56 protein-coding genes and 6 pseudogenes (1 of these 62 running past the window's edge) are annotated in these 56,273 nt (G+C 55.5%); 24 read left to right on the forward strand and 38 right to left on the reverse strand.

The annotated features are described in order from the left end of the window. Positions 1–233, forward strand: a pseudogene (locus tag HAPAU_RS21915) (hypothetical protein); the annotation flags it as partial. A gap of 282 nt (positions 234–515) precedes the next feature. On the opposite strand, the gene HAPAU_RS17535 reads toward HAPAU_RS21915, so the two are convergent. The 3 genes from HAPAU_RS17535 to HAPAU_RS23330 all read right to left on the reverse strand — a co-directional run bounded on the left by HAPAU_RS17535 (position 516) and on the right by HAPAU_RS23330 (position 3,044). Then, entirely contained in the window at positions 516–1,490 is a 975-nt protein-coding gene (locus HAPAU_RS17535) for an alpha/beta hydrolase (protein WP_245634224.1), read from the reverse strand. A gap of 484 nt (positions 1,491–1,974) precedes the next feature. Then, positions 1,975–2,394: a DUF7475 family protein gene (locus tag HAPAU_RS17540; protein ID WP_066385326.1), complete on the reverse strand. Its 420-nt coding sequence runs from the start codon at positions 2,392–2,394 to the stop codon at positions 1,975–1,977. Between the two features lie 281 nt (positions 2,395–2,675). After that, entirely contained in the window at positions 2,676–3,044 is a 369-nt protein-coding gene (locus tag HAPAU_RS23330; RefSeq protein WP_066385328.1) for a DUF7344 domain-containing protein, read from the reverse strand. Positions 3,045–3,332: 288 nt separating this feature from the next. On the opposite strand from HAPAU_RS23330, the gene HAPAU_RS17550 reads away from it, so the two are divergent. The 3 genes from HAPAU_RS17550 to HAPAU_RS17560 all read left to right on the forward strand — a co-directional run bounded on the left by HAPAU_RS17550 (position 3,333) and on the right by HAPAU_RS17560 (position 4,673). Further along, positions 3,333–3,614 carry a hypothetical protein gene (locus tag HAPAU_RS17550; RefSeq protein WP_066385329.1) on the forward strand — a complete coding sequence of 94 codons (282 nt, stop codon included), beginning with the start codon at positions 3,333–3,335 and terminating at the stop codon, positions 3,612–3,614. Between the two features lie 349 nt (positions 3,615–3,963). Then, positions 3,964–4,167 (forward strand): helix-turn-helix domain-containing protein, encoded by a 204-nt coding sequence (locus tag HAPAU_RS17555; RefSeq protein WP_211263632.1) that lies wholly within the window; start codon positions 3,964–3,966, stop codon positions 4,165–4,167. Next, complete coding sequence (locus HAPAU_RS17560; protein WP_066385331.1) at positions 4,164–4,673, forward strand: HTH domain-containing protein; 510 nt, start codon at positions 4,164–4,166, stop codon at positions 4,671–4,673. The genes HAPAU_RS17555 and HAPAU_RS17560 overlap by 4 nt, the downstream gene beginning before the upstream one ends. Positions 4,674–5,590: 917 nt before the next feature. Here the strand turns inward: HAPAU_RS17560 and HAPAU_RS17565 are convergent. Next, entirely contained in the window at positions 5,591–6,115 is a 525-nt protein-coding gene (locus tag HAPAU_RS17565; protein WP_066385332.1) for a hypothetical protein, read from the reverse strand. Positions 6,116–6,519: 404 nt separating this feature from the next. Between HAPAU_RS17565 and HAPAU_RS17570 the strand changes: the two genes are divergently transcribed. Further along, positions 6,520–7,740 (forward strand): carboxylate--amine ligase, encoded by a 1,221-nt coding sequence (locus tag HAPAU_RS17570; RefSeq protein ID WP_066385335.1) that lies wholly within the window; start codon positions 6,520–6,522, stop codon positions 7,738–7,740. Positions 7,741–7,988: 248 nt separating this feature from the next. Next, entirely contained in the window at positions 7,989–8,630 is a 642-nt protein-coding gene (locus tag HAPAU_RS17575; protein ID WP_066385336.1) for an acyltransferase, read from the forward strand. Between the two features lie 514 nt (positions 8,631–9,144). On the opposite strand, the gene HAPAU_RS17580 is transcribed toward HAPAU_RS17575, so the two are convergent. Continuing rightward, positions 9,145–11,397 carry an NADP-dependent malic enzyme gene (locus HAPAU_RS17580; protein ID WP_066385337.1) on the reverse strand — a complete coding sequence of 751 codons (2,253 nt, stop codon included), beginning with the start codon at positions 11,395–11,397 and terminating at the stop codon, positions 9,145–9,147. A 246-nt stretch (positions 11,398–11,643) separates the two neighbouring features. On the opposite strand from HAPAU_RS17580, the pseudogene HAPAU_RS17585 reads away from it, so the two are divergent. Then, positions 11,644–11,916 (forward strand): annotated as a pseudogene (locus HAPAU_RS17585) (archaea-specific SMC-related protein); the annotation flags it as partial. Positions 11,917–11,961: 45 nt separating this feature from the next. Here HAPAU_RS17585 and HAPAU_RS17590 read toward each other — a convergent pair. The 5 genes and pseudogenes from HAPAU_RS17590 to pabB form a co-directional block, all read right to left on the reverse strand. Further along, the gene (locus HAPAU_RS17590; RefSeq protein WP_066385422.1) at positions 11,962–12,267 is read right to left on the reverse strand and encodes a hypothetical protein; all 306 of its coding nucleotides are present in this window, start codon (positions 12,265–12,267) and stop codon (positions 11,962–11,964) included. 654 nt (positions 12,268–12,921) lie between these two features. After that, positions 12,922–13,644 (reverse strand): annotated as a pseudogene (locus tag HAPAU_RS17595) (cell division control protein Cdc6); the annotation flags it as partial. A 295-nt stretch (positions 13,645–13,939) separates the two neighbouring features. After that, complete coding sequence (locus HAPAU_RS17600; protein WP_066385338.1) at positions 13,940–14,809, reverse strand: aminotransferase class IV; 870 nt, start codon at positions 14,807–14,809, stop codon at positions 13,940–13,942. Next, the gene (locus HAPAU_RS17605) at positions 14,794–15,375 is read right to left on the reverse strand and encodes an anthranilate synthase component II (protein WP_066385339.1); all 582 of its coding nucleotides are present in this window, start codon (positions 15,373–15,375) and stop codon (positions 14,794–14,796) included. The genes HAPAU_RS17600 and HAPAU_RS17605 overlap by 16 nt, the downstream gene beginning before the upstream one ends. Next, positions 15,372–16,832, reverse strand: coding sequence for an aminodeoxychorismate synthase, component I (gene pabB / locus HAPAU_RS17610; protein ID WP_066385341.1), 1,461 nt, complete (start codon positions 16,830–16,832; stop codon positions 15,372–15,374). Before pabB ends, HAPAU_RS17605 begins: the two co-directional genes overlap by 4 nt. Before the next feature lie 809 nt (positions 16,833–17,641). Between pabB and HAPAU_RS17615 the strand changes: the two genes are divergently transcribed. Continuing rightward, positions 17,642–18,400: a TrkA C-terminal domain-containing protein gene (locus HAPAU_RS17615; RefSeq protein ID WP_066385342.1), complete on the forward strand. Its 759-nt coding sequence runs from the start codon at positions 17,642–17,644 to the stop codon at positions 18,398–18,400. 144 nt (positions 18,401–18,544) lie between these two features. Here HAPAU_RS17615 and HAPAU_RS17620 read toward each other — a convergent pair whose 3' ends face one another. Beyond that, positions 18,545–19,354 (reverse strand): phosphate signaling complex PhoU family protein, encoded by an 810-nt coding sequence (locus tag HAPAU_RS17620; RefSeq protein ID WP_066385343.1) that lies wholly within the window; start codon positions 19,352–19,354, stop codon positions 18,545–18,547. 403 nt (positions 19,355–19,757) lie between these two features. After that, on the reverse strand, positions 19,758–20,042 hold the full coding sequence (locus HAPAU_RS22570; RefSeq protein ID WP_066385344.1) for a PhzF family phenazine biosynthesis protein: 285 nt from the start codon (positions 20,040–20,042) through the stop codon (positions 19,758–19,760). Positions 20,043–20,264: 222 nt separating this feature from the next. Here HAPAU_RS22570 and HAPAU_RS17630 point away from each other — a divergent pair, with 222 nt between their 5' ends. Then, positions 20,265–21,302, forward strand: a complete 1,038-nt coding sequence (locus tag HAPAU_RS17630; protein WP_066385345.1) for a hypothetical protein — start codon at positions 20,265–20,267, stop codon at positions 21,300–21,302. Here the strand turns inward: HAPAU_RS17630 and HAPAU_RS20495 are convergent. Continuing rightward, positions 21,247–21,879 (reverse strand): hypothetical protein, encoded by a 633-nt coding sequence (locus HAPAU_RS20495; RefSeq protein ID WP_245634226.1) that lies wholly within the window; start codon positions 21,877–21,879, stop codon positions 21,247–21,249. The two genes, HAPAU_RS17630 and HAPAU_RS20495, sit on opposite strands and share 56 nt — an antisense overlap. 308 nt (positions 21,880–22,187) lie before the next feature. Here HAPAU_RS20495 and HAPAU_RS17640 point away from each other — a divergent pair, with 308 nt between their 5' ends. Then, positions 22,188–22,991, forward strand: a complete 804-nt coding sequence (locus HAPAU_RS17640; RefSeq protein ID WP_066385351.1) for an alpha/beta fold hydrolase — start codon at positions 22,188–22,190, stop codon at positions 22,989–22,991. A gap of 28 nt (positions 22,992–23,019) precedes the next feature. Here the strand turns inward: HAPAU_RS17640 and HAPAU_RS21270 are convergent, their stop codons facing one another. The 4 genes from HAPAU_RS21270 to HAPAU_RS17655 all read right to left on the reverse strand — a co-directional run bounded on the left by HAPAU_RS21270 (position 23,020) and on the right by HAPAU_RS17655 (position 26,221). Continuing rightward, positions 23,020–23,166, reverse strand: a complete 147-nt coding sequence (locus HAPAU_RS21270; RefSeq protein ID WP_157078547.1) for a hypothetical protein — start codon at positions 23,164–23,166, stop codon at positions 23,020–23,022. 180 nt (positions 23,167–23,346) lie between these two features. Beyond that, positions 23,347–24,426 carry a pyridoxal-phosphate dependent enzyme gene (locus HAPAU_RS17645; RefSeq protein WP_066385352.1) on the reverse strand — a complete coding sequence of 360 codons (1,080 nt, stop codon included), beginning with the start codon at positions 24,424–24,426 and terminating at the stop codon, positions 23,347–23,349. 94 nt (positions 24,427–24,520) lie between these two features. Then, on the reverse strand, positions 24,521–25,342 hold the full coding sequence (locus HAPAU_RS17650) for an IS5 family transposase (protein WP_066385353.1): 822 nt from the start codon (positions 25,340–25,342) through the stop codon (positions 24,521–24,523). Positions 25,343–25,405: 63 nt separating this feature from the next. After that, on the reverse strand, positions 25,406–26,221 hold the full coding sequence (locus HAPAU_RS17655) for an SDR family NAD(P)-dependent oxidoreductase (protein WP_066385355.1): 816 nt from the start codon (positions 26,219–26,221) through the stop codon (positions 25,406–25,408). 460 nt (positions 26,222–26,681) lie between these two features. On the opposite strand from HAPAU_RS17655, the gene HAPAU_RS21275 reads away from it, so the two are divergent. Next, entirely contained in the window at positions 26,682–26,939 is a 258-nt protein-coding gene (locus HAPAU_RS21275; RefSeq protein WP_157078548.1) for a hypothetical protein, read from the forward strand. 186 nt (positions 26,940–27,125) lie between these two features. After that, positions 27,126–27,479, forward strand: coding sequence for a PadR family transcriptional regulator (locus tag HAPAU_RS17665; RefSeq protein ID WP_066385424.1), 354 nt, complete (start codon positions 27,126–27,128; stop codon positions 27,477–27,479). 60 nt (positions 27,480–27,539) lie between these two features. Here HAPAU_RS17665 and HAPAU_RS17670 read toward each other — a convergent pair whose 3' ends face one another. From HAPAU_RS17670 to HAPAU_RS20505, 11 genes are all read right to left on the reverse strand, one after another. After that, positions 27,540–27,908 carry an SHOCT domain-containing protein gene (locus tag HAPAU_RS17670; RefSeq protein WP_066385357.1) on the reverse strand — a complete coding sequence of 123 codons (369 nt, stop codon included), beginning with the start codon at positions 27,906–27,908 and terminating at the stop codon, positions 27,540–27,542. 129 nt (positions 27,909–28,037) lie between these two features. Beyond that, on the reverse strand, positions 28,038–28,259 hold the full coding sequence (locus tag HAPAU_RS17675; protein ID WP_066385358.1) for a hypothetical protein: 222 nt from the start codon (positions 28,257–28,259) through the stop codon (positions 28,038–28,040). A 99-nt stretch (positions 28,260–28,358) separates the two neighbouring features. Next, positions 28,359–28,523, reverse strand: coding sequence for a hypothetical protein (locus tag HAPAU_RS21280; protein WP_157078549.1), 165 nt, complete (start codon positions 28,521–28,523; stop codon positions 28,359–28,361). 160 nt (positions 28,524–28,683) lie between these two features. Then, a complete protein-coding gene (locus HAPAU_RS22575) occupies positions 28,684–28,917 on the reverse strand; it encodes an SHOCT domain-containing protein (RefSeq protein ID WP_245634227.1) in 234 nt (77 codons plus the stop codon). Then, complete coding sequence (locus HAPAU_RS22580; RefSeq protein WP_245634228.1) at positions 28,917–29,333, reverse strand: plastocyanin/azurin family copper-binding protein; 417 nt, start codon at positions 29,331–29,333, stop codon at positions 28,917–28,919. Before HAPAU_RS22580 ends, HAPAU_RS22575 begins: the two co-directional genes overlap by 1 nt. Before the next feature lie 556 nt (positions 29,334–29,889). After that, on the reverse strand, positions 29,890–30,243 hold the full coding sequence (locus tag HAPAU_RS17685) for an SHOCT domain-containing protein (protein WP_066385359.1): 354 nt from the start codon (positions 30,241–30,243) through the stop codon (positions 29,890–29,892). Between the two features lie 6 nt (positions 30,244–30,249). After that, positions 30,250–30,666, reverse strand: coding sequence for a DUF302 domain-containing protein (locus tag HAPAU_RS17690; protein ID WP_066385361.1), 417 nt, complete (start codon positions 30,664–30,666; stop codon positions 30,250–30,252). Positions 30,667–30,759: 93 nt separating this feature from the next. Beyond that, positions 30,760–31,110, reverse strand: a complete 351-nt coding sequence (locus HAPAU_RS17695; RefSeq protein WP_066385363.1) for an SHOCT domain-containing protein — start codon at positions 31,108–31,110, stop codon at positions 30,760–30,762. 57 nt (positions 31,111–31,167) lie between these two features. Beyond that, positions 31,168–31,464, reverse strand: coding sequence for a hypothetical protein (locus HAPAU_RS17700; RefSeq protein ID WP_066385364.1), 297 nt, complete (start codon positions 31,462–31,464; stop codon positions 31,168–31,170). Between the two features lie 310 nt (positions 31,465–31,774). Continuing rightward, positions 31,775–32,113: a four-helix bundle copper-binding protein gene (locus HAPAU_RS17705; RefSeq protein WP_066385367.1), complete on the reverse strand. Its 339-nt coding sequence runs from the start codon at positions 32,111–32,113 to the stop codon at positions 31,775–31,777. Positions 32,114–32,364: 251 nt separating this feature from the next. After that, a complete protein-coding gene (locus tag HAPAU_RS20505) occupies positions 32,365–32,964 on the reverse strand; it encodes an Lrp/AsnC family transcriptional regulator (RefSeq protein WP_084383882.1) in 600 nt (199 codons plus the stop codon). A gap of 249 nt (positions 32,965–33,213) precedes the next feature. Here HAPAU_RS20505 and HAPAU_RS17715 point away from each other — a divergent pair, with 249 nt between their 5' ends. Then, positions 33,214–34,542: a permease gene (locus HAPAU_RS17715; protein WP_066385371.1), complete on the forward strand. Its 1,329-nt coding sequence runs from the start codon at positions 33,214–33,216 to the stop codon at positions 34,540–34,542. Between the two features lie 247 nt (positions 34,543–34,789). Here HAPAU_RS17715 and HAPAU_RS17720 read toward each other — a convergent pair whose 3' ends face one another. Further along, positions 34,790–35,383 carry a helix-turn-helix transcriptional regulator gene (locus HAPAU_RS17720; protein WP_066385372.1) on the reverse strand — a complete coding sequence of 198 codons (594 nt, stop codon included), beginning with the start codon at positions 35,381–35,383 and terminating at the stop codon, positions 34,790–34,792. Positions 35,384–35,515: 132 nt separating this feature from the next. Continuing rightward, positions 35,516–36,919, reverse strand: coding sequence for a permease (locus tag HAPAU_RS17725; RefSeq protein WP_066385375.1), 1,404 nt, complete (start codon positions 36,917–36,919; stop codon positions 35,516–35,518). Between the two features lie 320 nt (positions 36,920–37,239). Between HAPAU_RS17725 and HAPAU_RS22585 the strand changes: the two genes are divergently transcribed. The 3 genes from HAPAU_RS22585 to HAPAU_RS17740 are packed head-to-tail and all read left to right on the forward strand — an operon-like array spanning position 37,240 to position 39,019. Next, positions 37,240–37,539, forward strand: a complete 300-nt coding sequence (locus tag HAPAU_RS22585; protein ID WP_245634229.1) for a hypothetical protein — start codon at positions 37,240–37,242, stop codon at positions 37,537–37,539. 16 nt (positions 37,540–37,555) lie between these two features. Beyond that, positions 37,556–38,089 (forward strand): SRPBCC family protein, encoded by a 534-nt coding sequence (locus tag HAPAU_RS17735; protein WP_066385379.1) that lies wholly within the window; start codon positions 37,556–37,558, stop codon positions 38,087–38,089. Positions 38,090–38,113: 24 nt separating this feature from the next. Then, a complete protein-coding gene (locus tag HAPAU_RS17740; protein ID WP_066385381.1) occupies positions 38,114–39,019 on the forward strand; it encodes a universal stress protein in 906 nt (301 codons plus the stop codon). 12 nt (positions 39,020–39,031) lie between these two features. Here HAPAU_RS17740 and HAPAU_RS22095 read toward each other — a convergent pair whose 3' ends face one another. The 4 genes from HAPAU_RS22095 to HAPAU_RS17765 all read right to left on the reverse strand — a co-directional run bounded on the left by HAPAU_RS22095 (position 39,032) and on the right by HAPAU_RS17765 (position 43,272). Then, the gene (locus HAPAU_RS22095) at positions 39,032–39,721 is read right to left on the reverse strand and encodes a DUF63 family protein (protein WP_084383883.1); all 690 of its coding nucleotides are present in this window, start codon (positions 39,719–39,721) and stop codon (positions 39,032–39,034) included. Then, positions 39,718–39,945, reverse strand: coding sequence for a DUF7123 family protein (locus tag HAPAU_RS17755; protein ID WP_449267244.1), 228 nt, complete (start codon positions 39,943–39,945; stop codon positions 39,718–39,720). Before HAPAU_RS17755 ends, HAPAU_RS22095 begins: the two co-directional genes overlap by 4 nt. An 18-nt stretch (positions 39,946–39,963) precedes the next feature. After that, positions 39,964–42,567, reverse strand: coding sequence for a heavy metal translocating P-type ATPase (locus HAPAU_RS17760; protein ID WP_066385386.1), 2,604 nt, complete (start codon positions 42,565–42,567; stop codon positions 39,964–39,966). Positions 42,568–42,672: 105 nt separating this feature from the next. Next, complete coding sequence (locus HAPAU_RS17765; protein ID WP_066385388.1) at positions 42,673–43,272, reverse strand: AsnC family transcriptional regulator; 600 nt, start codon at positions 43,270–43,272, stop codon at positions 42,673–42,675. 131 nt (positions 43,273–43,403) lie between these two features. Between HAPAU_RS17765 and HAPAU_RS17770 the strand changes: the two genes are divergently transcribed. Both HAPAU_RS17770 and HAPAU_RS17775 read left to right on the forward strand, forming a co-directional pair. Further along, complete coding sequence (locus HAPAU_RS17770; protein ID WP_066385389.1) at positions 43,404–43,601, forward strand: heavy-metal-associated domain-containing protein; 198 nt, start codon at positions 43,404–43,406, stop codon at positions 43,599–43,601. Positions 43,602–43,724: 123 nt separating this feature from the next. Beyond that, positions 43,725–45,402, forward strand: a pseudogene (locus HAPAU_RS17775) (heavy metal translocating P-type ATPase); the annotation flags it as partial. Here the strand turns inward: HAPAU_RS17775 and HAPAU_RS21285 are convergent. After that, the gene (locus tag HAPAU_RS21285; protein WP_157078550.1) at positions 45,336–45,851 is read right to left on the reverse strand and encodes a hypothetical protein; all 516 of its coding nucleotides are present in this window, start codon (positions 45,849–45,851) and stop codon (positions 45,336–45,338) included. The pseudogene HAPAU_RS17775 and the gene HAPAU_RS21285 overlap by 67 nt on opposite strands. A 391-nt stretch (positions 45,852–46,242) precedes the next feature. Between HAPAU_RS21285 and HAPAU_RS20510 the strand changes: the two genes are divergently transcribed. The 4 genes and pseudogenes from HAPAU_RS20510 (at position 46,243) to HAPAU_RS20520 (ending at position 51,374) form a co-directional block, all read left to right on the forward strand. Beyond that, entirely contained in the window at positions 46,243–46,881 is a 639-nt protein-coding gene (locus tag HAPAU_RS20510; protein WP_084383884.1) for a MaoC/PaaZ C-terminal domain-containing protein, read from the forward strand. A 26-nt stretch (positions 46,882–46,907) separates the two neighbouring features. Further along, positions 46,908–48,257 (forward strand): annotated as a pseudogene (phaC, locus tag HAPAU_RS17785) (class III poly(R)-hydroxyalkanoic acid synthase subunit PhaC). Between the two features lie 19 nt (positions 48,258–48,276). Further along, positions 48,277–49,539, forward strand: a pseudogene (locus HAPAU_RS17790) (archaea-specific SMC-related protein); the annotation flags it as partial. A 596-nt stretch (positions 49,540–50,135) separates the two neighbouring features. Continuing rightward, positions 50,136–51,374, forward strand: coding sequence for a Cdc6/Cdc18 family protein (locus HAPAU_RS20520; RefSeq protein ID WP_084383886.1), 1,239 nt, complete (start codon positions 50,136–50,138; stop codon positions 51,372–51,374). 131 nt (positions 51,375–51,505) lie between these two features. On the opposite strand, the gene HAPAU_RS21290 is transcribed toward HAPAU_RS20520, so the two are convergent. The 3 genes from HAPAU_RS21290 to HAPAU_RS17815 form a co-directional block, all read right to left on the reverse strand. Then, positions 51,506–51,775 (reverse strand): hypothetical protein, encoded by a 270-nt coding sequence (locus HAPAU_RS21290; RefSeq protein WP_066385399.1) that lies wholly within the window; start codon positions 51,773–51,775, stop codon positions 51,506–51,508. A gap of 71 nt (positions 51,776–51,846) precedes the next feature. After that, positions 51,847–52,416 carry a hypothetical protein gene (locus tag HAPAU_RS17810; protein ID WP_066385400.1) on the reverse strand — a complete coding sequence of 190 codons (570 nt, stop codon included), beginning with the start codon at positions 52,414–52,416 and terminating at the stop codon, positions 51,847–51,849. Beyond that, entirely contained in the window at positions 52,413–52,781 is a 369-nt protein-coding gene (locus HAPAU_RS17815; RefSeq protein WP_066385432.1) for a hypothetical protein, read from the reverse strand. Before HAPAU_RS17815 ends, HAPAU_RS17810 begins: the two co-directional genes overlap by 4 nt. Positions 52,782–52,990: 209 nt before the next feature. Here HAPAU_RS17815 and HAPAU_RS17820 point away from each other — a divergent pair, with 209 nt between their 5' ends. Further along, the gene (locus HAPAU_RS17820) at positions 52,991–54,184 is read left to right on the forward strand and encodes an orc1/cdc6 family replication initiation protein (RefSeq protein WP_066385434.1); all 1,194 of its coding nucleotides are present in this window, start codon (positions 52,991–52,993) and stop codon (positions 54,182–54,184) included. Between the two features lie 1,122 nt (positions 54,185–55,306). Continuing rightward, positions 55,307–56,273: the 5' portion of a ParA family protein gene (locus tag HAPAU_RS17825; protein WP_066385402.1), read on the forward strand. It continues 32 nt past the right edge of the window; the window shows 967 of its 999 coding nt (coding positions 1–967); its start codon is at positions 55,307–55,309; its stop codon lies beyond the right edge, outside the window.

Here is a 56,273-nt window from a genome sequence, read left to right on the forward strand (position 1 = left end):
ACCAAGCAATTCATGAGGCAGATGCCGAGGAGTTCTTCGAAGCAGTTGAGGAATTCAAATTCGCCCTTTATGATGAGTGCGACGTCCGTCGAGCCGCACTTTACTTGGACGTGGAGTGGCTGCGTGAGTGCCTGTTCGGCGACCTCACGACCGAGGAGTTCGTGAACCGAATTCTCATGATCCTTGGTGCTGTCGAAGACGACGCCGGACCAGAAGGTAATGATACTGACTAGGCAAAAGTAGGCCCGCTTTTCGGTCCGAGCAAGTAACGATCCCAAAAAACTCCGCTGGTATTTCCCGTAGACCGACCCCCATATAGCGTCGTAGACAACGCAGGGGTGGTAGCTATGCACAGTGTCGTTGTCGTCGCTGTACGGACAATGACTCCCACTAATCGAGCGCTTGGCATCGAATTCGGTGAGCTACGCGATGAGTTCGAACAACGGCCCTGTCCAATTACAAACGCTGACCTTTAGACTAACACGGCGAAGCAACATTCAGCGTGTCAAAAGTGTTCATTGTCCGTTATCGAGTAAATGCCGTTCGAGGAACTCGACCTCCTGCTCAGACACTTCATCAAACAACTCGCTGAACGCTCCGAAGTGATCAGTTTCGATGGTGATGTACCTTACATCCGAGAGGCGAGAAACTGTTGCATCGATGGCATTCTTCGGTGCAATCGTGTCGTCAGCCGCTTCAATGATTAGCGTCGGGCACTCAATCCTATGGACGCTCTTAATGGGCCGATACAGGCCGAACGTAACGAATGCACGCGCGGCACATCGATTCACTTCTTGGTTGTTCGCGTCTTCACCGGCGACGGATTCGTGGCCCTCCTTGGAACCCGGAGTGGCGAGCGCCGGAAGCTCGTCAGGGTAGTCTCCCCAGATTGGAATATAGTAGGGCTCTCGCCCGGTATACTTTCGACCGATATCTCGCAGTCCCGCCGCTGTCACTCGGAGGCCGTAGATTGGCCCCATTGCACGGATAAAGTGTATGAGGGTTCGTCGTCCATCGAGAATCGGCGTCCGCCCGACGTAGGCGTCAACGTCCTCGCGAGCAGCGGTGATGAATGCACCGCCACCTCCCAAAGAGAACCCATAGACGCCGAGTCGGTCCCCATCGATACCGTCGATGGTGCGCGCGTATTCAATGGCAGACTTCCAGTCGGTGATCTGTCCAAACGGGAGCGCGACGTTCCGGGGTTCGCCACCGCTCTCGCCGAGTGATCGGTAGTCGAACAACAGAACAGCCAGCCCGTGCTCAGCGAATCGCTCAGCAAACGCTGGAAGTCCCGCCTGACGCGGTAAACCAAATCCATTGGCCATCACCACTATCGGTGGATCGCGAGTATTCGTGGTCGCTAAATCATCGGGTCGATAGAGGGAGGCTGCACACCGCGTTCCCTCACTCATGAATTCCACATACTCAGGTTGGATTGTTTCTCTTTGCTCCATAGCGTTCTCTCGGTATAGGATGTCAAACAGCATAACAGATAGTATAATATTAAATTCGGGTATAATATGATACGTTCCAAATAGATGGACTACGCTTGGATCTGGTTGTTTCTGTTCACGTGTCCTTTGCCGGTCGAAAACTTATTACAGATACTACAGATCATGGCAGGGATGACACTGTGTTGGTAACCACATATTCGACGCGTTTGAATCTCCCTTACGAAATCGACCACGGGTATCAAGCCGTGTTAGATGATGTTTTGACCGATAATCAACCTGATCAAGATATTGGATTTCCTCACCATCTAACAAACCCTAAACGATATAGAAGGCAGCTGAGTGGTTATCATAGCCAATATAGACCACCCAGCCTTTGTAGACCGCTCCATCCGTCTCGACAGCCGTCTGATCATTCGGATCGACTGCCACCGACTCCTCACGAGCAATTTGAGTTAAATCCATTAATGGTGACTAAATTACTGTTGAAGAGATCAGCGATGATAGTACGCTTGATCCATCAAGAATCCCCATTTGCGTAAAGATACAGCACGGAGACAAGTAGTATGAGTTCTGCTACTTTCGCCCCAACAGCATTCCAGTTAAGGGAACCCATCATATAAAACGCCGAGAGGAAGCCCCCAAATCCGCCGTAAAAGAAGAACGCGAGAAATGTAACGAGGGCGTATCCGGCGGCAGCGAGGTAGAGTTCCCGCCGCCAGTATCGGCTGAAGTATAGGGCGACGCCGCCAAGGAAGCCGATTCCGTTCAATATGAAAAGGATCCCTAGTGTCTGACTGAATCCTATTACGCTCGGTCCGAGAATCAGGTGGATCACTCCAGTGATTACAGCTGCAATGACGGCAATGTATCCGACCGGATGGGAAGGGAGACTGAAAAGCGATTCCTGCTCTCTTGTGACAGCTGATCCGGCGACCATACCCAGATATACGTGTGACCTTGTCAAAAAAGAAGGGGAAAATCCTAAAAAATGAAACTAACGGGCAGATTTATGTGTTAATATTCTTCATGCAATGAATATGATCTGATGCTGTGAATCGATTTGTTGCACAACGATTCTACTGCAACGGAAATCCCGACTCGCAGCTGCACGGAATAGGTAATCTGTCTCAATAGATCCGCGGACAATTCAGCGTCATACCGATCAGAGAATTCATGACGACACTGTACGCGGTCTCGAAAACGGATAGTGGACTCGAGCTACGAGAATTCGTCCTGCTGTACACGGAGTGTCCATTTGCGAAGACATGAGTCCTCAAACGAACGTATGAGATCATGCCGAGGGTCATACTCGATGACACCAACGTCGTCGAGCACTGGGAGATGCCACTGGTAGAGATCCGCGGCAACATCCTGATACCGCTCGCGAGTGAGCGCCTGATCCGTGAGTGCTGCTTCAAGCGTCGCGACATCCTCAATTAGTGGCTCGAATTCGACGGTCGGATCGTCGGCATCGAGGAGTGAGTAGAGCGTAAATCGCCTCCGTTGGTTAGCTAAAAGTTCTAAGACGGTATCCAGTGACAGCGACGAGAGGACCGCAGAGTTCTGTGGTGGGAGCGACGATGTCATGTACCGTTAGCGAGTCTACTATAACTGGAAGGTATAACGCTGTTGTTTCGATTCCCTAAACTGGACATCAATGCCAACGGCGAAAAGCAGAGGCGATCTCGGAGGTGCTTCCCCTCCTCATATAGAACGTCGCTGTCGATGGTACACAAATTGCGGTCCACCATACTTCTGCTTGTAATTGAGTACCTGACTACGTACACGATTAAAGGGGAAATATTAATTATATCGCCGTCCCTTATCTGCAGTAACTGACTAGAAGCGAACTACACCGGCTCTAAGTAGATCAGTATGCAAAAGCCGACAACCGATGAAGAACTTCAGGCTGCGCTGACAGACGATCGCTATCGGATCCTCGAAGTCCTTGCTGAACACGACGAACTGCGCTCAAGTGAAATCCGAGACCATGCCGAGATCCCAGACGGAAGTAAGCACTATCAACTCTCGATTCTTGACTCGTGGGATTTCATCACGCCTGTCGGAACCCAGTACGTTGGCGAACATGAGACCGGGATTCCAGCGACACTCTACACGCTGACTGATGAAGGGCACGCAGTTGTTGAAGAGTACTGAGCGTATAGACGCCGACAAGGCAAACCGACACCTGTGAGGAACTGACCACGAGAATTTGCTGGGTTGAGTGGCTCAGAATCGTCGTTATAACCACCGTACTGAAAAAGGACACTACAGTGTCTTCCAAACGCTATTGCTTTCTCCGGAGCGTAGCTGACTGCTCTTTTCCCGTAATGTTAGATATTATAAGATTCTAAGTGATCATCGCTCAAGAGTATAGTCGAGACGGGGGTAGTACCCAATCCCGTCGAACCAGCCCGTACAACGCCACCCAAATCCCAACGCCATGAATTCCCAACAACCCATTTCCAACCAGTCCGAAGCGACTGTCGAGCCAGTACCACCTAGTTTGGACTCAAGTACCTCAAAGCTCGTGTACGTGTACTTATCGAGCAGTGAGCCGGCAACGATCGACGAACTCCACGCAGCGCTCGATGTTGAGAAGCTGACGCTGTACCCAGTCCTGAACACCCTCATTGCCGCGGATCTCGTCACCCAATCCGAGGGGAGATACAGCTGTCAGAACCACTCGATGATCGAGATGACATCATGACCGCTACTGTGCCTCGTGCCGTCTTACGGCTGCGAACACTCGTCCCCAGAGGAATCAGTTCAATCCAATCCGACGTTATCGACCAGCTTCAAGAGTTCAAGACGGAAGGAATAATCGCTGGCCTTGATATCGACACGTGGGGATCGTCAATGGGAATGTCCATTTCGAACGATCGCGATTCCACCGGCACACGAAAACTACTCTCCGAGTTCGAACAATGGGAAGAAGCCCATAATTGTACCCTTAGTCCCGCTTTTGGGCGCTCCGACACCAACTCGAGTGATGATGGCAACACCGAGGATGGCACCTACACTATATTGCCGCTGCTCTGTCTAGCGGTCTATAACGATACGACAATCCAGGCGGTCTATCCGCATAGGACTAACGAAGAAGTTCGGACGATCTACGATGGAATTGCCGCACTTGAAGCAAGAAAATCAACTAAGGAGCAGATAGAAATCACATCAAGTGAGAAGCCAACGGCAATGGGCACATACTCGCATTGATAGCTGTAGCTAATGACGGACCTTCCTCTTCGGTTTCCATCCCAGGTTTTTAATCGATCTACGTGATAGTATTGTTGAGTAGTGCATTTCCTCGACTAATCTTCGGTGACGTGAAGATACCCTACTAGGATGATCGCGCTCAGCAATCGCGAGATTAGTCGCAGCAGTATAGGGAGTATCCCGGCGGAGAAACTTCGACCAGCGCCAGCACAACGGGTCAAACATCCACTCTTCGTGATACAGCATTTCGTAATCGACGGCGACAAGTCGACCATCGAGAACCATCCCTTCCACATCCATTTTGTCTGTAGATAACGGTCGCCAGCCCCTCTCGCGAAGCCGACGACCTATGTAGCGATCCGCGTGAGATGAATTTCGAACCTCAAGGAGATCATCCGGTAATGCGCCGAGACCATCGCAATGTTCCATGAGAAGCCATCCCTGCGACCGGTCGGCATCGACAATCGGGCACAAGAGGTCGTCGTCGCCGCGTCGGACCGCGTCGTTCCATACTCCTAGCTCGGATCCAAGGAAACACGAGGAGACATCAGAGCGATCCCAGTGGTGTGTCATTTCAGTGGGACCGTCGCTGGCACACTCGGAACAGACCTTGAGTACATACGTCTCTTTATATCCAGGCTCAACATGCCGCCGGTCTTCATGGATGGATGGAAGCGTATAGACATGGCCTTTCAAAAGTCGTGTCGCGCCAAGTTCAGATCGTAACGCTTCTCGCCGGCTTTCATACCCCCACGGTTCATACTCAGTAACCTTTCGTAAGCGGACCCGTCCTTCAGCCGTCAGCGGCGTATCGTGATCCATTCGCCCAGGATTACGCTGCCGCTTCTCTAAGCTAGTTCTTCGTAGGGTCCTTGGACAGTCGGAAATTCGATATCTCCTTGCCAAAGAACTGGCTCTCACTGGAGAACACGCCACCTTGGATCCGTGTCAGGGTGTTTATAGCAAATACCGGGCTCATGCGCTGCACCTTGATCAACGAGATATGCTGGCGATTTATCGAGCCCATCCGAATACAGGGCACCAACACCACCCTCTGGAGACAGATCCTCGTCAGCGGTATACTGCTCCATGAATCGCCACATGAGCCGCAAGGTCGTTTCCGAAGAGGCATACTCGCGTTTCGGCACTTGACCATATTGTGCTCCCTTCTTTCGATCGTCACTCGTGAAAATGTCGAACTTGAACTTGTCTTTAACGCGAGCATCATACAGCCGACCGAATTGTGCATTACCAGTCGCTAAGGCGAAGATATCGGGAGTGTAGATAGTTCCATCAACAGTGTACTCCTCCTGGCCACGTTCAAATCGACGCCAGTAACGAACGGTCTGGAGTGCGCCGTCGTAGATAGCGGTTCCATCGTTGCCGATTTTCACTTCGTAGGCGACAGCCCGCTGATCAAGAATACGACTGTTACTGTCCATATCTCTACCGAAGGTCTACATATCGCAAGACGAAAGCGCGTTACAACGAGAACCAATGATTGAGCATGATTTTGACGACCCAGACTGGGGCGGTATAGCCTGGTCTGACTGGATCTCACTCAACACGATACGGATCCCCTGCGGAGGTCGTCTACCGTCGGACGAACGGTACACGAGCGAACGCCCGTCGAACACGGAATCATCAAGAGTATGTGCTCCCTAAACCGATCATAGGTCCCCTTACCGGGACCCTCTCACGGCTTCGGAACTAAGCTCGCAGTTACAATGTAGCGCCTCGTCGTAACGACGCTCGCCATTCGACGCGACGCACGAGCAGTGTGGCATAGCGAGTGGTCATAGATGACCAGCGAACGCCGCGGGCGGTCCTACAGGAGACACTAACAATGCCCACCGTTCTCGTACTCGACAGTCAGGGATATGCAGCCCTCAGTATTGTTCGGTCGCTCGGTCGACACGGCGTCCGCGTCACCGCAGGGGCGGACAGCGCGTTCGCCCTCGGCCCACAATCGAAATACGCCACGGATAGCTACATCTATCCAGATCCCGAGATCGATTGCTACGACTTCCTCGATCACTTGACGGAGCACCTGAACGGCAATGATTATTTCGCCGTCATTCCGGCCACTGACAAGACGACGGCGCTCCTCTCGCAACACAAGGCCGATCTCGAACGAACCGGAACGATCGTCGCCACCGAGGACTGGGAGACGTTTTCGCTGGCGTACGACAAGACAAACACGTTCGATGTCGCCGAAGGACTCGACATCCCGACGCCCACGACGATCGCTCCGGAGTCGCCGACCGATCTCGATTCGATCCGGAACGACCTCCCGTATCCCGTTGTAGTGAAATCACGGAGCAAGAGCATCTGGACGGACGAGGGGACCCACGAGTTGAGCCGCGTGGACGACTCCCATTACGCCTCGTCGCCAACCGAACTCGATGCGGTCTACCGCACGATCTACGAGTCGAGCCCCACGTTCGAGACGCACCCACCGCTGATTCAGGAGTACATCCCGGGCGAGACGCAGACGACGGTAGCTCTGGCGGATCAGGGCGATATACTCGTACACTTCCAGGAACGGCGGTTGCGCACCGATCCGCCGAGCGGCGGGAACTCGACGCTCCTCGAGGGGGTTCGCAACCGTCGTATGCTTGAGTACGCCAAGACGCTGATCGGGGTCCTCGAGTGGACCGGGCCGGCGCAAGTCGAGTTCATGAAGACCCCCGACGGCGAGTTCCATCTGATCGAGATGAACGGCCGATACTGGGGCTCACTCCCGCTCGCGATCAACAGCGGCGTCGACTTCCCGTGGCACCACTACCAGCTTCTCAGGGGCGAACGGCCGAAACCGCCGGCGTCGTACCAGACGAACGTCGTCCAGCGCCGTCTGTTGTACGGCGATCTCAACTGGCTGTATTACTACCTCGCAAAGGGAGATCTCAGCGCTATCGCGCCGTTCGTACGATCGTTCGTCGGCCCGAAGCACACCTTCGTCTCGACCGACGATCCCCGACCGACGGTTGTCGCACTCGCCGAGGGGGCCGTACTCGGGACAAAGCAGTCCGCGAGGGCGGTCCGAACGCGACTCCACGAACGGTGACAGGATGTTTTGAGGACGACGTAGTCGCCGCGAATTGAGGCGTTCTGACAGCTTTTGTACACTCTTTCAATCCGCGCAACCACCTCCAGTAGCCTTCGTGGTCGGCATTTAAGTAGAAACCGTGTAGCCGTTTTCACTGGCAAAGCGGCCTTTCGGTATTGTCCAGCTACGTGGCAATGGTTCGCAGGTGATCGGTTGTGGCGCTGAAAACACGGCTTAACAATCGGACGGTCGGTCGTTCTTCCGATATGCTTCGTGAGATCGAACGAGCGGTGGTCGAAAATCCCGTGACGAACGCGATCCTGTTCAACGAGTTGACCGGGTCCATCGGTCAGTACTTCGAGGCGGCCCGCTATCGCCGAGAATACGCTCGGTACAGACGGAAGTACGACGTCGATCCGACGTTCCGGTTCAACGGCCCTGGGATCCTATTGTACGGCGACGGGGACATCAAACTGGGGGCAGACTCGTATATCGGCCGCTACTCGCGGATTCAGGCCGAGTCCGGACGAACGGTCCGGATCGGCAGGAACACGGCCGTGAGCCACTTCGTGTTCTGCTATACGCGAAACCGGATCGCCGATCAGGATATGAGCGTTGCGCCGAACACCAACGACGACCTCGCGGTCAACGAGGGTGATACCACGGTAGGGGACGACTGTTGGATTGGGGCGTTCACGTTCTTGACTGAGGGCGTTTCGGTCGGGGAAAACACCGTCATTGGGGCGAATGCGGTCGTCACCAACGACCTCCCTCCACACGCCATCGCCGCTGGCGTCCCGGCGCGCGTACGCCGGTTCAAGTCCTATCTCTCGGACGAGGAGACGGGAACGCTCGCGACCGAGTACGCGGACGCGCTTTCGGACGACCTCGCTGGCGAGTACCGATGAGGCTGAGCTGTCAGCCCGTGTCGAACGTCCCTTGAAGTGCCTCGTCCGCCGCTCCCGCCTCATCTCGCAGGGCCGTCAACGAGGACCGATAGCTTCGGAAGAGGTGGAGAGGGATCGTTCGTGGGATCGTATACACGATCGACGAAAACGTCCGAAGCTGTCGGCGCTGGTCGATGGTGCAGAACCGAACGACATCCGTTCAGGTTTGTCGATGTGCGGACGCACGACCGCGTACACTCCCGATTGCCCTATATCTGGGCATGAGTCAGGGAGTATAAAAAGGGGAGACTGCGCCTGTAGCCGTGTGCATTCACCCTACTGGCGCCATGGAGATGCCTTTGACATCACTCCAGTCGTAAGTACCTCTAAAGGCATCAAGAGTCCGATGAGGGCTATTTTACGTGAAATAGGCGCAAAGCCTCGCCCTTCAGGGCGGGGATACGCGCCGTAATTCTCGTAAAGGTGTCCACCCATCCACGACATCGGATGAGATAGCGGTCACGTCGCTCGCTGCCTACTCTTGCTGAGCATCGACGACAGCAACTGCCGCGAGGTTGACGATGTCCTTGACCTCGTCGCCGCGCTGGAGGACGTGCACCGGTTCGTCCATCCCGGCCAGCATTGGACCGATCGCTTCAGCCCCACCGAGCCGCTGGAGAAGCTTATAGCCGATGTTGCCGGCCTCGAGGTTCGGGAAGACGAGTACATTCGCCGGTTTCTCAAGCTCCGAGAAGGCGTACGTCTCCGTTAGTATCTCCTCGACAACGGCAGTATCGGCCTGCATCTCTCCGTCTACCGGGAAGTCCACATCGGGATCCCGACGAAGGGTGCGGGCGGCCGCCCGTGGTTTACGGGTGCCCTCGTTGTCGACCGATCCGAAGTCCGAGTACGACAATAGGGCGACCCGTGGCTCAACGTCGAATTGACGGGCGACCTCGGCAGCACGGCGGGCGGCTTCCGCCAGCGCCTGATGGTCGGGATCCCGATTAACGGTGGCGTCCGCACAAAAGACGACGCGATCGTCGAACGCCAGCATGTACACCCCAGCGACGTACTCGACGTCCGGGGCGGTGCCGATGACCTGTAGCGGCGGACGCGCCCCTGTCGGGTAGTGGCGAGTGAGGCCGGTCAGCATCGCGTCGGCGTCACCCATTTCGACCATCACACTGCCGAGGTAGTCGGAGTTCTGTTCGACGAGATCCTCGGCCTCGCTTCGGGTGATTCCCTTTCGCTTCCGGAGCTCGTAGAGCCGATCGGCATACGCACCCAGGTCCACCTCCGATGGATCGATTACGTTGGGTTCGAACTCAAGGCCGAACTCCTCGACGATAGCGGTGATCTCCTCGCGGTTCCCGATTAACAGCGGCTGGGCAATTCCCTCCTCGTGCATCTGGAAGGCTGCCCGAATGGTCTTCTCATCGTCCCCTTCGGCGAGCGCGACCTGTTTTGGGTTGCTCTTGGCCTTGTTGAGGACGATCCGCATCATCTCGCGGGATTTGCCCAACCGGGCCTCGAGGCGTTCGTGATAGGTGGCAAGACTGATCTCCGCTCTGGCGGCATCGCTGGAGACGGCGGCCTGGGCGACCGCGGATGATACCTCGAACAGTACGCGGGGATCGAGCGGCTTCGGAAGGATGTACTCGGGACCGAACTGTAGCACTTCGTCCGAGTACGCCTTTCGAACCGCGTCAGGAGCGTCCTGTTTGGCGAGGTCGGCGAGTGCCTCAGCACAGGTGACCTTCATCTCCTCGTTGATCTCCGTCGCCCGGACGTCAAGCGCTCCCCGAAAGATGAAGGGAAAACACAACACGTTGTTGACCTGGTTGGGATAGTCCGAGCGTCCCGTCGCCATGATCACCGTATCGTCTCGGGCCGCCTTCGCCTCCTCGTAGTCGATTTCGGGATCGGGATTCGCCATCGCGAAGATGATAGGGTCGGCGGCCATCGAGCGGACCATCTCCTGAGAGACGATCCCGCCGGCCGACAGGCCGACGAAAGCGTCGGCACCCACCATCGCGTCAGCGAGATCGCCACCCTCATTGCTTGCGAACGCCTCGACATATGGATGAGGATCATCGGCGGCCACCCGCTTCTCGGTGATGATCCCGTCGATGTCGGACATGGTGACGTTCTCGGGTTCGACGCCCAACGAAACGAAAAAGCGGGCGGTAGCCGTCGCAGCCGCTCCCGCTCCAGCGAAGGCGACTTCCAGTTCGGAGAGCTCCTTGCCAGCTATTTCGGCGGCATTGAGCAGCGCCGCGCCAGTGATGATGGCGGTGCCGTGCTGGTCGTCGTGGAAGACGGGGATCGACATCTCCTCGTGGAGCGTCTCCTCGATCTCGAAACACTCCGGCGCGCGGATGTCCTCTATGTTGATTCCGCCGAACGTCGGCTCCATCGCTGCGACCGCCGATGCGAACGCCCTGGGATCGTCGAGGTCGAGTTCGATATCAAAGACGTCGACGTCGGCGAAACGCTTGAACAGCACGCCCTTTCCCTCCATAACAGGTTTGGAAGCTTGTGGTCCGATATCGCCGAGGCCGAGCACTGCCGAGCCATTTGAGACGACACCTACCAGATTGCCCTTCGCGGTGTACTGGTAGGCGTCGTCGGGGTTCTCGGCGATCGCTCGGCAGGGACCGGCGACACCGGGCGAGTACGCGAGCGAGAGGTCGCGCTGGGTGTTGGTCGGCTTCGTGGTGGCGATTTCGATCTTTCCAGGCGGGTCGGACTCGTGGTACGTACGTGACTCCTCCTCGAATCCCATATCCGGATCGTCGGTACGCTAATTGAAAAGTTACTCGGCCTCACTCTTACATATAGAACAGTCCACACCAAATTAATGACTGTTCGTACACAAAATGGTCTCCGATGCTGAGAGTTACTGCTGCTGGGCGTCGACGATCGGGACTGTGGCCAGATTAACAATGTCCTTACCTCGTCGCCACGCTGGAAGACGTGCACCGGTTGTCGATCTCCACCAGCATCGGTCCGGCCGCGTCCATATCGCCAAGCCGGGACAACGTACGAGGATTCAGTCGCGCACCTCAGCGAGAGCGAACGGGAGGTCACCGGCTTAGTGCTGGCATTGGCGGGCTATCTCGTCCACGACGTACACGAGGAGATGCCGTTGATCCTGCTTGACTCGTTGGAAGCGATCGATTCCGAGCGTATTGCACAGTTGGTTGAGTATCTCGAGGAATATGCCTCCTATATTGTGGTGGCACTCCTCTCAGAGGATGCCGATGCACTCGATGATGAGTACCAGCGAATCACAGCGATCTAGCGACTGAATCTATTAGAGGTGAAGATAGGAATAGGGAACGGATCCTCATCGGCGTTCCCAGTCGACGCTTGCCGTGGTTGCAAGTTCCTCAATCAGGGTCTCGATAAGCAAGACTGAGTCGGTATCAGCATCGAGATCCGGCGAGAGATCGAACACCTCCACAGTAACCGTTCGAGCGTCTTCTAATCGGCTATCATCGACTTCAAAATCGAAGATCGTTCGACTGTAGATGACGATCGTCCGTTCTGCAGAAACCTCCAAATGTTCGATCCCCGCCCTATCGAATGCCGCGAGAACATCAACAGTCTCACTAAACTGATATTGGACTGCTGGCTGCTCTTTCTTATTCATTACATTCAGTAATACCACTCAGCACTATAGAGGGTTGCGACCACGAGACACGATCGATCTCGGCTGGGAGCCATGGCTGATCAGTGTTAATCAGCATTGGTATCAGTGTCCGTCTTGGTTGCTTTCTCCAGATAGTCCCGGTGGACGGTATCACCGTCGCGGTACTTATACGGGCCGTGTTTTGCACCGTCGCTCATACACGAACAACTCTCGTCACCGCAGGTTCGATATTCGAGATACACTGCGCTACTCGATTCGTTTTTAAGAATCTGACCATTCTCGGGTAATTCGTCTTCAGTGACTGGCTCTTTTCGACGGTGCTTACGGGCTTCAAGCAACTCGTCGATATACGCGCGCTTCTTGAAGTGTCTTGTCGTCTTGCTTGGGAAGTCCTTCGGCAAGGTAGTTCGGAAGAGACGAAGGTGCTGTCGGGGGCATTCTACCTTGTGCAACAAAGATTGCTATTCTATTAATACTGTTGTACAAGGTTAGCTAGAGAGGAATGAACGATCTAACGAGAGTCGCTGACGCTGAGGTCCTCAAGAGACACACCGTGGTTACAAGTGAAGCACACCACTCTTACAAGTGAAACAGAGAGGGTCGCACACACCACTGCTGCAAGTGAAGCTCACTTGTAAGGGTGGTGTGGTCCGTCTATGAAACGCCGTTGACCGACGCAATCTCTTGAATTACCTCAATCTCACCGTCCATTCGAAGAACATCGGACATTGCTTCGATTGCACTGGTGAACGGGACATCTAACTCATAGCTGTAGTAGTTACCGCGAGATCCACTACGATTCTCGTATGCCGATAGGATGCCAAGCATTCGGAGATCGGAGAGATGGTTGTGTACTGACCGTTGGGCGAGCGAATCGGTCCCAGAAGAGCTACAGAGAGTGAGATATTCCTCATAAATATCACGAGTGCGACACGGCGTTTCCCCCTTTGCAATCTTCGAAATCACTGCCAGTAATCCTAGTCGACCGTGTGTCGTTAGCTCCCGCATCCCCTCTTCAACACGCTCTTGCTCAAGTCGTGCTCGCGCTCCTTCGACGTGATCACGCTTAATAAGATCTGCATCACTGTTTTCGGCGATTTCTCCAGCAAGTCGAAGTAGGTCAAGCGCCTGTCGAGCACTGCCACTATCACGTGCAGCAAGGGCAGCGCAAAAATTTAGAACACCTTGCTCAAGTCCGTCTTCAGTAATTGCGACATCAGCCCGGGAATCAAGAATGTTTTCTAGTTCAGGTGCATCATATGGGGGGAAATGTAGCTCTCTCTCACAGAGTGTATCCTGGACACGAGGGTCCAGTTGATCACGGAACTTGAAATCATTGCTAATTCCGATAACACCGATTTTCGCTGTATCGAGAGATACGTACGATGTCGGCCGGTGGTGAGGAGCGTATCCGTTGACTAGGGTTAACAGAGGGGAGTCGCTCCGCAAAGAGAGTCTCCCTTGTGCAACATCTTGTATCCGAGAAGCGATTTGTTGCACAAGGCTGACTACGTCAAAAGATGATAGTCCGTGCGCACAGCCGCAGATGTTAATATAGTTATTCCTGTTGAATTATCAGAATTTGATAGGAATAGAATGCTGCATAGAGAGGGTGTATCCATCATCGAAATCGTCCGTTGAGTGAAAGTGACAGTACCAATACTGCCCGTCTCTAATAGAATTGCTCAATCCGCTGATTGAACAGCCTGATCAGCCGATCAGTCATCGCGCCAGTCTCGATTTCTATTCCGTCGAGTGTTGTTACCGGCCTGAGTTCCCATGTCGTATTCGTCAGGAACACTTCGTTGGCAGCGTGGATATCTTCGATTCGATAGTGGTCTGTCTCCACCGGAATATTCACTTTTTGAGCGAGACTGAGTACGACTGACCGGGTGATGCCCGGAAGAATCGAAGCGTCGAGGCTTGGTGTACACAGGGTACCGTCAGTGATGAAAAAGACATTGCTGGTCGTTCCTTCGGTGATGTAACCGTTGAGGTCACGGATGAGTGCCTCGTCGGCGATCGTGTCACCGCGCTGTGTTCGTCGAAGTTCCAATCGCGCGAGGATTCCGTTGAGGTAATTGTGGGTCTTGATATCTGCGGGAAGAGCTTCGTCGGGTATCCGGCGTGTCTTGACTGTCCGGAGCACTGCTGGCTCATCCCAAATAGACCTACCATCGAGTCCACCTCGGGGCAGGGACGCCACGATCACGACGATCGTAGGTTCGACCGTAGGATGCGGTGTGAGCTTCCCAGGTTGTTCGCCGCGGGTTACCGACACCCGAACGTACGCATCTTCAAGGTCATTCGCGGCCAACGTCTCTTCTACCCGGTTTGCGAGGTCCCCTGGAACTGCATCCGGCATAGCGAGAGTTTCGCATGTGCGTTTGAGGCGGGCCAGATGGGCCTCCCACTCAAAAATTGATCCGCCATACGCCCGGAGAGTTTCGAACGCTGCATCACCGTACATAAACCCACGGTCCCGCACGCTCACTGACGCATTCGAACTGTCGACGAGTTCACCGTTTACGTGGTAGTACATTGGTCGACGAAGTTTCGGACAAGATCGGTCCCGTGCTGAGTCAGGATACTTTCCGGGTGGAACTGGACACCTACGTGAGGTTTCTCGATGTGGCGGACACCCATCACTAATTCGGTCTCCTCGTTGGTATAGGCTGTTTCTTCGAGTTCTGCAGGCATTTCCTCGCAATCGATGGCGAGTGAGTGGTAGCGGCCAGCAGTGAATCCATTGGGGATCCCCGCGAATATCCCTACACCATCGTGATTGATCACCGATGGTTTCCCGTGAACTACGGCAGGTGCGTGATCAACTGCGAGGCCGTGTACTGCACAGAGCGCTTGGTGCCCCAGACAGACGCCGAGCGTCGGATACGCTAACTCCGCGAACACGGGCATAGACACGCCGGCCTCTTGGGGCGTTCCCGGACCTGGAGAGATAACGATACCATCTGGATCAAATTCTTGAATCTCTGAGAGTGTAACTGCATCGTTTCGTCGAACTACTACGTCCTTGGCGACGCTACCGACATACTGGACGAGATTGTATACGAATGAATCATAGTTATCTATGACTAGAATACTGGTCATTTCTGGGAACGCACCTCCATGTCGACATCATTGCTAATGGCTGTGTCAATAGCATTCACGAGCGCTCGCGCTTTCGCGAGAGTTTCGTCATACTCACGATCGGGAACCGAATCATGAACGATCCCACCACCGACGCGCAGGTGGTATTCATCTTCGTACCGGACGAGCGTCCGGATGATGATGTTTAGCGTTGCTCGACCATCGAAGCCAATCGCCGCCATACTCCCTGTGTACGGGCCACGTCGCCTCTGTTCGACCTCATCAATGATCTCCATGGTTCTGGGTTTCGGAGCCCCGGTGATCGTCCCGCCGGGAAACACGGCGGCGATGACGTCAGCTAGGGTGCAGTCGTCGCGGCGTGTCCCTGAGATGCGGGAAACGAGGTGCATCACTTCGGAATAGCGGTCAACACGCCGGTACTCGTCAACGGTCACAGAGCCGTACTTGCTGACTTTACCGAGGTCGTTACGCTTGAGGTCGACGAGCATCGCGTGCTCGGCACGCTCCTTTTCATCGGTTTGAAGGTCTGTCTCGAATCGATGGTCTTGCTTGGCAGTCGTACCACGTGGCCGCGTTCCGGCGATAGGTTCGGTCATCACCGTAGCCTCATCGCAGTCAAGCAGGAGTTCGGGACTTGCACTTACGAGATCGATCCCAGGGAATTCGATAAGACCCGAATATGGTGCCGGGTTGATTCGCCGAAGTGCGGCATACGCATCCACAGGATGAACGGCAGCAGGGGCTTCGAGCCGGTGAGAGATGTTCGCTTGGAAGCTATCACCATCGCGAATATATTGTTTGACTCGTCGAACGCGGTCGGCGTACGCCGCTCGCTCGCAGCTGCTCGTGAATTCGAGGTGATCGGTAGTCGCGGGTGCGGGCCCGACGGTCGGATCGCCGTCGGAAGCGGCACGGGCGAGCGAAACTGCTCGCTCCCGACCCCGGTCGTAGGCCTCATCGGGGTCATCGTGAATGCGGGGAGTAGCGATGATCTGGAGCGTTGTTTCACCATTGTGTGGTTCCTGCCACGCTGCGAGACACGAGTAGCGGCCGAGTTGGGCCCGTGGGAGGTTTCGGTCGTCGACGGTCGTCTCGGGGAGTGATTCGATGTCACGGGCGACATCGTATGAAAGCCAGCCGAAGAAACCACCGGGGTGGGGCACGTTACAGTCACCGCGGACGAGCATTTCGGAGGAGAGTAGATTCGTGATCGTTTCAAGGGTCCCGCTTTCACTAACTTCGTATAACTGATCCGGTGTCACGCCGAAATATCCCCACCCTGATCGTCCCCCGGAGGTCTCGATGTAGAACGATGGTGCGTCTTCTCGGGCGCGTCGATAGGCGTCAAAGGGGTCTGCTTGGAAAGTAACGACGACGGGGATCCGAGCCGTGGGCGGCGCTGTTTCTGCGACGGCCTGAAAGGTATCTCGGCTTGTTACCACCCTCGCGGATTTCATGTGAGTTAGTATGGTGGTTCCCTTCCAAGCTCTTGCGATTGTGCCATCAGAATAACTGGACGAGTGATAGAAACGAGCTCTGTATTCAGTACGACTTCTAAAACCGATCACCGCCTGAGAGTTTCCAACACGGCCAAACCATCGTATGACCCTAACCAAACCAACTCACTGAACGATAGAATAGCCAGCTCACGGAATATCATCCGTGGTCTCGGCTATCCGGGACGACTCGAGGTCCGTATACCAAAGCCCGTATGGAACACGCGTTGCCAGCAAAATTGGATCAGACGGCTTTATTGAACCTCTCTTACTGTCTGGCGATTGGCTGAGAATCTGATTTGGCATCGAATCCACGGAACCCGGTCGGAAGAGTGTCTCTGCTCAATGTCAACGCTGAGGGTTTCAACAGAGCCGTTCCACTCTATGCGGTAGTACTCTTAACAGTATTGCACCTCACGGTCAACGAGATCCTGGATGGCCGCAGATGGACGGCCGTGCTGGCCTATCCAGCGGTACTTGTGCCCGCTCATTGTGTATGCGCTCGCCCGTCGGACGTTCGTCTGAGGGTGCCAGGAATACTGTTAGCGGAGGATATTCGACGTAATAGTCGTCGAAGCGCGGTCCGAGTCCCACACCCGTGATTGCCTTGTGCAACACTCGCTGTTGTAAGCCGGTTACCGTTGCACAAGGCGCACTAGTAGTGTGAGTCACCAACCCCGAATCGGGTGACCGGTGGATCCAGCCTGTGTTTTCCTTGATGAGCACTCCCAGGGATCGGTATTTTACCACTTGTTGTGTAAGTTACCCACATGGTTGCAACAACACAGATCCTCTCCGTCTTTGTCATCTTCGCTCTCTCCTTGCTTATCGTTCGCATCGGCGCAGTAGCACTGCGAATGACCGGCCTCTCACCGGATGTCTCGACGTTTCAAGCTGCATCCGCATTTTCGGGTGCTGGATACACAACCGAAGAAGCAGAGTTTACTGTTGCTGAGCCAGGACGACGCACGATAGTCATCTGGCTCATCCGTCTCGGAAGCATTGGACTCGTGAGCGTGTTCGCGTCGCTCCTTCTCTCGTTTATCAATTCAGAGGGCAACGACCTGCTGACACTCGTCTACGTCCTCGGGGGTGTCCTACTGATTATTCTCATCGCCCGCAGCAAGCTACTCAACAATATCGTGACGCCACTTATCGAGCGCGGTCTAGACAGTACAACGGACCTCGCAATCAAAGATTACACCCACCTACTTGGCCTCGAACATGAGTACCGGGTCGCTGAGATCGACGTCGAGCAAGACGAGTGGCTCGCTACCAATACGGCTGATGAGATGAATCTCAATAGCGAAGGCGTGCTGCTTCTCGGCATTCAACGCGACAGCAACTATATCGGGGCTCCAGGAGGTGATACTGAGATCCAGCCCGAAGACACGGTTGTACTCTACGGAAAGGAAGATCGGTTGCAAGAATTGGCTGATCGTGACGAAGGCAACACTGACGCTCACGAAGATGCGGTTGCAGAACACGAGACTACACTCGAGGAACAATCTCGACTTATCGATCAGTAAGCTGCTCTATTGACTCATTATTCAGATCAATATCTAGTGGTAGTCACCGAGAGTTATACCAGAAGACAGGCCCACCCAGGGGCATGCCTGCTGGAACCCCCGACGAATGGCTGTTCGAAGACTGGCAACTGATCGTCCACGCACTCAACGACGTAACACACAAGGATGGCAGTGGTCGACGAGGAAGGCATCCATGGCATTCTCGACGACCTCGTGAGATTCGTTTTTAAGTGCTGCAAATGGCTCACGGATATTTTCGGGGAGTGTCTCGAGTTCGTCGCTGTGGCTCGCGATCTTGACGGTGTGATCTGCGATACGTTCGATCTGCCTCGCACAGGTTCGATAATCAAAATAGGATTCATTTCCGAGATCAGTTGAGGCGGCCACCCGTGGGGCGCGCAGTACGGACCGGAACAGTCGCGAAGTGACATGCCATAGTCGGTCAACCTCGTCGTCGCGTTCAGAGATCTCTTCCGCGGTTCCTGGTTGCTCTTCGAACAACGCTTCGGTCGCGTCCTCGAGCATTGACAACGAGAGTAATCGCATCTGCATGACGGTATCGTGAATCGATAACTCTGAGGCGTCAAGAAAGTCTTGGAGGACAATCCGAGTTTCGGTTTCAGTGCTGACTTCGAATCCGGTGAGGGTCTGCGCTGTTGAACGGATCACCCGGCGTTGGTCGGTTGCGATCCGATCTGCCTCAAAGGCGATTTCGTCAAAGCCATTGACATAGAGGGTAACGATTTGGCTCTCAAGTTCCTGAAGACTTGCGTCTTCGATCGAGAGTGTCGTGCGCGCCTCGTTGGCTATCGGGGATGCGGCAATGAGGGTGTCACCGTCAGGGTAGAAGGCTAGTTCCTGTCCTGCTTCGATTCCAGTCTCGGTTGTCCACTCCTTGGACAGTGAAACGGTGTAGGTCGACCCGCCCGTGATCTGGACTTTGCGGACCTCCATGTGTTCTCATTCGAACACCAATACATAAATACTTCTAAGCCTATATAGCAATCAGACACAACTCGACATCGATCGGTAATTAATACCTATTTGATGTGTGAATCGCTTGAACGGATAGATTGTGTGATGCCACGTTAGTCAAATTCTAAGCGTAGAAAAATCTATTTCAGTAATAAATAGAGTTATATTCCCATATTCAGACACATCAAAATCAGTCTAGCACATCGAATAGATGAACAACATACCAGTCAGGAGAAGTATATATCTCTATAGGACTCTATGTACCTCTCCCAGAAGGAGTTTACTGCTCTCGTGCGATCGCTCAACAGATGGCAATTGATCTATCAACTACGAATCCACGTAGTACGAGTTTTCGACAGCCATTGCAGCCATAGTTCACTGGTTAGATTTCAGTCGCAAAATCGAAGACACTGGGATAATTGACGATAACTTCGTCAACGTTCAATTCGAGGGACTGTCGTGCTTCCTGCCAACTATCGATCGTATAGACGATTACATCTCGTCCTGCCGTTTCGATGAAGGTTGCTTCGGAGAAGTTCGTCTCGCGGGTGAACGCAAGCATCTCATCGGTGGAGAGGTTGGCTGCTTCGTGAACGACTGCTAGCTGATTTCCGGTGTACTTCCCCTGTGCGAAGACGTCGACGATATGGACGGGGTTAGTTGCCATCTCTGTAGCTTTATTCGTGAACGAGAGGGGTATACTGTATTGATCGACATTGTCAGGTTCGGATTTGCTGAGTTACCCTCACCAATGCACATACCCTTAGCAATGAGTCCAGCTCACCGCCAGATTAAATCATAAGTAGGATAGAAATTACAAAATACTGTTATCTGCTAATAGAGTTGTTTAGCAGGTGCCCTTTTCATTGCAGGAAGCCTATTAACGGCCATGAATGAGGGAGAAGAGGACGAATCCATGGTGGGCCGAATGGGCGAGTCCCGGATCAGATTCTGGTTTCTTCTTGATGGAGATCGTTGGGTGATCACCAGCATGTTGACTGTTGGCCTATTCATTATTCTTATCATTTCTGGTACCGTCGCCCCCTCATCGTTTCGCTCGGTCATGAGCAGCACAAACCAAGTTGGGATCGCCTTTCAGGCATTTATCGCTTCGCTCGTCACTGGTGTGACGCTCGTCGTCACAATCGGTCAATTAGTTCTCTCACAAGAACTCGGATCGCTAAAAACCAAACGAGAACGAATGGAGGGCGCTGTCGAGTTTCGCCATGATGTTGACAGTATTTTTGGTACAGTCGGGCCACCAGATCCCGAGACGTTTCTCCGCAATCTTGTTCAGAAGAGCAAAGAACGTGCCGAGACTCTTGAGGAGAATCTTACAGACAACAGTAACAACGAGTTACGTGAACAAGTCGATGAATTCGTTACCGCTCTCGTCAAGAACGCTAACGAAGTCGAAGATCAATTAGAGGATGCTGAATTTGGTGAATTCAATCTGCTACGTACCGCCATGAACTATAACCATTCCTGGAAGCTGTATGGTGCCCTGTGGCTCAAATCCGAGTATAGAGATAGTCTCAACGATGAGGAGCAACGTGCGTTCGATGAATTAGTCGATGTACTCATGATCTTCGGCCCACTGCGAGAGCATTTCAAGTCGCTCTACTTCCAGTGGGAACTTGTGCGTCTCATTCGGTCGATCTTGATTACTGCATTTCCTGCATTGGCCGTTGCCATTGCGACACTACTCTTTCTGGCTCCGAATTCATTCCCTGGGGTGACCTTTGGCGTCGCGAATATCATTTGGGTCGTTAGCGCATCCTCAGCGATCACTATCATCCCATTTTTCGTGCTCACCTCTATTGTCTTGCGAATTGCAACCATTGCGAAGCGAACGAGTGCAATCGGACCGTTCATTCTGCACGAATCGGATCGAGGTGATGATCTCGATTTAGAGGTAAAAAACTAACTCTCATATTCGCGGATCTCCTAAGGTGTACAGATGACAAGCGGGCCACAATCTGGGTGTGTGGCTTCGTTCCTTCGACAGCGGTGATGACCTTCGTGATGGTCCGACTGGTCAATACAAGCCCAGCAGCGGCGTAGTCACGCACGTCCCGAGCGATGAAGCGAGCGCGTTCCTGATTGGTCGTGAGCTCGCGATCAGCAATGTGCTCGAGGAGCGCACAGATGCGTTCTAACGGCGTCTCCGTAGTCGCGGTCTGGGAGCCGGTCTCCTCGGTGTCAACGGTGGTGGCCTCCGTGGGCGTCTCCTGGAGTGTCGTTTCGAGCTCTTGGGTCTGGTCTTCGACGTCGGTGATCCGTCCGCGCACGTCCGCGAACTCCGAGCCGGCAAAGCGCTTGTACTCGGTGAGCTCTGCCTCGAGGTCCTCGATCCGATCATCCTTGCGTTCGACTTCAGCTTCAAGCTGCTCGACGCGGTCGGTGAGTGTTTCGAGCTGTTCACAGACCGACTCAAGCGTTGGCTCGTCGGTCGTCGCAGGCTGGTCAGTGGCGGTGCTCTCGGTGGTAGTACTGTCGGTCATTGGAAACAGGATGATGGTGAGACGATCGCGGGGCCCGTCTCGTGGCTGGCAAGCGTTTCGACGGCGTGGCTCAGCGGCGTAACTACACTCGATATATGGGGTGGTACAGGCGGGGCTCTCGATAGGCGAACGGCTGGCGCTGGTGGAGCTGTGTCCGAGTACGCTCTCGTACCTCTAATCATGAAGTTCGTACATAGATAGAGGTGAAAATCACAGTTTGCAAACTACTTTCATACGAATGGCTCAAATAGCCACATTTATAGCCAAAATGACTATACACGTGTTTGTTGTACCGGCCTTTGGTCAGTATGACCCGAATAGAAGTGGAAAACGGTGTGGAACTGCTCGTTGAGAATTGGGGATCAGGTACTCCTATCGTGTTCGTCCATGGCTGGCCGCTAAGTCATAGGATGTTTGAATACCAGTACATCCAATTACCGAGGGAGGGTATCCAGTGTATTGGCATCGATCTCCGTGGGTATGGACAGTCGAGCAAGCCGTGGAGTGAATACGACTTCGACATGTTCGCTGACGATCTCAAGAACGTTCTCGATGAACTCGATCTTGAGGATGTAGTACTCGCGGGCTTTTCGATGGGTGGGGGAGTTGTCACACGATATATGGGCCGGCATAACGGCGACCATGTGGGAAAAGTAGTAATGATTGGTGCTGCGAGTCCCGTTCTAGCCAAGAAATCCGACTTCCCGGAAGGCGTCGATGAAGATGCGTTCATGGACCTTGCCAAAGGATGCTATGAGGACCGGGCGAAGGTAAGCAGTGACTTCGCCAGTTCAATGTTTCATTCCGAACCAAGTCCAGAACTGAAAGGTTGGCTTCAGAACATGAGCATGGAATCGTCGCCGCAAGCCATGGCTGACTCGATCGAAGCGGTCGGTGAGATGGATCTCCGCTCCGATCTAGCGGATATCTCTGTCCCGACACTCATCTGCCATAGTATCCACGATCAGGCTTGCCCGTTCGAGCTGACGGCAGAAAAACTCCATGAGGGAATCGAGAATTCAGAGCTTGTTCGCTTTGAGGAGAGCGAACATGCACTCTTCTATGAGGAACGGGAGAAACTCAACGAGAAATTGGTCGAATTCGCCCAATAACTCTCTTTCTCACCTCTAAAAACAAGAATTAAAGGATGAGTGCGGCGATACCGAGCGGCGTGAGCACCATGAGTGGGGCGAGTGTGATCAGCGTGGTCTCCAGCCGCGTCTGGAACTTCCCGTACGTGATACCCGACACTCTCCAGTCGAGCAGTGTCGTGATGTGAATCTGCACGACGACTTAGTAGTCCAAGGAGCCAGCAGCGAGCATGTGTAGCAGCTCGTGTGTGACGTTTTCTATGACACCCTCGATACGTCTCAACGGCTCTGTTGAAATCCTATTAGTTCGACACCTTTCCCGCTGAAACAGCCGTTAGTTAGAACGTGCGAACGTATCGGTGGGCGTATCGTCTGCTTACATCTTTAATCCATGCCCCGTGAGTGGCATCACCACGTCTGTATCTGGCCCAAGCGTTCCGCGTTCTCGATATGCCGCAAGTGCCGCCGGCGCGATCGCTGAGGTCGGTTCCACGTAGAACCCGTGTGAGTGGAGCCGGTCTAACTCCGTTTGCACCGCATCTTCCGTGATCGCAATCGCATCACCATCGGTCTCAGCAATCGCATTCAGGAGTTGCCGTTTTCGTGTCGGTTCCCGTATATGGACGCCATCTGCGACATCGTTCTCACCCTCGGGGACAGCGTTGAGTTCGCTCGCAATCGGAGCATATCCTGCGGCTTGCGCACCGAGCAGACGTGGCACCGTATCAATCCACCCGGCTTCGGACAACGCATTGAATCCACGGTACACGCCCAGGAACAGCGTTCCATGGCCGAGTGGCATCACGATTGCGTCAGGGACGTTCCAGTCACGTTGGAGTACGAGTTCGTATGCGAACGTCGCCGTCCCAGCATAGAACGCTGGACTCCACGAGTGACTCGCGTACCATGCATCGCCCGATTCGACAGCCTCGATGCATGCATCGGTTGCGGCTTGGCGTCCGCCTTCGATTCGAATCGGTGTCGCCCCGACCCGTTCGATTCCTCGGAGCTTCCCCTCTCTTACAGAGGCTGGAACGTAAATCTCTGCGTCGAGTCCAGCGCGAGCCGCGTAGGTTGCGATGGCAGCCCCACCATTCCCCGATGAATCTTCGACGACTCGATCTGCGCCGCACGCAAGTGCATGGCTGATCGTGGTGGTTGCACCCCGATCTTTGAAGCTCCCCGTCGGCGAGACGTATTCGAGTTTAAACTGCGCATCCCATGTCGATGCTGAAACCAGCGGCGTCATTCCTTCGCCGAGAGAGACGCCTTTCTCAACCGGAATGAACATATCGAACGACCAGAGTCCGTCTCTCGTGTCGAACTGACCGGGGTCTGGCCGGTCGTACTCCGGAAGCGGTTGGTGAGTAAAGTCAAGGACGCCGCCACACTCACACCGCCAGTGATCGGTGTACGCCCGCCCACACGAAGAACAGACAAGTTCAGGAATATCCATGGACTCTCTTGGTCACGTATCATGGAGAAACTTTTCGGTGGTAGCAACGCAGCTATCACTGCGCGACGGTCGATGAGTGCCCTATATCTAACGTTCAGAGTGCCTTGTCGATGTTGTGAGTGAGACAGCCGACAACGAGTTCACGGAACTGCTTCCACCAGTGACGTGAGCGGACGAATGCGCCGTATTTCCGTTTGAGGCGAGAGTTCACCGTCTCGTTCTGACTACGTTGTCCGTAGAGGTCGGCGTCCAGTCGAGCGTTCCACGCCATATGAAGCAACGAAAACTCGCGGTGCTTGATGAGCGGTCGAACACCAGTCTCACGGGCTAACGCGCGAACCTTCTGGTCGTCGTATCCCTTGTCGCCAAGGAGAACCGCTACTTCACCGGTATTTCGCTTGATGAGCGACGGCGCAATTTGCGAGTCGTGTTTTCGGGTCGTCGTCACGTGTAAGTCGATGATTGCGTTCGATCTCGTGTCTACGAGGAGTGTGACTTTCAATTGCTGAATCGTCAACTTCGTTCGCTTGGTGTAGTGTTTCGAGGCGTGACTGCGGTCGAAACCGGAGGCATCAATCCCGACGACGCCGTTGGTCGGGAGGAGTGTGACCGAGAGGTTGAGCAGGACGCGCCAGACCGCCATATCAAGCCGATTGAATGCCTTACACAACGTCGAAGGAGCCGGGATTTCTTCAAGATCGAGGGCTCTCCGAACCCGAGGCATCTCGATAAGTTCGTCCAGAAGCATCCGGTACGTCGTATTCTTTCGAACCTTGAGACAGAGCAGGACGATGTGTTGATGAAGTGTGTACCGCCGTTTCGAGAATTTCGATGAGTAACGAGCGACAGCTCGCCGAGCCAAGTGCATCGCTTGCTCAACAAATCGGAGTAACCGTGACTTCGGGAGGGCTTCCATCCGGTTTGATTACCGGGCGAACCTGTAACTCTCGGAGGGTTTCAACAGAGCCCTTGTAGTGGGTTAGATTACTGCTTGAGTAATCCCCCCATCGACTTTGACCGCCTCGCCGGTCACGTTTGGATTCGTCGCGAAAAAGACGGCTAACCGTCCCATGTCCTCGGGCGTCTGATCACGACCAAGCGGAATTACCCGTTCAATAGTGTCTTCATAGGATTCATCGAGAGAGGGTGTCAGAACATCCGACCACATCGGTGTGTCAACAATCCCTGGGCAGATTGCGTTCGCCGTGACATCGTCTTCTGCAAGCTCGAGTGCAAGCGTCTTCGTAAACCCGATCACTGCATGCTTTGAGGCACAGTAATGGCCGAGTCCCGCTGCACCGATAGATCCCGCAATCGAGGCCGTGTTGATGATCGATCCGTGGGACTGTCGGAGGTGCGGAATTGCAGCCCTCGAACAAAGGAACGGACCCTTAACATTGACGTCCATGACGCTATCCCACTCTGCTTCGTCCATTTCCTCAGTCGGTGCAACCGTAATGATACCTGCGTTGTTTGCAAGAACGTCTATCTGGCCGAACTCGTCGATTGTCTGCTCGACCATCGAGTCGACTTGCGCTGCATCAGTAACATCACACTCAACTAACAGAGTCTGACTGCCCATCGCTTCGAGGTCATCGACAAGAGCCCTAGCACGCGATGCACCACCGATATCTTCTGACCCTGCTTGATTGTACTCCGAATCAACGACGTCAACGTCTGCAACGACAATATCGCTTCCAGCGGCAGCTAATTCCGTAGCGATACCATGTCCGATCTGTCCCCCTGCTCCTGTGACAATTGAAACCGCTCCATCCAGCGAATTTTCAGTAGCCATACGCAGGTAATTGTGTTAGATGGTAGCAAATAACTGTCGGTGAGTTGAATATCGAAGATGAATTGAGAACGTAGAGTCATTCACGATCCCAGAGAAAACCTTCTGAAAGCACGAGCGACTGCATTCAAGTCCAACCATCCGCCTTGTGCAACAATCACCGCTCAGCACCTACCGATGTTGTACAAGGTGACGACACAGCCAGTTGCCGCACGCACTCATGCTCGTCAATGAAACAAGAAGCATACACCCTTCCACGCCACCCCTATATCACGCTACATCATAGCACGATTGCTGGCAGAGTATTTGCCATCGCTTGAAATGGTGATCGGCCTCCTGGCCGATTGATCGTTCTAAAAACGTGCGTGAGATGCCATCAGTGGAGTCTACGATCCACCGCTCGGACAGGCACGACGATCCTCTGGCCAAGAGTTTATATCAGAAGACGGGACCACAGAGCGTAATGACCCTCACACTCGGTGATCGTGTCCGTATCGACATCCCCGACGAACTCGATCCTGACTTCAATCTGCACAGCGAACACGCCATCGTCCCCGACAATGACCCCGGCCGGTGTATATGCGGGTGTGAGGTTTTCTACAAAGTCGCGCTCGAAATCCAAGAGCTCTCGATCGAGATGCATCCGTGGAATATGCGCCCACCAATCGAGCCACTGCCACCCGTCGAATCGCACTCACCAGACCCAGCAGAGAGGGTGTAGATAAATCGATGAGACGCTTGCGAGCCGCCCGTGTGAATACAACTAGACTACTGGCTGCCGGAATTCGCTTACCCCACTCAAAACTGGCACCTCATCAGTTATGAGCGCGTTTCATCGAGGATTACGCTATCCGAAACACGGACGATTCCCAAGCAGTTATTATAGATGACACTCTCCCTCGAAAAGATGTCTGAGGCACAATCGACAGCAGCCGGAGAGGAGCGTACCGCATCCGAGTTGACCGCCTTCCAGCAGAACATCCTCACCGTCCTTGCTGAGGAACCCCAGTACGGACTGGCAATCAAACGCGAGCTCGAAGACTACTACGACAGCGAGATCAACCACGGTCGGCTCTACCCCAACCTCGATGACCTCGTCCAGCGTGGGTTCGTCGCGAAAAGCGAACTCGACAAACGGACGAACCAGTACAAACTGACCGATGAGGGCTACGCCCTCCTGCTCGGGGAACTCAACTGGCGCTTCTCGAAGCTCATTACCGACGACGATCGCGCGAGTGATATCGAAGCGCTCGTTGAGTAGTCTGCGTCCAGACTAAGTAAAGAGGGAAGTATCGTATACTGTCGGGGACATGAGTATGGTCTACTGCGATTTCTCGCGGCGGAGGTTCGTACGACGTTCTTCAAATTCCTCCTCAGACAGATCACCGCGGGCGTACGCGACGCGAAGCTCCTCGAGCGCCCGATCGGTAGTTATCGACGACCCAACACCGCCGACGAGGCCGCGATAGAGGAGGTACCCGATACCAATGAGGATGATAAGCCAGACGAGCATCATCCCGATGCCCCACAGCGGCGAGAGGCCGCCGGCCATGCCACCACCCCACCACCAGCCCATCATTCCCATCATTGGCATCGCGAATACCATCATCAACAGCGGGAACAGGACGATTACCGCGAGGACGATCAGGACGATGCGGAGCAAGCCGTCGGACGTGCGCTCTGTGGACATAGTGAACCACTAGAAAGGTTGGTCAGTTGACGATATAAATTAGTTGGCTGCCAGTATCACGCCGGTGGTTGGGCCTGATGTGGCTGACCAATCGGTACATTGCTCTATTATTCACTGGCCTGAGTGCACTCAGCAGCAGTCGTTTTCGTCGGACGACCACTCGCACGCGTCGCCCGTCATCAGGTCGTTTTCGTCCACATAGGTCGAGAGACAGGCATAGTTACAGAAGTACGTTGGCGAGCCACAATCGTCGTTACAGTCACGTACACAGATCGGGTCGTGGTCGAAGATACGCGACCCGCAGTACGCACAGGTCTCGTCGGCGTCGGGGAGTTCGACGGTCGTAGACATACCTGCGCTACGGGCACGAGTCAAAAACGTATTTCGTCAGCCGACCATCCATATACTTCGACTCCGGGCTGTCCGCAGTGTAGGCGTGAGACGGAGCTACTAGAACTCGATCGCTCCGATCATTGGCTCGCCGACACACTTCGGGCAGACATCGGTGTCGTATTCCTCCATACAGTGCCGGTGGCAGGAGTTCCCGCAGTGCTCGCAGACGAACACCTCGTTGTCGCTGGTACACTGTGACTCACAGATGTAGCACCGGACCATGGTTCGTAGAACGTACGGTGGCTATCGAGATAAATCGCTGTGCCCATGCATCTCTGCTATTGACACCTAATTTCGGCACGGATTGTCCCACATCGAGATTGGGGACTGGCTTGTGCTCGACGAGCGTCGGGACTTCCACACGCGCAGACCCAGACAGGCTTCAGTTCTCTTGATTCTGCACCAATCGCTCACGGCGTCGTTGGAACTCCGCTTCGTCGATCTCGCCTCGTGCGTATCGGCGTTGGAGGGGTTCCATCGCGGAATCGTCGCTCTCGGGAGGAGCGTCACCTCGACCCAGTGCCCAGTAGAGGAATCCCCCGACAAGGCCGAGCAGTCCGAGTGCCCCGCCGACGAACGGCAGCCCGCCACCCCAGCCACCGTTTCGGCCGTTCATCATCCCCGGGCCAGACCCCATCCCGGGACACCCATCATTCCGCCATCGGAGTTCCCGTCACCTCCGGTGCTGGACCCATACGCTATAGCACCCTGTTCGACGATCGCGTCGCTCTCGGGCACGTCACCATCCGGGATCGGACTTTCTTCGACTGGACCGCCAGGGTTGCCGACGACGGTGCGACCGACCATCCCGACCGACCTGTGCGGGATGCAGTAGTAGTCGTACGTGCCCGGTTCCTCGAACGTGTGTTTGAACGCTCCCGATGAGATGACTCCGCTATCGAATGCGCTGGCGTCAGATGGAATCCGGTTCTCGTAGGCGGTCGCCGAGTGTGCTCCTGCCGCTATTTCGAAGCGGACGGTCGTGCCGGGGTCGACGTGGAGCCCGATCGGGTCGAAGTAGTTGTTCCCCATCCGGACGATGGGCGTTTCCTGTGCAGCGATTGGCCGGATGAGTCCAGCACTCGCGACTGTGCGGCCCCGAGCGCTCCCAGAAACTGGCGTCTACTGTAGGTCATTATCTGATTGTTTGGTTTCATTATCCTCGGACGATACTGGCGAGTCGCTTCGCGAGTCCGGTCGATTGCTGGTCGGGCGTACGATAGCCGCCTCCAGTTCGTCCCGCTCGACGATGCCGATGAACTCGGCAGTCCGCTCCCCGTTCGCATAAACGAGCGTCGTGGGTGTCTTTCAAACACCGTACTCCTCGGCTCTCTCCAGATCGGTCTGGATGTCAACCTCCCGGAATTCGACATCCGGATACGCGTCCCAATGCCCTCGTTCTTCTCTCGCCTTGCGTTGCGCACGCCCCGTAAGTCTCCTGCGTGAAGAGGAGTATTTCGGTCATAGTAGCTAGTATGGGATTGTAAATCTTGCACATTTCTACTCGCATCCGAAAGCTGCGAGGGTCTCATATTTCGGATTCCAAGGCTGCGTACGTGAGCAACCCCAGGGTTGGTGGTCGAACCGATTACTCCGAGCGTTCGAGCTTGTCTCGGCGGGTTTCGAACTCCTCCTCCGTGAGATCACCACGGGCGTACGCCATGCGCAATTCCTCCATCGCAGGATTCCACGACGACTGCGATTCCGTCACGCGACGGAAGACGAGATATCCTCCACCCAGTAGGACGAGGAGGAAGACCAGCGGGACAAGCATCCCAACGAGTGGCCACCAGCCGCTAGTCGTCCCGTATCCGCCCATCATTCCACCGTAGCCCATCATCCCGCCGAATCCCATTCCCATCGTGAGCAAGGGGAGAACGATGATCGCCCCGAGGATGAGGAGGACGATGGTTATAGTGTCGAGTTGATTCGATGATGACATCGATGCTTAGACCTCCGACGAGGATTCGAGTTCGTCCACGACACTGGCGAGGACGCGCTCGAAGCGGTCGTGGACCTCGTTCGCGATTGAATCGAGCGCCTCGTTGTCGGCGATGCCAACCAGCTGTTGCGGATCAACTGCACTCACCATGACCTCGCCGTCGTCGGTTTCGTAGACGATGACGTTACACGGGAGGAGTGCGCCGAGTTCGATCTCTTCGTTTAGCCCCTCGTGCGCGAGTGCCGGATTGCACGCACCGAGGATGCGGTACTGTCGGAACTCCTCGCCGAGTTTCTCCTCGAGCGTCGCTTGGACGTCGATGTCACAGAGGACGCCGAATCCTTCGTCTTTGAGCGCGTCAATCGTAGTCTCGACCACCTGGTCGAAGTCATTGGAGACGGACGTTTGTATTGTGTACTTCATGCAATATACTACATTACTGGGGGTCTTAAGGGTGTGGTTTCGAAGCGGTTGTCACGGATGGAGTCATCCGTGTTGAAACTGGCACCGGATGGATCATCCGGCACGTTCCAACTGTTCACGCCGCCGTTCGAATTCGTCGTCAGAGAGCTCGCCACGGGCGTAGCGCTCTCTGAGGGTCGACAGCGGCCGTTCGTTGTTTCCAGCTCCAGTACGCGTCGCGAGCGCGAAGATGAGGTAAAGGGGGATCGCGAGCAGTAGCCCCATCCAGAGGAGACCCCACAGCCCCATCGCGCCGCCGAAGAGTCCCCATCCTCCGCCCATCATGCCGCCACCGTAGCCGCCGCCCATAGCGGCAGCTGCGCCGGTCATCGGGACCAGCAGCCAGATGGCGAGTAGCGTAAGTCGACGAGCAGTGCGTCCGATGTGGGTGGTGAGTTGCGTCATTATCTTGAGTTGGTGAGTCGCGGTGTTCTGTCGAAGCGATCGAAACGGTCAGGGTCGTCAGCAGTGGCCCTGCCCGTACATCCTGCCGTTGTAGTCGTCGTCAGCCATGTCCTGGGCCATTTCGTCGACGGTCACACCCATATGCGACTCCATCCACTCGACAGCACCGGGGCCCATGTGCTCGGTCATGTGGCCTTCCATCCAGGCCGCCCAGTCGGCGGTGGTCCCGTCGTACGGGAGCGCGTCGTCTGCGATCGTTTGGTTGCCGTGTGCGCTGACCACAGGCGCAGCGAACGCGAGTCCGACGATCGCGAGCGCCACGAGCAGCCAGCGGCCGATGGTGAAGTTGGTCATTGTCTTTTTCCTCGGTTAGTCGTAGGCCCCCTCAGGAGTTATCGCGATGGGTGTGAACCCAAGCAAGAGAACGTTCGAGAACGTGTATAGAGCGTTTTAATCGTTTTTCAGGAACAGAGCCGTTCGTAGCCGCTGAATTCGATGAGGATTAGGTTCGCCCCCCTCATTCGTCATGCAACGGTTGAAGCCAGCGATCGTGAGACGATTTACTTTGGAATGTTAACCACAACTGCAGAAAGGCCTCCTCCCCTACTAGGTTGCCTGAGAGCGACGAAGAAAGTCGGCGTCCAAGAATCGATGCGGTTGTGGCCTACGCCATCGAGCGGCAGGACTCCGCGCACTCGCGGAGCGGTTCGACACAGGCCTGACAGTGGTCGTGGTCGTGCTGTTCACACTCGTCGGCGCAAGCTTCACAGACGTCAGCACACGTCTCGGCAATGTCGCTGTTGAATTGCGAGCCCGATGCACAGAGCTGAGCGCACGTCGAGGCAACTGTGACCACGTCGCGACAGAGTCGGAGGCACTCCGCCATCTCCTCGCCCTTACCGATGCACTCGTCGGCGCAATGGGCGCAGGCTTTCACGGCTTCGTGACAGTTGTCGATACACTCGCGGGTCGAATCGTCGAGCAGATCGTTGATCTGAGCCATCGCATTCAGTACTACGAGAGACTCCTTTTCGTGAGTTGTGGCTACCAATCCAAGTGGGGAAACAAACGATCCCCTCCGGTCCGCTTAGGGGCTCGAAAAGGCAGATCTCGGTCATCTGGTACATAGATGAATCAGCGTCTGACTTCACGTTGGAGCGAATTGGCTCCCCAGTCGTTTCACAACCCGAAATAGAAGGCTGATCAATCCATGGTTTGTAACAGCGGACAAAGACCCCACTCAGACAGACACGTCTATTCGTCGGCTGCCTGTTTCAGGGATTCGTACTGCTCGACTATTTTCTCCGCGCACGACGAGCAACAGACGTGATACAGGTCTCCGGAGTCCATCTCTACTTTTTGACCATCCCCCGAGATCGGTTTTCCACAGATCGTACACTCAATCGTTAGGTCGTCTGTTCCGAGCTGCGGCTGCCACGAAGAACCCAGAATTGACGACACGTAATAATCCTTGATCTGATCGTCGCTCAGCGTGTCAGTGAGCAGCGAGCGGAGTTCGGCCGGGGGAAGAACCGCCTTGACGACCACCGTCGAGTCGACTGTGTAGAAGACGTGTTCCACCCCGTCGACATCTTGCAACTGGGAGAAGACGTCTTCAGCATGGGCGAGTCGCGTGTCGATTACCACGAGACACTCGTCCTCGTCGGCGAACTTCGTTCGATCCACGTCAACCGTGAACCGCCGTATCACGCCGAGATCACGCAGTCGGTCGACACGATTTGAAACGGTCGGTGGTGAGAGTTCTACCTCCTCCGCAATTTCGCGAAACGACCGACGGGCGTCCTCCAGTAACAACTCCAAAATAACTGCATCTGTTGAATCTAGCTCAGCCATAGGTACATGGATGGGCTGGGACGTTTTCTGACTACTGCTATTGAAAACGATGCTGATGAAACGAGGATCTCGTCCTTATGAGTCATGCGAAACGCGGCCTGAAGGAGTAGCTGCCTGTGTTTAATTCACCAGCGTATTCAGAGTGTGGTATCTCAGCCGTCAACACGTTACGGACAGAAAATTACGACACTGTCTCACCCCTGGAGTGTTAGCCGAAGCTCCGTAAAAGATCGAACCCCAAGTGGGGATATGGAGAAAAAAGAATACGCGATCCTTGCCGTCATCGCGCTCGCGACGGTCGCACTCGGTGTCCTCACGACATCGAAGCCCTTGTGGCCGTTCTTCGTCGAGAGCACGCGCCAGTTCCTGACGACGACCGCAGCGATGGCGTGGATCACGTGGTGGGCGCTCGTGATCGGCTTCGCAATCGCCGGTGGCGTCGAAGCCTGGACGTCCGACGAGAAGGTCTCGGACCTGTTAGAGGGCCACGGCTTCCGGGAGATCGGGTACGGGTCGCTGTTCGGGTTCGTGTCATCGTCATGCTCATACAGCGCCATCGCGACCGCGAAGAACCTCTTCAAGAAAGGGGGCTCGGCGGCGGCCACCCTCGGCGCGTTCATGTTCGCGTCGACCAACCTCGTCATCGAGATCGGTATCGTCATCTACCTCCTGCTGGGCTGGCAGTTTCTCGTCGCGGACGTCGTCGGCGGCTTCATGCTGATCGGCCTGATGGCCTTCGGCTTCGTCTACCTCACGCCCGACGAGGTCATCGAGCAGGCCCGAGAGAACATTCAAGACGAGGGCGACTCGACCGTCCAGGATCCGGTCTGCGGGATGGAGGTTGACCCCGAGGAAGCCGACTACTCGACCGAGCACGACGGTCAGACCTACTACTTCTGCTCGCAGTCCTGTAAGGACAGCTTCGACCCGGAAGAGGCCAATACCACGATTCGCGAACAGGCAACCTCCCTCTCGGGTTGGAAGGCGCTCGCGGACAAGCAGTGGTCGGAGTGGGGGATGCTCTGGGACGAAATCGCCATCGGCTTCATCTTCGCCGGTCTCATCGCTGGCTTCATCCCCGAGAGCGTCTGGACCTCCGTCTTCTCCGGGCCGACGTTCGGACTCCCGGTGTACGTCTTCTGGACGGCAGTACTGGGAGCGGTCATTGGCGTCGCGACGTTCGTCTGCTCGGTCGGAAACGTCCCGTTCGGCGCTGTCCTCTACGCCAACGGCTTGCCGTTCGGGTCGGTGCTCTCGTACATCTATGCGGACCTCATCGTCCCACCGATCATGGACGCGTACCGTGAGTACTACGGCACGAAGTTTGCGGCCATCCTTTCGGGAATGATCTTCGTCTCCGCCGTGCTCACGGGCTTTGTCATTCATTTCATCTTCCTCGGGGCGGGGGTCATCCCAGACCCATCGAGCGTCCAGATTGCAGAGGTGAAGATCGAGATGAACTACAAGATGGTATTGAACGTCCTCGCAACGGTGTTCTTCCTATTCCTCTACTGGCTACACCGTTCGGACTCGATTGGAGAGGAGGAGCACGGCGAGCACGCTCACACCGCCGACTAACGCTCTCGGTCTCTCTCGTTCAGTCGGTCAGCATCTTTGCTGTGCCAGTAGTCGGTAATCGTGGTGACGAGTTCGTCGATGGATCTGACGCCTCGGGCTGGGACAGACACCCCGCGACCCCGGCGAAATAGCACTTGCACGCAATATAGACACGGCTGGTGAAAACAGGGTCACACGGACGTAGCTCGTCTCGAGTTCAGCACCGATGACGATGGTACCAAACGGTTCTAGTTCGCGGTAGCGATTGCTAGTGCGCTTGATTCTGCTGCAAGTCGTCACTCGGATAGATTCGATACGTCCGCCCCTGCCGTTCACGATACAACAATCCGCGCTTCTCGAGGGCGCTGACCGTCTGACTAACCTTGCTCTTCGAGAAGTCTGAGCGATCCCGCAGTTCGATCTGCGTAATGCCGGGCGAGGATAGGACTGGTTCGAGGATACGGCGTTCGTCTTCCGGAAGGAGGTCTAACACGCGAGCCTGTGGCTGAGATTCTGGATTGATAGCCCCATCTGGTTGGGTGGCCCCCTCCGGCGAATCGGCGCTCTCAGGGTTGGTCGGAACCGCCATCCCATTCTGTGAGCGGTCCTTTACATCTGTGCTGGTGAGGTCGTCCCGAGCCGCGAGATACCCCCCACCGATGACAGCCGAGACGAGGAGGGTCCCGAGGACGTACCAGAGCGGATTCGTTCCGTGAACTGCCCCCATCGACATGCCCATCATCGATCCCATCTCCTCGAAGGCCTGCTGTTGCTGGTACGCTTGCCAGCTGAGCACACTGCCGACAATGAGGACGGCAGCGACCAGGCCACCGACGACTGTATCGGCTCGTCGTCGGTTCATCCATCCCACCTCAATCTGCCGGTATACTCGTTCATGCCTGAGAGTTGGCGAGACATCGGTGTACCAGTTATGATTAACCGAAACAATACTTGGGGCTGCTTGGCCACGATACTTGGTATTGAGACGTGGCGGTTAGTGATGCTCATGGCTCTGGGAAGCTTCTGTCCCTGAGACTTGTGGGTGGTGATGTGCAAATTCGGAGGGATGTTTCTCGAACACTCGCTTGCACCGATTCGAGCAAAAGTAGTACATCTCGCCGTCGTGGGTGAGGCTCAGGCCGCTATCGTCCGTCCGCATTCCACAGACTGGATCGCAGTACTGCCCGGGCGCGCCGAGTCCTCGCTGGTAGACGTACAGGAGGAATCCGGAAAGCGCGAACGCGATCACGTTGAGGTAGAATGTGTAGTTGAGTTCGAAGTACGTCTGTTCGGACGCCGTCTGCCCGCCAGCGAGGTTCGGTATGATGCCGAGGGCGTTGAACAGTTCCTCCATGAGAAAGCCCGTGAAGGCCATCGTCACGAAGAACACGCCGAGAATGTACGCCATCACCTTCCAACCGTAGTACTTCCGATAGACGTTCAAGACGGGAATCGTGATGAGATCGGCGTAGACGAACGCGATGACGCCGGCGAAGCTGACGCCACCGCCCCACAGCGCGACCGCAAAGGGGACGTTCCCAATGCTCCCGACGAAGCTGATGACAGCAATGGCCACGCCCATAATCGCGTTCTCGGCGCTCACGAGCAGCCCTTCGCCCTGAAGGAAGAGTGCATTCCAGACCCACTGTGGGACGAACACGATGACGAACCCCGAAATGAGAAACCCGGCGATGACGTCCTTCCAGATCATCGACCACTCCTTGCGGTACTGGTTGCCGATTTTATACCAGCCACCCCACGAGAGCAACTCGTCGCGCCAGCCGCCGCTGCTGGCTGCCTCCTGCTGATAGGTCTCCATACAGCCTTCCGAGCAGAACTTCAGCGTCTCGCCCCCGTCGGTCATCAGCGAGTATTCATCTTTGCCCTCCATCCCGCAGGTCGGATCCTCAGTGATACCGTGCTCCTGATCGCGCTGGTTCAGCTCTTGGCGAACCTGATCGAAGAGGTTCGCAGGGAGCGTCAGATGGACGAGCAGCGCCATCACGGCGATGAGGATGACACCGCCGAGGAGTTCCGCCACCAAGAATTCCCACCCGAGGAGGATCAGTATCATCAGGCCGAGTTCGACGATGAGGTTCGTTGAGGCGAACATGAACGCGAGGACGTTCACCGCGTGCGCACCCTTCTTGAACAGGCCCTTCCCGATGGCGACCGCGCCGAAGCTACAGCCGCTACTCGCGGCGCCGAACACCGTCGCCTTCGTGAGTCCACTCAGATTTTCCTCTCCGAGGACCCGAGCCATCCGCTCCTTCGAGACGTAGACCTGAACGAGGCTCGTGATCACTAGGCCCATGATGATCGCCCACGCGGCGGTCCAGAGAAAGCCGACGCCGATCCGCAACGACTCGAGAAGTCCGTTGACGAGGGCCGCTTGCATATATAGACTATCGCAGTCATCTGTCTTGTTAGTTGTTCTTAAGAAACGGTGGTAGTTCGCTGGAGTAATTTTTGTATTCAAAGGTAATCCGTGCTATTAGCTGTGGTCAACCGTTCGAGGACTGTGTTCACGCTCAACAGTTGATGCGCGTCACTGATTCGGTTCGCTGATTGTTGCTTGTTCTTTCGTAGAGAGGTCTCACAGAGGTGAGCGTAGTACCGTTGTTTCTCCAACATATTCCCGTGCCGTGTTGACAGAGCGACTCTCCCTTTCGAATTGTAAGAGAAACCCGAATGAAGGAGTCGAGCGTATCTCTAGTCATGAGCACGACTACCACAAATCAGGACACGTACGAAACAGAATCCACGACCAGTCTGATGCACCTCGATGCGCTGGCACTGGCAGGTGCAGCAGCAGTCGTCTCTGCCGTCGTAATGCTCCTGCTCGGCATGTTCGGCGCGATTGGCGTCTACGAGGGTGCGGTCGCGATGATGGAACAGTGGCACCTGTTCTTCGAACCGACTGTCGTCGGGACAGTGGCGGGCATGGTCGAGGCAGCGGTGATCAGTTTCGTCCTCGTGTACGCCTTTGCGTGGCTATACAACGTCTTCGCACGCTGAATCGAGGAGCCAATCCATGTACGTCACCGACAACGCAGAAATCGTCATCACTGCCACTCCGGAGGAGATTTGGGAGTACGTAACGGACCCCGTCCACTGGACGGCATCGAACCCCGAGGAACACTACGGACTCGAGTATGACACACCCGATAATCGCCCACAAGAGGGTGCGACGTTCCACCAGGCCGAAGAGGTCGCTGGGATGTACGCCGACTTGCACGGCCGATTCCAGTACATCGATCATCCACACGTGGCGGTCTGGACTGGGACAGCGTACTATCCGGCTCTTCGTGGACTTGTCACCGTTCGAATCCCCGAGGGCGGTACGATACGGCTCGAAGAGGCAGACGACGGCACTCGGATGTCACACGCCGTCTGGATGGACTTCCCGAACAACCGTCGGGGCCGGCTGCTAAAGCGGCTCTTCACCACCATTCTTGACGGGAAGGCAAAGCTCTACGACCACACCAACAAGGAGCTTGTCTTCTTCAAGGAACGCATCGAGTCGACAGCACATGAGCCGCCCAAACCGACGGACGAGAGTCCGTAGCAAAATCAACGCACTCATCCAACCATGTACACCGACATCCTCATCCCGACTGATGGAAGCGATAACGTCGAGCCCGCAATCCAATACGGACTTGATCTCGCTCGCCGATACGACGCAACCGTCCACGCCCTCCACGTCGTGGACAGTTCGCCGATCGAACGAAAGCTGGAACTGACCGCGCTGGAAACCGACCTAGAAACACTCCCAGACACATGGTATGAGGCTGGCAATGTCGCCACCCAGCAGATCGCAACTCGAGCCGCAGAACATGGCCTCGACGCGGTAACTGAGGTTCGCCGTGGCATTCCAGCGCGTGAAATTCGTTCCTACATCACCGATACCGGGATCGACCTCGTCTGTATGGGAACCCGAGGACACACCGGTCTCGACCGGGTCCTGCTCGGCAGTGTAACGACCCGAATCATCCGTACCGTCGATATCCCCGTGCTCAGTGTCAAACCAAAGCTGACGGAGGCGCTATCAGAATCCGTGAAGCGGGGAGGCTTTGAGAATATCCTCATCCCGACTGACGGGAGTAAGCCCGCACGAGAGGCAGTCACTCACGCTCTGGATTTGGCTCGGACGTACGATGCGACACTTCATGCCCTCTACGTAGTGGATAGAGGTGCCTACGCGTCTCGCCCGGGATGGACGTGGGACGAACTGCAGCAAGTACTGGAGCAAAACGGGGAGACTATCGTCGAAGACGTCCAGTCCCGGGCAGCTGCCGACGGTGTTTCAGTCGCTGCTGAGATCACCTACGGCGTTCCTCATCAGGCAATAGGGGAATACTGCGATCAACACGGGATCGACCTCGTCGTGATGGGAACACACGGACGGTCCGGCCTTTCACGACGGCTCATCGGGAGTGTGACCGAACGGGTTCTCCGGAAGTCGGCTGAGCCAGTTTTGACCATTCGAGGAGTATAGACGCGGCCTGAGCTACCGACGGAGCGAGATGAGAAGGACCACGAATCCGAGACCGATGGCGACCGATTCAATGATGTGGACAAGAGTGAGATCAAGCCCCCCGAACTCAAACAGTACTCCTTCGATGAACACACCGAGAGTGATGATTCCAAAGCCAATTGCAGCGTTTCGCATATAGTATGTACCCGTTCGTCGATACGCCTCGAAACTGTAGTACGTGATTAGAATACCGAGTGCGAGGACGGTGACGGCGGTGACGACGAAGTATATCGACGGCGTGATGAACCACACCGAGTAGTCACCGAGCAGTCCGATATCTTCGAGGGCGCGCATCGCTCCGCCGGCGACGATGATTGGCGCGAAACCGTACGCGAGTCGAGCATCAAACGAAACGTCTAATGCGTCGAGATACGCCCGGAGGCCTGGGAGGCTGTACACGACGACCGCCAGGTACGTCATCGTGTTCACCGCGTTGTACCCGCGGACGGCCCTTATTCCCTCGTGTGTGACTGGCTGGCCAGCAGCGTCGGCGACGACTGGTCCCCAGAGGTACTGCCAGACGAATCGGTCGTAGACGAGCGACGGGAACGCGAGAAGTGCTACACCGACGAGGACGACCTGGGCAAGCAGATACAGCGCCCACCATTCTCGGATTCCGGTGTCGGGGAGAGCGGTTTCGACGCGCCGCGTGACTGTACTCACGACTCGCTCACCTCGACTCGCCACGTGATACTTTTCGAGCGCTCCCACTGTTCGAGTGATACGTCGGAGAGGTCGTCCTGGAGCTGGCTCAGATACTGTGCGACGGCTTTCGGCGACCCGTCGAGATCGCTGGCAATCTCACGAGCGTGAAGGTACGTTGGCTCGGTGCCAGCTCTATTGACGAGGTACGCGCGCACCGTGCGGCGGGATACGTTAGACAGGATGAATCAGAAGGTGTGTAGTCAGCGAAGCTTCCCCAGCAGTTCGTAGTCGTGATCGGGGGTATACCGACGGAACAACAGACTGTTCGACAGCACTGACACCGACGAGAACGCCATCGCGCCGGCAGCGAGCACGGGCTGGAGCAGGCCCAGCGACGCGAGCGGGATCATCGCCGTGTTATAGCCCAACGCCCACACGAGGTTCTGCTTGATCTTTGCGAGCGTCGCGTCCGAGATGCGAATCGCCTTCACCACGTCGAGCGGATCGTCGCGCATCAGCGTCACGTCGGCTGCTTCAATTGCGACGTCAGTGCCCGAGCCGATGGCGGTTCCGACGTACGCGACGGCGAGGGCGGGCGCGTCGTTGACGCCGTCACCCACCATCATCGCCTTACGCCCCCCGTCTTGAATGGCCTCGACGGCGTCGGACTTGTCCTCGGGGAGGACCTCCGCGTGGACGTTCTCGGGGTCGATCCCGACCTGCTCGGCGACCGCGCGGGCCGTCCGCTCGTTGTCGCCCGTGATCATCATCACGTCGACGCCGCGTTCCTGCAGTTGGCTCACAGCGTCCTTCGCACCCTCTTTTATCGTGTCGGCATCAGCGACCACTCCAACCAGTTCGTCCTCGTAGGCGACGAGCATGGCTGTCTTTCCCTCGTTCTCGAGGCGCTCCATCGTTTCCTGAGCGGGCGAGGGGTCGATTCCGTTGTCACGGAGGAGCTTCCGATTGCCGACCAGCACCTCGTCGTCACCGACAGTCGCTTCGATACCGTGTCCGGGGACGTTCTCGAAGTTGTTCAGGTCGGTTACATCGATCCCGCGCTCTCTGGCTCCGTTGACGATAGCACGGGCGAGCGGGTGTTCGCTCCCGCTCTCGGCGGTGGCCGCGAGTCGAAGCACGTCATCCTTGCTGAGGCGCTCCTGTGCAGTTAGCTGGCCCCCATCGGTAGCGGGATCCCCGCCGTCCGCGACGGGCTGGCCGTCGCCATTGAAGACGACCACGTCGGTCAGTTCCATTTCGCCTTTCGTGAGCGTCCCTGTCTTGTCGAAGACAACGGTGTCGACGTCTTTCGCGCGCTCAAGGACGTCGCCGCCCTTGAACAGGACGCCGTTCTGTGCACCAAGGGTCGTCCCGACCATCGTCGCAGCGGGCGTCGCCAGGCCCAGTGCACAGGGGCAAGCGATCAGCACCGACGAGGCGAAGACAATGATGGAAAACTCGAAGACCGAGACCCCGCCGGCGGCGACGGGACCGCCCGCGACGAGGCTCCAAAACGGAAGCGCGTCGACGAGACCAGCGAGGACCTCGGGGAACAGGTACCAGACGACGCCCCAGAGGACGGCATTCGCAATGACCGCGGGCACGAAGTACGCCGAGATGCGGTCGGCGAGGTTCTGGATGTCCGGCTGGCGCGACTGCGCTTCCTTGACCGTCTGAACGATCTGCTGGAGTGCCGTGTCCTTCCCGACCTTCGTCGCTTCGATGACGAGGACGCCGTTCTCGTTGATCGTGGAACCGACGACTTCGTCGCCCTCGCTCTTCTCGACGGGGACAGACTCGCCGGTGACCATCGACTCGTCGACCGCGGACTGGCCATCGACGACGACGCCGTCAGTGGGGATCTGCTCGCCCGGGCGGACCTTCATCCGGTCGCCAACCTCGACGTTCTCGAGCGGAACTTCCGTTTCGCTTCCACCGTCGTCAATGACGGTAGCGGTGTCTGCCTCCATCTCCAGCAGCGTCCGGAGCGCCTCGCCGGCCTGGCCCTTCGAGCGGGCCTCGAGGTAGTTGCCGAGCGTGATGAACACGAGGATGAACGCCGCCGTGTCGAAGTACAGCCCGCCAGCGATCATCCCGAGCAAGACCGCCACGGAGTAGACGTACGCGGTGGTCGAGCCCAGCGCGATCAGCACGTCCATGTTGGCACGGCCGTTCTTGACGAGCGCCTTGTAGGAGTTCTTGTAGAACGGCCAGCCGAGCACCAGCTGGACGGGTGTCGCCAGCGTGAACGCGATCCATCCAGACGGAAGGCCGAAGAGCTCGTCTCCAATGAGCCCGAGCGCCAGCAGGTGATCGGCCATGAACACCAGCAGGGGCAGGGACAGTACGGCGCCGAACAGCGTCAGGCGCAACTGTCGTCTGATCTCGTCTTGCCGGGCGGCCTCCCGGGCATCTCCTTCCGACCCGTCCTCGGTTTCAGCGTCCTCGCGAACGGGCGAGTAGCCAGCATCCTCGATAGCGTCGTAGAAGTCCGCGAGGCTCACCTCGGCCGGGTTGTACGTGACCTGTGCCTCGTCGGTCGCGAAGTTCACGTCGGCGCTGACGACGCCCGGCGTCCGCTCGAGCGCGTCCTGTACTGTCTCCGAGCAGTTCGCACACGACATGTCCGTGATGCCGATGCTCACCGAGTCCGTGACCGGCGAGTAGCCGGCCTCCTCGATGGCATCGAAGACTCGACCGAGTGAGATCTCGTCCGGGTCGTATTCGACGCTTCCCTCGTCGGTCGCGAAATTGATGTTCGCGTTCGAGACGCCATCTAGGGACGTGACGGCGTCGGCGATGGTCTGCGAACAGTTCGCGCAGCTCATCCCCTGGATGTTGATTTGGCTTCGGCGCTGACTCATTACATACTCATACGGCCCCCTTGTTCAATCGGTTTGCCCTTTCATATGCTCAGGAAATAGGTATGTGAAATTTCGAATACAAACCAGAATAGCAGACTTCCTTCATCAACCAGCTCCTTGCTGAAGCTGCTCGTATTTCTCCTCGAATCGGGATTCACACGATGGACAACAGAATTGATACAACTCCCCGTCGATACGAGCAGCTGTCCCCTCGGTATCGACCGTATTCCCGCATTGGGCACAGGTGAGTGCGAACTCCGTCCCGCCGAGATCGGGCGACCAATCAGCGCCTGCTAGAAGCGTCACTCCGAAATCTGCGATCGCTCCGTCTTCGAGCGTGTCGTCGAGCCAGCTCGCAACGTCATTGTCCGGAACGCGCGCATAGACGACCAGATCGGCTTCAGCGGTGGTAAATACGTGTTCGACCGCTCCTTCGTTGAGCAGGACATCTTTGAGTGATGCGACATCCGGACCGTCAGAGGAGATGTCCAGTGTCAGCAATACAGGAATCCCCTTTCGGAGTTGCGAGTGATCGACATCAAGCGTGAACCGGTTGATGATGCCCATCTCCTGCAGTCTCGCCACCCGATCCGAGACGGCCGGTGCCGAGAGACCGACGGCATCAGCGATGTCACTATACGGTCGACGGGCGTTCGACATCAGGAGCTGAAGGATTTCGAGATCGGTTTCGTCGAGATCGCGCATGGTGAGCCAACGGCTACGACTGACTAAAACATCTCGGTGCCATCTGCTTGGTTTCCAAACTTTGGATTTGCTAGTACCTGCTAGGTCGAAGGGAAAATCCGCATAAGAGGGGAGTACGTAGGTATTCGTGTATGTCGACGACCATCACCGTCGAGGGAATGAGTTGCGGCCACTGCGAACAGACAGTCGAAGAAGCGATTCGAGAAGTGAGCGGCGTGACTGACGCGACCGCCGATCGAGAAGCCGAACAGGCAAGCGTCGATGGAGATGCCGACGCCACGGCACTCGTCCAGGCCGTCGAAGACGCTGGATACACCGCCCACGCCTGAGACACGCTGGAACACACGCCGACGAACGCCCCGCCGTTCTCGTTCGATTCCGACCCTCTTAGTGGCACCGCGCAGTGTCATTGTATAGACAATATAATGAGGGACGGCACCAAAACCCACATCATGAGCAACCATCCAGACCACGAGCGTATCCGGGACTCTTCGTCGGAAACTCATTCCGTGGGACCCGTCTACTGCTGCCGTATTTGCCAGCTAGAAGCAGATGGAGGAAGGCGGCCGACAGATCCCCCATTCGCCACGGAATCTTCCCACTCCTCTGAGCACACGAACCACGATCGGACGGACAAGACCACCACGGAACCCAAAAGTACCGACGAACACACACCACGATCACGAAGCCGAGTCCGGACACAACCACACCCATACTGGAGGGGACGAACACGATTACGACGCACACGACCACGGCACGGACGTCCACGAGGGAGGGCACGAAGATCACGGAGCCCACACGGACCACACAGGCCACGAAGGAATGTTCCGCCGGCGGTTCTGGGTATCGCTTGTTCTCTCGATCCCGGTTATCTTCTTCAGTGAGTTTATCCAGGATGTCTTCGGCTATACCGCGCCGACATTCCCAGGTAGTGTCTGGATCACGCCCGTCCTCTCGGTGATCATCTTCGCGTACGGTGGGGTGCCGTTCCTCTCGATGGCCCGAACAGAACTCGAGAACCGTGAGCCGGGGATGATGATGCTCATCTCGCTGGCCATCACCGTCGCGTTCGTCTACTCCATCGCGAGCCTGTTCCTTGAGGGTACGACGCCGTTTTTCTGGGAACTCGTCACGTTGATCGACATCATGCTGCTGGGCCACTGGATGGAGATGCGGTCGGTCCAGCAGGCCTCCGGTGCACTTGACGAGCTGGCGAAACTCATGCCCGATACCGCCGAGCGCGTCACTGAGAGCGGTGACACAGAGGAGGTTCCCGTTTCCGACCTGTCCGAGGGCGACGTTATCCTCGTCCGTCCAGGAGCCTCCGTTCCCGCGGACGGCGAGGTCGTCGAAGGGGAGTCGTCCGTCGACGAGTCGATGATCACCGGCGAGTCCCGTCCAGTCGACAAGGAACCCGGCGTGGAGGTCGTCGCTGGTACGGTCAACCAGGACGGCAGCCTGCGTGTCCGGGTGACCAAGACCGGGGAGGAGACGGCGCTGGCGGGTATCATGCGCCTCGTCGAGGAAGCCCAGCAATCAAAACCTCGAACCCAATTGCTGGCCGACCGCGCAGCGGGGTGGCTGTTCTACATCGCTCTTGCCGTTGCAGGCATTACAGCCGTCGTGTGGGTCGTCGCAGTCGGATTCAATATCGGCGTCCTCGAACGCGTCGTGACCGTCCTGGTCATCGCCTGCCCACACGCGCTCGGCCTAGCCGTCCCACTCGTGGTCGCGATCAACACCTCCACCGCTGCTCAGAACGGGATGTTGATTCGCGACCGTATCGCCATGGAGGAAGCCCGGAGCCTCGACACGGTGATGTTCGACAAGACGGGGACACTCACGAAGGGTGAGCAGGGCGTCGTCGACGTCGAGACAACGGGTAGCTGGAACGAGGAACGGGCGTTTTAGGTCGCTGCGGGCGTCAAGGGCGACTCCGAACATATGATTGCTCGCGCTATCCGTAACGCTGCCGAGGAACGCGGCGTCCGACGAGCGCAGATCTCGAACTTTGAGAACCTTCGCGGGCTCGGTGTCAGGGCGACCGTCGACGGCGAGACGCTTCACCTCGGTGGACCCAACCTAATCGAGAAACTCGGGATCGAACGATCCGACGAGATCGTCTCGTTCCCCTGCTCAGATTGGAGTGGTGAGAGCAGGTCGTCGGTGTCGTTCACCTGCTGGTAGGTCTCGACGTAGCGGCGAAGGACCGAGCGTCGGGTCGCGACCGTCGATTCGGCACGGCCCTGTCGGTCCCGGAGTTCACGCAGGTAGGATTCGAGCGCTTGGCGCGTGGCCTGATCGTCGACGAACGCGAACGGGCTGTTATCTTCGTCGTCATTTGGTGGAACCCCAATCTCGGCGTAGAAGTCCCCGGGTGAGCGGTTGAAGTTCCGCGAGAGATGGGCGATGAAGCCTCGATAGTGGTCGCTCAGCCACGCGTAGGGCGGCGTCTCGTGGTCGGGATCGAGGCCGTCAGCCCGCATTTGCTGGGCGATCTCCTGGAGATAGAAGGCTCCGCAGTCCTCGAGGTCCATCGTGCTGTATCGTGGTGAGTCAGTCGTAGTGTCGGTGGACATGGGTGATTGTGGTCGCGACCTGCTGAAGTGTGAAGCGCGTTGTGTTCGGACGTCTCAATCAGATGAACGAAGGAGCGTTAGGGAAGGCGACTTGCTGTGTGTACTCCTGATTCTAAGCCAGTTGTTCTCGGTGGATAGAGCGATAATCTATGTTCACTCAGATGTTGTGCTGTGGTGTTTTCCCACTCAGAAAACCACAACAACACAGCTTGCCCGCGTTTGATGCCTTGTAGGAATGGATCGTATGACGCTATACAATATCCACCCGGCCAGCGATGCCGGGGGCACACATACGTTGATGCTTCGCCGCTACGTTATTTTCTAAACAACGATCGGCCCCAGCCACCAGACAGTGAACCACGATCCTGCACGAATCCATCCGATTGTACCCATGCCAGTTGATCCCGTATGCGGGATGGAAATCCCGCCGGACGCTGTAGAACCGACCACCGAGTACGAGGGAGAGTCATTCTACTTCTGTTCGACGGACTGCCTCGAACTATTCGAAGGCGCCCCCAAGAAGTACGTCGAGACTCCTCATCCACATCTCGTCGAGGCGAGTGGAGCCGTTCTCCCTCGCCTACCATATGGCCGCGCAAAAGGCGAATTCGATATCGACATCGAAGATTCCACGTCGCTCCAGGAGGGTGACGGCGTCAGTTTCTCGAAGGTGATCACAGACGACGACGTTCGGAAGTTCGCCGAAGCGACCAGCGACACGAACGACCTCCACCTCAACGACGCGTTCGCCGAGGAGACGCGGTTCGGCCACCGGATCGTCCACGGGACGCTCCTCTCCGGACTCATCAGCGCCGCCCTCGCGTGTTTCCCCGGGCTAACGATCTACATCTCGCAAAATCTCGGGTTCCGACGTCCGGTCGACATCGGCGAGTCGCTGACGGCCCGGTGCAAGATCGTCGACGAACTCGAAGACGAGCGGTATCGACTCACGACGCGCATCGAAAACGACGCTGGTGAGATCGTCCTCAATGGAACAGCGACAGTGCTGATCGACCCTCTCCCGGAGTGACTCGTCTGTACAGCCAGATCAAGACCATGAATCCGTTCATAGCCCCACTGAAGATACAACGCAGAATGCTCACCCAAGGAACGGACGCCGCCGAGAAGATGCGCCTTCTTCCGGATCGGCTCGAAGATCTCGCCTCCGTCGAGGTCGGGCAGACTCCGAGTGAGGTCATCTACTCCGAAAACAAACTCAATCTCCTCCACTACAAGTCACTCGCAGACGACCCGCACAACACGCCTCTCCTCGTGGTCTATGCGTTGATCAATCGACCTTACATTCTCGATCTCCAACCCAACAAGAGCGTAGTTCGGCGATTTTTGGAAGACGGATTCGATATCTATCTCATCGACTGGGGTGAGCCGTCCCAACTCGACGCATCGCTGACTCTGGGCGACTACGTGAATCGGTACATTGATAACTGCGTCGACGTCGTCCGTGAGCGAACTGGCACTGACGCCATCAATATCCTCGGCTACTGCATGGGCGGGACATTGAGCACGATATACACGGCGCTCCATCCGGAGAAGGTCCGTAATCTCGGGCTCATGGCAACTGGGCTCTGTTTCGACGACACGGGCGGCATCCTCGAACAATGGGGAAGTGAGGAGTACTTCGATCCAGGAACGATCACCGAGACGTACGGAAATGTCCCGGCGGAGTTTCTCGCGACGGGGTTCGCCCAGATGAATCGCGTCGATACGTATCTCGGCAAGTACACGATCCTGTTCGACAATCTCGATGACAAGACCGCCGTCGAGAACTTCGGCAGGATGGAACGCTGGGTGCGCGATGGGGTTGACGTCGCGGGAGAAGCCTACCGCCAGTTCATCGAGGACATTTACCAGAAGAACGCACTCTACCAGAACGAACTGGTACTGGACGGCACCCCTGTCGACATCGAGAATCTCACGATGCCGGTATTACAGATCATTGGCTCGTTCGACCATCTCATCCCGCCTGACGCGAGCAAGCCCTTCACCGAGGTTATTCCGAGTGCAGACACCGACATCTATGAGTTCCCGACCGGTCACGTCGGGATGGCCGTCTCAGGGAAGGCTCACACGGAGTTGTGGCCCCGCGTTGCGACGTGGTTCCGTGAGCGGTCGATAACACAGACTGGTGAGTCATCCACGGTCGACTAGGGTGAAGCTGAAGCGAAGACTGACCAGGATCAGTCGCTGCAGACGCTCGACGGAATCGGTCCGACGTACGAGGAGTGTCTCCACGATGTCGGAATCACGACGGTGACGCACCTTGCAGCCGCAGAACCAGTTCCGCTCGCTGAGCGACTCGGTCTCAGTGAATCACGAGTGTCGTCCTGGATCGAGCAAGCGAGGCAGTTCACGGGCTCGTCCGACGATAGTGCTGGAAGCAGTTGACCGTCGGTTCGTGGCAGGCGACTCTCTCGAAGAAGAACACGCGCGCGTTACCACTAAACTCGAGAACGCCGAAACAGAACTTGCCGAGGCACGCGACACATTGGAAACGGCCCAACAATCCAAGGCCGATGCCGGAAGTACGGGGTCCGAACAGCTCGATTCGCTCCGTGAGACGCAATCCCAGCTCGAAGACGTCACCTACGATCTCGAAACCGAACGAGAGAGTGTCGCCTCGCTCGAAACCGAACGGTCTGAGCTCGAAGACCAACTCGAAGATCTTTCGACTGTTGACGAGGACGAATTGGACGACCTCGCGAGTCAAATCGAGCAGATCCGTGGTCGAAAACGAGAACTCGACGAGATCATCTTCCAACTCCAGACAGTCATCCAGTTCAACGAGCAAATCACTGAAGAGGGTATGACTGATCTCCTTGACGGAGAGGAACCGTCCAAGACGGAAGCAGGCGAGGGTGCGATCACCGATCAATTGCTCGCGGATCAATCAGACGACGTCACGTGTTGGACGTGTGGCTCGCAGGTCGATACTGAACAGATCGAATCGACGGTCTCGCGCCTGCAGGACCTCCGACAAGAGAAAGTCGAACGGCGAAACGAACTCAACAGAGAACTCGAAGAGCTCAAAACCCAACGAAAGGAGTACACTACCACGAGAGACGAACGTGTCGAGATCGAACGGGCACTTGACACGACCGAGACAGAGCTTGCTGACCGGACTGACCGAATCAGCGAACTCGAGACACAGCGAGACGAACTTGTAGAGCAGGTTGAAGATCTCGAATCGGCCGTCGAAACTAACGAGGATGACGAAGAGCTTCGGACGCGCATCGAACGGATCGAGCGTGAAGCGATCGAGGCGTTCAATACGCATATGGAAACCGTCGTCGACCTGCTGGACTATGGAAATCTCGCGCGGATTTGGCTCGAGTATCGGAACCCCGACACAAGAGGAGACGCGACCTTCGAGCTGCACGTAACGCGCCAAACGGATGATGGCACAACCTACGAGGATACGATCGATCACCTCAGCGAGAGCGAACGGGAGGTCACCGGCTTAGTGCTGGCATTGGCGGGCTATCTCGTCCACGACGTACACGAGGAGATGCCGTTTATCCTGCTTGATTCGTTGGAAGCGATCGATTCCGAGCGTATCGCACAGTTAGTCGAGTATCTCGAGGAATATGCCTCCTACATCGTCGTTGCCCTGCTCCCAGAAGACGCCGATGCACTCGATACCGGCTATCAACGTATCTCAGAGATATAACAGCAAGCAGTGGCTAACGAACAGATCGATCTCAAAGTACAAGACCGACCTATAGAGCGCTCAGCGACGCTCCCAGTCGACACCGATATTGACATCCTCCCCGCCCTAAAGGGCGAGGCTTTGCGCCTGTTTTCACGTAACGAGCGTTCATCGCATGGAGATGATCGGTTGTAGAGGAGAGAGACACCACTAATTCAAACGTTCCAAGATGAGACAGAGGGATAGATTTCTGCTCAAGGACACCACTGATTCAAACGTATTCCCTAGTAAGAACCTCTCAAGCAGGTATAAAACTGGTTTAGGAACTAGATGCCTGCTAGATCCACCACCACTTCGTTCGTTTCTACACACTTTCTAGTGCGGTTCCGGTTCTTGTTTCTATGTATTAAACTTTTCTCCAAACTAGAAGCACTTCTAAGTCTCCCCCCACTCTTTAGCCCATAACGTTTGAATCAGTGGTGTCTCTCACCCCCTTCGTGGAGATACCGTAACGTTTGAATCGATGGGGGGTCTCTCCAGAGAACGTAGGAAACGAATGAATCGTTTGTATCAATTGCACCCGAGGTATTATGTACCCGTTCTTCCATTGGGTGAGCATGGTCCTCTTCGAGCGGTCTGAGGAGATCTTCCAGGACGAAAACGTCCTGCATGATGACTATCAGCCACAGTCGCTCGAAGAACGGGATGAAGAAGTCGAGCGGTTCACGGCGTACTTACAACCAGTTATCAACGGCTCGCAACCCCGGCACATATTTCTCTATGGGAAAACAGGGGTAGGAAAAACTGCAGTTACAAAGTATCTTCTCCAACATCTTGAACAGGACGCTACTCAATATGATGACTTGCAAGTTCAGTCCGTCTATCTAAACTGCGAGGATCTCACGAGTAGCTATCGTGTCGCTGTTTCTCTTGTTAACGATCTTCGTGCACCAGATAACCAGATCAGTCGAACTGGATATCCATTAAATGCCGTCTATGATATGCTCTGGGAGAAACTCGACGAGATCGGCGGCACTATTCTGATTGTACTTGATGAGGTCGATTACATTGGTGATGACGATAGCATCCTCTACCAGCTTCCCCGTGCCCGGAGTAACGGAAAGATCGAGAACGCTCGTATCGGAATCATCGGTATCAGTAACGATTTCAAATTTCGCGAGAAGCTCGATCCACATGTTGAAGACACGCTTTGTGAACGTGAGCTCCACTTTCCTCCATATGATGCGGAAGATCTCCGCAATATCCTGCAAAAGCGCGCTGAGCTGGCATTCGACGATAACGTGCTCAATGGTGATGTTATTCCTCTCTGTGCTGCATTCGCTGCGCAAGATAAGGGAAGTGCTCGTCAAGGGCTAGATCTGCTTCTTGAGGCAGGTGATCTAGCACGTCGGCGTAGTGACCAACAGGTCACAGAACCCCATGTTCGTGAAGCAAAGCAGCTGCTTGAAAAGCAGCGAATAGAAGAAAGTATGAAAGAACTCACTTCTCATGGTCACCTCACTCTCCTTGCAATGGTTTCCTCGACAGTAAGCGATCCATCCTCTGTTCCATTGCAGAAACGGACAATCTACGAGAAGTATTGTGATCTCGTTCACGCTACTGATCGAGATCCTCTCGGTGGGCGTGCTTTCCATAACCACTTAGCTGAACTCTCGATGCTTGGGATTCTCGATCGGAGAAAACGCAATGAAGGACGTGGTGGTGGTATCTACTACGAATACAAGATTGATGTATCGATGGAAGCCGCGATTTCAACACTGGAGCATCTTCATTTGAGTACTGAACTCAATTTAGAGTCGTTACGGGAAGATGCGAAAAAACAAGAATTGATGTGAATTAGTCCGCCTTGTTCGGACTAACGGTTTCGCTGCAGACGGGACTTCCTGTTTCCAAGCCGTGCTTTGCAGGAGCCAAATCGGTTCTCGATCATTCTATGAGCACCACACTTACTCAGTGGCCGTCTCGATCATTTTCCCGAGTACTCATGTCGGACGGTATCGCCGCTGGTCTGATACTCGAGATAGACTGCACCATTTGATTCGTCCTTGAGAATCTGGGCAGTCCCGGGCAGTTCGTCCTCGGTAAATGGCTCTTTTCGACGTTGCTCGCAGGTCTCAAGCAACTTGTCGAGATACTCGCGTGTCTCACGAAGCGTCTCCTTGTCTTGCTTGGGAAGTCCTTCGGCAAGGTAGTTCGGGAGTGAAAGAGGTACAGTCGGTACCGTAACCTTGTGCAACAGTCGGTCCGTATTCAATTAAGGTTGTTGCACAAGGCAGGAGTGAGACTAGGTAGGGAGACAGAAGGAAATTAGTCTAGAAGAGCCAGTAATTGGGCAACGTAGGGGCTGTTCTCCCAACTCCGATGCGCACCAATCGTCGTGATGAGTGTTCGCGCTCCCTTATGGGTCATATGACCGTTATGGGCATAATCACAGATCAACCGTGGTGTCGGAACGATTCGCGGTCCTCGGAGCGCAGCATGGACCAGAGCGAAGTTCGTCCCGCCGAATTCGTCAGTCAGAAAGCTGTCGACATCAAGTGCGTTCGCAAGGACGATCCCATCGGTTTCGCCGTCGTCAAGACCAAATGTCGGTCGCGCTTCGATTGTGTCCGATCGGTCATACGGATCAATGACCGTGTAGTAGTCGCGAGCAGCAAGGACATTGGTCGCTGCAGCACCATGGATGTCCTGATACTGCGCCATGTCGCGTAGCTCTGTAACGACTTCAGACGGTAGAAAGACATCACATGAGGTGAGGAGATACTGGAGAGGATCGGGTGCAGTGTTAGTCTCAGAGTCAGCGTCTGCACGCGGCACTGCAAGACTGATGAGTGCGCTCGTATCGACGACGGCCGTCCGCATCGGTGGCCTGCTCATCGCTCATCGGCGTCATCGGTAGCGACCGTTGTCGCATCCCCACTATAGATATCGACGTCATCCGGAGCAGTAAGATCCAACGGCTCACCCTCGAGATCCGCTTTGAGGAGGCGGAGCCGCTGAGCAGTCTCGGCACCGACCAATTGTTTGACGGTCTCGAACTCAATCTGATTGTCGTAGTACTGGGCCGCAACCAGTTCCTGGAAGGTCTTGCTGTCCGCGGTATCCTCGATATACTCTCGGATGGCTTCGACGAGGAGGTCCGTCCGATCCTTATCGAAGAGATCAGCGATCGCATCGAGACGTTCGACGAGATACTCCGGGGACTGGAAGTGGACCCGTCGAGGTTCATCGCTTGCACTCATCTTATGTGCAAGTTCTGCACACAGAGTCATAATAGTTTCGTCGATTTGCACATAGCTTGCACATTAGAACGGTATCGAAGTCGGCACGAACGACTACAAAGCTGAAGTTCTAACAGCGGAAGTAGCGGAGTCGAAGTATATAAACAAATCCGGACATCGGAATCAGCGGAACCAAAGGTTAACATAGAATGGATGCTATGCTATGCGCAATGAGTACATTTAGCTTCAAACCAACTGGAAGCATCTTCGAAGAACGAGAAGCCCTACTCGAAGAATGGACGCCCGACGAACTGGTCGGTCGCGATGAAGAACTTACACAATACCACGCCGCACTCCAGCCTGTCATTGAGGGCGAAACCCCGTCCAACATCTTCATCTACGGAAAAAGCGGTGTCGGCAAAACCGCAGCCACCCGCTTTCTTCTGGATCGTCTCGAACGCGATGCCACCAATATCGATGGGCTAGATCTCAACACTATCGAAATCAACTGCGACGGTCTCAACACCAGCTACCAAACCGCAGTCGCGATCATCAATGAACTCCGCGATCCCGCAAACCAGATCTCTAACACCGGCTACCCGCAAGCATCCGTTTACGAATTCCTGTTCGATGAACTCAATCAGCTCGGTGGCACCGTCCTCATCGTCCTCGACGAGGTGGATCACATCAAAAATGACAGTCTTCTCTACAAACTACCACGCGCCCGGTCAAATAACGACATAGTGGACACAAAACTCGGCGTCATTGGGATCTCGAACGATCTGAACTTCCGAAAACAGCTGAGTTCAAAAGTCCGGTCTAGCCTCTGTGAGAAAGAGGTCTCGTTTAGCGCCTACGACGCCACCGAACTCTGTGAAGTCCTGCGGCAACGCGAAGCCGTCGCATTTCAAGAAAACGTACTGAAGGATGGCGTAATCGATCTGTGTGCCGCATTTGGCGCAAAAGACTCGGGAGACGCCCGCCAAGCATTGGATCTATTGCTTGAAAGCGGTGACATTGCTCGAGAAACCAACGCTGAGCACGTAACGGAACTCCACGTCCGTCAAGCCAGAGAACGCCTTCAAACTGACCAAATAATCAAAGGTATTGACAACTACTCCCAGCATGGACAACTGGTACTCTGGGCGCTAACCATTCTCGAAGAACAGGGTGATTCACCGGCACGAACACGAGAGATCAGGGCACCGTACGAGACTCTATGTGAACGCGAAGGAAGTGATCCAATCTCTGACCGGGCGATCCGTGAATATCTTGCCGAACTCGAAACACTCGGCATCACCTCCTCAACACAGATCAATCGCGGGAAGAGTGGTGGAAAGTACAAGAAACACAAACTGGATCAACCCGTCTCCAGCGTGAAATCCGGTCTGAAAGAACTTCTAGGACCTGAAGCAGAAGCCTAACACCACTGCTTCCGCTGTTAGCGAAGACAGTAGTCAACAGACCCTCCCCCCACTGCTTCCGCTGTTAGGACTATTGCTGCAACGACCATACCGGACAGTTCCGCTAAAACTATCTAGAAATATAACATAGTATTAAGTGTATAGGCTAGAAAACAGATCCGTAGGACGTTCTTCACCGAACGGCAAATGACCTCCTCCCATGGAGGTGATGCAGTCGTTCTTCCGTTAACAGCGGAACTCATGGGGTGGGGGAGGGTCAGTGCACTATTCATTCACTCCTCACTCCCGTACGTGCGGTACTCGGAATATATAGCGTCATCCGATTCATTCTTGAGGACGTGAGTATTCTCGGTCAGTTCGTCTATGACTGGTTCTTAGCGGCGTTTCTCACGAACTGTAAGCACTTTATATGAATTACAGGCGAGAATACCACGACGTTTATGGCGTGGATGAATTGCCGTCACCATCCGTTTAAACGCCCGGATCGGAAGGCTTAGGCGCCCAACAGACGTATATCCATCCGTCGATGTGCCGGTTTCCCGTCGCGTCTCGACACCCCGAAAACTGGCAGTTGACTCGGTGTCTGTCTCATCAAAACGTAAGCCCTCGGGACCGCGGACCGACAGAAAACAAGCAAGTAACTCCGAGCCACGAGCGTGATAGGAGTAACGGAGGCGTGGCACCTCCACGGGTTTGTCGGACTCAAAACCGTAAACATCCCAACGAACCGCCCGTTGGTGGGCGTGGGAGGCTCGCGCCTTTAGGCGCGGGAGGATGTCACCTTGTTTGGGAAGCCCTTCGATAAGGTAGTTCAAAGGTGATGAGGGTGCTGTTGAGGACATTCGACCTTGTGCAACAGTAGGGATGTGATAGCACGCTTATTGCACAAGGTGAAACAGCCGTCCAGAAAGAAGATGGCTCCATTAGGCAGCCTCCGTACCAGGTATCTGTTTCGGCCTCCTGTTACAGAAGTTCATTACAAATACCTGTTATAGATAGATGGTACAGATACCTGTTACAGGTTTTCGTTACAGAGAGATGGCACAGATAATTGTACCAGCAATGTCGAACAGATGTCTGACACAGATTTATGCTACAGTCTATCATCGATTTCTCATAGGCATGATCACTGCTGTCGTTTACTCCGAATCAGGGGGGACATACAAGACTACGACCACTGCTAATCTCGCAGTGGCATTAACGCGGATGGGGTTGGATGTCTGTGTCATCGATCTCGATCCCCAAGAGGGGAATCTGACTAGTCTATTCGACGTTGGGACACGGCGCAATGATCCTGATGCCGATAATTTGGTAAAGCACATCCTGGGGATGCCAGATGGTCCATTTACGGATCTGATCGAAACCTCGGATGAGGGTGTCGATGTAATTCCTAGTCACGATATGCTCAGTGATTTCACCTCAAACCTTGAGCAAAAGATTGCCTATGAAACGGGAATGAAAAACATGAGTAAGGAGGACTATCCTCGCTATGAACTGCTACACAACCTTCTGTGGAACGAAAACCAGCTGCATGAACAATACGATGCTGTACTAATCGATCCAAATGCGCGAGCGGAGGACCTGCTTTATAATGCGATTTTTGCCTTGCGCACCCTGATGGCGCCAGTCAAACCGGCTGGGAAAGGCAATCTAAGCCTTGACGGCCTAGATGAGATGGTTGCAAACATGAGTAAAGAGTTGGATATCCAGATTGGACTGTCCTGCGTTGTACCGTCAGGCATTGGGCAGACAAATGCCCACCAACAGTACCACAAGCAGTTCCAAGAGACAGATGAGTTCGAAACACCGGTTGCGATTGCCTATCGAGAGAGCCTAATGGACGCAATGTGGGAAGCACGGGGTTCTGCATTCAAGGTGATCGAAGAACGGTGGAAGACGTTTGAGGAAGACGGCGCGATGGTGAGCAAACCAGGATATCGACGAATTCGGGATCGGGAATTAGAGACACTACGTGATATCTGTAAATTGGCCGCATTTATCGCGACTGAGACGTTCGATGCAGAGATAGCATCAGAGGTGGTGGTGGAAATTGAAGGTAAAGGGACTGAACGATTTAGTGTAGGAACCA

Origin of the sequence: Halalkalicoccus paucihalophilus, assembly GCF_001593955.1 — an archaeon.
Taxonomy (GTDB): Archaea; Halobacteriota; Halobacteria; order Halobacteriales; family Halalkalicoccaceae; genus Halalkalicoccus; species Halalkalicoccus paucihalophilus.

Bases quoted from the DNA above. Each gene is read 5' to 3' on its own strand.
- HAPAU_RS17535 (WP_245634224.1), bottom strand. From the start codon at position 1,490: ATGCTGTTTGACATCCTATACCGAGAGAACGCTATGGAGCAAAGAGAA.
- HAPAU_RS17540 (WP_066385326.1), bottom strand. From the start codon at position 2,394: ATGGTCGCCGGATCAGCTGTCACAAGAGAGCAGGAATCGCTTTTCAGT.
- HAPAU_RS23330 (WP_066385328.1), bottom strand. From the start codon at position 3,044: ATGACATCGTCGCTCCCACCACAGAACTCTGCGGTCCTCTCGTCGCTG.
- HAPAU_RS17550 (WP_066385329.1), top strand. From the start codon at position 3,333: ATGCAAAAGCCGACAACCGATGAAGAACTTCAGGCTGCGCTGACAGAC.
- HAPAU_RS17560 (WP_066385331.1), top strand. From the start codon at position 4,164: ATGACCGCTACTGTGCCTCGTGCCGTCTTACGGCTGCGAACACTCGTC.
- HAPAU_RS17565 (WP_066385332.1), bottom strand. From the start codon at position 6,115: ATGGACAGTAACAGTCGTATTCTTGATCAGCGGGCTGTCGCCTACGAA.
- HAPAU_RS17570 (WP_066385335.1), top strand. From the start codon at position 6,520: ATGCCCACCGTTCTCGTACTCGACAGTCAGGGATATGCAGCCCTCAGT.
- HAPAU_RS17575 (WP_066385336.1), top strand. From the start codon at position 7,989: ATGCTTCGTGAGATCGAACGAGCGGTGGTCGAAAATCCCGTGACGAAC.
- HAPAU_RS17580 (WP_066385337.1), bottom strand. From the start codon at position 11,397: ATGGGATTCGAGGAGGAGTCACGTACGTACCACGAGTCCGACCCGCCT.
- HAPAU_RS17590 (WP_066385422.1), bottom strand. From the start codon at position 12,267: ATGAATAAGAAAGAGCAGCCAGCAGTCCAATATCAGTTTAGTGAGACT.
- HAPAU_RS17600 (WP_066385338.1), bottom strand. From the start codon at position 14,809: ATGTACTACCACGTAAACGGTGAACTCGTCGACAGTTCGAATGCGTCA.
- HAPAU_RS17605 (WP_066385339.1), bottom strand. From the start codon at position 15,375: ATGACCAGTATTCTAGTCATAGATAACTATGATTCATTCGTATACAAT.
- pabB (WP_066385341.1), bottom strand. From the start codon at position 16,832: ATGAAATCCGCGAGGGTGGTAACAAGCCGAGATACCTTTCAGGCCGTC.
- HAPAU_RS17615 (WP_066385342.1), top strand. From the start codon at position 17,642: ATGGTTGCAACAACACAGATCCTCTCCGTCTTTGTCATCTTCGCTCTC.
- HAPAU_RS17620 (WP_066385343.1), bottom strand. From the start codon at position 19,354: ATGGAGGTCCGCAAAGTCCAGATCACGGGCGGGTCGACCTACACCGTT.
- HAPAU_RS22570 (WP_066385344.1), bottom strand. From the start codon at position 20,042: ATGGCAACTAACCCCGTCCATATCGTCGACGTCTTCGCACAGGGGAAG.
- HAPAU_RS17630 (WP_066385345.1), top strand. From the start codon at position 20,265: ATGAATGAGGGAGAAGAGGACGAATCCATGGTGGGCCGAATGGGCGAG.
- HAPAU_RS20495 (WP_245634226.1), bottom strand. From the start codon at position 21,879: ATGACCGACAGTACTACCACCGAGAGCACCGCCACTGACCAGCCTGCG.
- HAPAU_RS17640 (WP_066385351.1), top strand. From the start codon at position 22,188: ATGACCCGAATAGAAGTGGAAAACGGTGTGGAACTGCTCGTTGAGAAT.
- HAPAU_RS17645 (WP_066385352.1), bottom strand. From the start codon at position 24,426: ATGGATATTCCTGAACTTGTCTGTTCTTCGTGTGGGCGGGCGTACACC.
- HAPAU_RS17650 (WP_066385353.1), bottom strand. From the start codon at position 25,342: ATGGAAGCCCTCCCGAAGTCACGGTTACTCCGATTTGTTGAGCAAGCG.
- HAPAU_RS17655 (WP_066385355.1), bottom strand. From the start codon at position 26,221: ATGGCTACTGAAAATTCGCTGGATGGAGCGGTTTCAATTGTCACAGGA.
- HAPAU_RS21275 (WP_157078548.1), top strand. From the start codon at position 26,682: ATGACCCTCACACTCGGTGATCGTGTCCGTATCGACATCCCCGACGAA.
- HAPAU_RS17665 (WP_066385424.1), top strand. From the start codon at position 27,126: ATGTCTGAGGCACAATCGACAGCAGCCGGAGAGGAGCGTACCGCATCC.
- HAPAU_RS17670 (WP_066385357.1), bottom strand. From the start codon at position 27,908: ATGTCCACAGAGCGCACGTCCGACGGCTTGCTCCGCATCGTCCTGATC.
- HAPAU_RS17675 (WP_066385358.1), bottom strand. From the start codon at position 28,259: ATGTCTACGACCGTCGAACTCCCCGACGCCGACGAGACCTGTGCGTAC.
- HAPAU_RS21280 (WP_157078549.1), bottom strand. From the start codon at position 28,523: ATGGTCCGGTGCTACATCTGTGAGTCACAGTGTACCAGCGACAACGAG.
- HAPAU_RS22575 (WP_245634227.1), bottom strand. From the start codon at position 28,917: ATGAACGGCCGAAACGGTGGCTGGGGTGGCGGGCTGCCGTTCGTCGGC.
- HAPAU_RS22580 (WP_245634228.1), bottom strand. From the start codon at position 29,333: ATGGGGAACAACTACTTCGACCCGATCGGGCTCCACGTCGACCCCGGC.
- HAPAU_RS17685 (WP_066385359.1), bottom strand. From the start codon at position 30,243: ATGTCATCATCGAATCAACTCGACACTATAACCATCGTCCTCCTCATC.
- HAPAU_RS17690 (WP_066385361.1), bottom strand. From the start codon at position 30,666: ATGAAGTACACAATACAAACGTCCGTCTCCAATGACTTCGACCAGGTG.
- HAPAU_RS17695 (WP_066385363.1), bottom strand. From the start codon at position 31,110: ATGACGCAACTCACCACCCACATCGGACGCACTGCTCGTCGACTTACG.
- HAPAU_RS17700 (WP_066385364.1), bottom strand. From the start codon at position 31,464: ATGACCAACTTCACCATCGGCCGCTGGCTGCTCGTGGCGCTCGCGATC.
- HAPAU_RS17705 (WP_066385367.1), bottom strand. From the start codon at position 32,113: ATGGCTCAGATCAACGATCTGCTCGACGATTCGACCCGCGAGTGTATC.
- HAPAU_RS20505 (WP_084383882.1), bottom strand. From the start codon at position 32,964: ATGGCTGAGCTAGATTCAACAGATGCAGTTATTTTGGAGTTGTTACTG.
- HAPAU_RS17715 (WP_066385371.1), top strand. From the start codon at position 33,214: ATGGAGAAAAAAGAATACGCGATCCTTGCCGTCATCGCGCTCGCGACG.
- HAPAU_RS17720 (WP_066385372.1), bottom strand. From the start codon at position 35,383: ATGAACCGACGACGAGCCGATACAGTCGTCGGTGGCCTGGTCGCTGCC.
- HAPAU_RS17725 (WP_066385375.1), bottom strand. From the start codon at position 36,919: ATGCAAGCGGCCCTCGTCAACGGACTTCTCGAGTCGTTGCGGATCGGC.
- HAPAU_RS22585 (WP_245634229.1), top strand. From the start codon at position 37,240: ATGAGCACGACTACCACAAATCAGGACACGTACGAAACAGAATCCACG.
- HAPAU_RS17735 (WP_066385379.1), top strand. From the start codon at position 37,556: ATGTACGTCACCGACAACGCAGAAATCGTCATCACTGCCACTCCGGAG.
- HAPAU_RS17740 (WP_066385381.1), top strand. From the start codon at position 38,114: ATGTACACCGACATCCTCATCCCGACTGATGGAAGCGATAACGTCGAG.
- HAPAU_RS17760 (WP_066385386.1), bottom strand. From the start codon at position 42,567: ATGAGTCAGCGCCGAAGCCAAATCAACATCCAGGGGATGAGCTGCGCG.
- HAPAU_RS17765 (WP_066385388.1), bottom strand. From the start codon at position 43,272: ATGCGCGATCTCGACGAAACCGATCTCGAAATCCTTCAGCTCCTGATG.
- HAPAU_RS17770 (WP_066385389.1), top strand. From the start codon at position 43,404: ATGTCGACGACCATCACCGTCGAGGGAATGAGTTGCGGCCACTGCGAA.
- HAPAU_RS21285 (WP_157078550.1), bottom strand. From the start codon at position 45,851: ATGTCCACCGACACTACGACTGACTCACCACGATACAGCACGATGGAC.
- HAPAU_RS20510 (WP_084383884.1), top strand. From the start codon at position 46,243: ATGCCAGTTGATCCCGTATGCGGGATGGAAATCCCGCCGGACGCTGTA.
- HAPAU_RS20520 (WP_084383886.1), top strand. From the start codon at position 50,136: ATGGTCCTCTTCGAGCGGTCTGAGGAGATCTTCCAGGACGAAAACGTC.
- HAPAU_RS17810 (WP_066385400.1), bottom strand. From the start codon at position 52,416: ATGAGCAGGCCACCGATGCGGACGGCCGTCGTCGATACGAGCGCACTC.
- HAPAU_RS17815 (WP_066385432.1), bottom strand. From the start codon at position 52,781: ATGAGTGCAAGCGATGAACCTCGACGGGTCCACTTCCAGTCCCCGGAG.
- HAPAU_RS17820 (WP_066385434.1), top strand. From the start codon at position 52,991: ATGAGTACATTTAGCTTCAAACCAACTGGAAGCATCTTCGAAGAACGA.